Origin of the sequence: Streptomyces sp. WM6372 (assembly GCF_001279655.1) — a bacterium.
Classification (GTDB): Bacteria; Actinomycetota; Actinomycetes; order Streptomycetales; family Streptomycetaceae; genus Streptomyces.
Genome location: NZ_LGDB01000214.1, coordinates 1 through 56,342, shown reverse-complemented (window position 1 = coordinate 56,342; position 56,342 = coordinate 1). Strand labels below are relative to the sequence as shown.

At 72.1% G+C, this 56,342-nt stretch carries 50 protein-coding genes and 3 pseudogenes (1 of these 53 running past the window's edge); 27 read left to right on the top strand and 26 right to left on the bottom strand.

Annotated features, from left to right (window positions below):
* The 4 genes from ADK52_RS29485 to ADK52_RS29470 all read right to left on the bottom strand — a co-directional run.
* Nucleotides 1-359 carry the 5' portion of a lamin tail domain-containing protein gene (locus ADK52_RS29485; protein WP_053692896.1) on the bottom strand. The gene continues 127 nt to the left of window position 1, outside the view, so only the first 359 of its 486 coding nucleotides appear in the window; the start codon lies at nt 357-359; its stop codon lies beyond the left edge, outside the window.
* Nucleotides 360-697: 338 nt separating this feature from the next.
* Nucleotides 698-2,140: an MFS transporter gene (locus ADK52_RS29480; protein WP_053692895.1), complete on the bottom strand. Its 1,443-nt coding sequence runs from the start codon at nt 2,138-2,140 to the stop codon at nt 698-700.
* A 112-nt stretch (nt 2,141-2,252) separates the two neighbouring features.
* A complete protein-coding gene (locus ADK52_RS29475; protein ID WP_053692894.1) occupies nt 2,253-2,642 on the bottom strand; it encodes a VOC family protein in 390 nt (129 codons plus the stop codon).
* Between the two features lie 94 nt (nt 2,643-2,736).
* A complete protein-coding gene (locus ADK52_RS29470) occupies nt 2,737-3,132 on the bottom strand; it encodes a hypothetical protein (protein ID WP_107090201.1) in 396 nt (131 codons plus the stop codon).
* Nucleotides 3,133-3,341: 209 nt separating this feature from the next.
* On the opposite strand from ADK52_RS29470, the gene ADK52_RS29465 reads away from it, so the two are divergent.
* Genes ADK52_RS29465 through ADK52_RS29455 form a run of 3 tightly spaced genes read left to right on the top strand, consistent with a single transcriptional unit; the run spans nt 3,342 to nt 5,980 of the window.
* Nucleotides 3,342-3,986 (top strand): RNA polymerase sigma factor, encoded by a 645-nt coding sequence (locus ADK52_RS29465; protein WP_420714951.1) that lies wholly within the window; start codon nt 3,342-3,344, stop codon nt 3,984-3,986.
* Nucleotides 3,983-5,092, top strand: a complete 1,110-nt coding sequence (locus ADK52_RS29460; RefSeq protein ID WP_053692892.1) for a CU044_5270 family protein — start codon at nt 3,983-3,985, stop codon at nt 5,090-5,092. Before ADK52_RS29465 ends, ADK52_RS29460 begins: the two co-directional genes overlap by 4 nt.
* A gap of 54 nt (nt 5,093-5,146) precedes the next feature.
* Nucleotides 5,147-5,980: an ATP-grasp domain-containing protein gene (locus ADK52_RS29455; protein ID WP_063783967.1), complete on the top strand. Its 834-nt coding sequence runs from the start codon at nt 5,147-5,149 to the stop codon at nt 5,978-5,980.
* Here ADK52_RS29455 and helR read toward each other — a convergent pair.
* A complete protein-coding gene (gene helR, locus ADK52_RS29450; protein ID WP_107090200.1) occupies nt 5,967-8,138 on the bottom strand; it encodes an RNA polymerase recycling motor ATPase HelR in 2,172 nt (723 codons plus the stop codon). The genes ADK52_RS29455 and helR overlap by 14 nt on opposite strands.
* Before the next feature lie 283 nt (nt 8,139-8,421).
* Here helR and ADK52_RS29445 point away from each other — a divergent pair, with 283 nt between their 5' ends.
* Nucleotides 8,422-8,928 carry a carboxymuconolactone decarboxylase family protein gene (locus ADK52_RS29445; RefSeq protein WP_053692904.1) on the top strand — a complete coding sequence of 169 codons (507 nt, stop codon included), beginning with the start codon at nt 8,422-8,424 and terminating at the stop codon, nt 8,926-8,928.
* A gap of 79 nt (nt 8,929-9,007) precedes the next feature.
* On the opposite strand, the gene ADK52_RS29440 is transcribed toward ADK52_RS29445, so the two are convergent.
* Complete coding sequence (locus ADK52_RS29440; RefSeq protein ID WP_234344307.1) at nt 9,008-10,354, bottom strand: ricin-type beta-trefoil lectin domain protein; 1,347 nt, start codon at nt 10,352-10,354, stop codon at nt 9,008-9,010.
* A 207-nt stretch (nt 10,355-10,561) separates the two neighbouring features.
* Between ADK52_RS29440 and ADK52_RS29435 the strand changes: the two genes are divergently transcribed.
* From ADK52_RS29435 to ADK52_RS29425, 3 genes are all read left to right on the top strand, one after another.
* The gene (locus tag ADK52_RS29435; protein WP_053692890.1) at nt 10,562-11,128 is read left to right on the top strand and encodes a TetR/AcrR family transcriptional regulator; all 567 of its coding nucleotides are present in this window, start codon (nt 10,562-10,564) and stop codon (nt 11,126-11,128) included.
* 77 nt (nt 11,129-11,205) lie between these two features.
* Nucleotides 11,206-12,732, top strand: a complete 1,527-nt coding sequence (locus ADK52_RS29430) for an MFS transporter (RefSeq protein WP_078988690.1) — start codon at nt 11,206-11,208, stop codon at nt 12,730-12,732.
* Between the two features lie 10 nt (nt 12,733-12,742).
* The gene (locus ADK52_RS29425) at nt 12,743-14,104 is read left to right on the top strand and encodes a carotenoid oxygenase family protein (protein WP_053692888.1); all 1,362 of its coding nucleotides are present in this window, start codon (nt 12,743-12,745) and stop codon (nt 14,102-14,104) included.
* A 47-nt stretch (nt 14,105-14,151) separates the two neighbouring features.
* Here ADK52_RS29425 and ADK52_RS29420 read toward each other — a convergent pair whose 3' ends face one another.
* Nucleotides 14,152-15,393 (bottom strand): serine hydrolase domain-containing protein, encoded by a 1,242-nt coding sequence (locus ADK52_RS29420; protein ID WP_053692887.1) that lies wholly within the window; start codon nt 15,391-15,393, stop codon nt 14,152-14,154.
* Between the two features lie 166 nt (nt 15,394-15,559).
* Nucleotides 15,560-16,477, bottom strand: coding sequence for a hypothetical protein (locus ADK52_RS29415; RefSeq protein ID WP_234344306.1), 918 nt, complete (start codon nt 16,475-16,477; stop codon nt 15,560-15,562).
* Nucleotides 16,478-16,836: 359 nt separating this feature from the next.
* Between ADK52_RS29415 and ADK52_RS29410 the strand changes: the two are divergent.
* Nucleotides 16,837-17,067, top strand: a pseudogene (locus ADK52_RS29410) (GNAT family N-acetyltransferase); the annotation flags it as partial.
* A gap of 10 nt (nt 17,068-17,077) precedes the next feature.
* On the opposite strand, the gene ADK52_RS29405 reads toward ADK52_RS29410, so the two are convergent.
* Together ADK52_RS29405 and ADK52_RS29400 are read right to left on the bottom strand one after the other, a co-directional pair.
* On the bottom strand, nt 17,078-17,653 hold the full coding sequence (locus ADK52_RS29405) for a hypothetical protein (protein ID WP_053692885.1): 576 nt from the start codon (nt 17,651-17,653) through the stop codon (nt 17,078-17,080).
* A gap of 114 nt (nt 17,654-17,767) precedes the next feature.
* Nucleotides 17,768-18,529: a maleylpyruvate isomerase family mycothiol-dependent enzyme gene (locus ADK52_RS29400; RefSeq protein ID WP_053692884.1), complete on the bottom strand. Its 762-nt coding sequence runs from the start codon at nt 18,527-18,529 to the stop codon at nt 17,768-17,770.
* Nucleotides 18,530-18,798: 269 nt separating this feature from the next.
* On the opposite strand from ADK52_RS29400, the gene ADK52_RS44640 reads away from it, so the two are divergent.
* A complete protein-coding gene (locus ADK52_RS44640) occupies nt 18,799-19,329 on the top strand; it encodes a WhiB family transcriptional regulator (protein WP_063783966.1) in 531 nt (176 codons plus the stop codon).
* A 56-nt stretch (nt 19,330-19,385) separates the two neighbouring features.
* On the opposite strand, the gene ADK52_RS29390 is transcribed toward ADK52_RS44640, so the two are convergent.
* Nucleotides 19,386-21,233, bottom strand: a complete 1,848-nt coding sequence (locus tag ADK52_RS29390; RefSeq protein WP_053692883.1) for a multicopper oxidase family protein — start codon at nt 21,231-21,233, stop codon at nt 19,386-19,388.
* Nucleotides 21,234-21,393: 160 nt separating this feature from the next.
* A complete protein-coding gene (locus ADK52_RS29385; RefSeq protein WP_053692882.1) occupies nt 21,394-22,251 on the bottom strand; it encodes an alpha/beta fold hydrolase in 858 nt (285 codons plus the stop codon).
* A 182-nt stretch (nt 22,252-22,433) separates the two neighbouring features.
* Here ADK52_RS29385 and ADK52_RS29380 point away from each other — a divergent pair, with 182 nt between their 5' ends.
* Nucleotides 22,434-23,078, top strand: coding sequence for a TetR/AcrR family transcriptional regulator (locus tag ADK52_RS29380; protein WP_053692881.1), 645 nt, complete (start codon nt 22,434-22,436; stop codon nt 23,076-23,078).
* Between the two features lie 111 nt (nt 23,079-23,189).
* Nucleotides 23,190-23,426, top strand: a complete 237-nt coding sequence (locus ADK52_RS29375; RefSeq protein WP_053692880.1) for a hypothetical protein — start codon at nt 23,190-23,192, stop codon at nt 23,424-23,426.
* Between the two features lie 58 nt (nt 23,427-23,484).
* Here the strand turns inward: ADK52_RS29375 and ADK52_RS29370 are convergent, their stop codons facing one another.
* Complete coding sequence (locus tag ADK52_RS29370) at nt 23,485-24,576, bottom strand: hypothetical protein (RefSeq protein WP_053692879.1); 1,092 nt, start codon at nt 24,574-24,576, stop codon at nt 23,485-23,487.
* A gap of 268 nt (nt 24,577-24,844) precedes the next feature.
* On the opposite strand from ADK52_RS29370, the gene ADK52_RS29365 reads away from it, so the two are divergent.
* The 4 genes from ADK52_RS29365 (at nt 24,845) to ADK52_RS29345 (ending at nt 28,964) form a co-directional block, all read left to right on the top strand.
* A complete protein-coding gene (locus tag ADK52_RS29365; RefSeq protein WP_053692878.1) occupies nt 24,845-26,419 on the top strand; it encodes an AMP-binding protein in 1,575 nt (524 codons plus the stop codon).
* Nucleotides 26,420-26,765: 346 nt separating this feature from the next.
* A complete protein-coding gene (locus ADK52_RS29360; RefSeq protein ID WP_053692877.1) occupies nt 26,766-27,188 on the top strand; it encodes a hypothetical protein in 423 nt (140 codons plus the stop codon).
* Nucleotides 27,189-27,585: 397 nt separating this feature from the next.
* Nucleotides 27,586-28,683: a barstar family protein gene (locus tag ADK52_RS29350; RefSeq protein WP_053692875.1), complete on the top strand. Its 1,098-nt coding sequence runs from the start codon at nt 27,586-27,588 to the stop codon at nt 28,681-28,683.
* Between the two features lie 86 nt (nt 28,684-28,769).
* Nucleotides 28,770-28,964, top strand: coding sequence for an antitoxin (locus ADK52_RS29345; RefSeq protein WP_053692874.1), 195 nt, complete (start codon nt 28,770-28,772; stop codon nt 28,962-28,964).
* Between the two features lie 32 nt (nt 28,965-28,996).
* On the opposite strand, the gene ADK52_RS29340 is transcribed toward ADK52_RS29345, so the two are convergent.
* The gene (locus ADK52_RS29340; protein WP_053692873.1) at nt 28,997-29,746 is read right to left on the bottom strand and encodes a dienelactone hydrolase family protein; all 750 of its coding nucleotides are present in this window, start codon (nt 29,744-29,746) and stop codon (nt 28,997-28,999) included.
* Nucleotides 29,747-29,841: 95 nt separating this feature from the next.
* Between ADK52_RS29340 and ADK52_RS29335 the strand changes: the two genes are divergently transcribed.
* On the top strand, nt 29,842-30,720 hold the full coding sequence (locus ADK52_RS29335) for a helix-turn-helix domain-containing protein (protein ID WP_420714949.1): 879 nt from the start codon (nt 29,842-29,844) through the stop codon (nt 30,718-30,720).
* Nucleotides 30,721-31,137: 417 nt separating this feature from the next.
* On the opposite strand, the gene ADK52_RS29330 is transcribed toward ADK52_RS29335, so the two are convergent.
* From ADK52_RS29330 to ADK52_RS29320, 3 genes are all read right to left on the bottom strand, one after another.
* On the bottom strand, nt 31,138-31,584 hold the full coding sequence (locus ADK52_RS29330) for an ester cyclase (RefSeq protein WP_234344305.1): 447 nt from the start codon (nt 31,582-31,584) through the stop codon (nt 31,138-31,140).
* Between the two features lie 42 nt (nt 31,585-31,626).
* Nucleotides 31,627-32,271, bottom strand: coding sequence for a GNAT family N-acetyltransferase (locus ADK52_RS29325; RefSeq protein WP_053692871.1), 645 nt, complete (start codon nt 32,269-32,271; stop codon nt 31,627-31,629).
* A gap of 208 nt (nt 32,272-32,479) precedes the next feature.
* Nucleotides 32,480-33,160 carry a DNA alkylation repair protein gene (locus tag ADK52_RS29320; protein ID WP_053692901.1) on the bottom strand — a complete coding sequence of 227 codons (681 nt, stop codon included), beginning with the start codon at nt 33,158-33,160 and terminating at the stop codon, nt 32,480-32,482.
* Between the two features lie 436 nt (nt 33,161-33,596).
* Between ADK52_RS29320 and ADK52_RS29315 the strand changes: the two genes are divergently transcribed.
* Nucleotides 33,597-35,666: a phosphocholine-specific phospholipase C gene (locus ADK52_RS29315; protein WP_053692870.1), complete on the top strand. Its 2,070-nt coding sequence runs from the start codon at nt 33,597-33,599 to the stop codon at nt 35,664-35,666.
* Nucleotides 35,667-35,802: 136 nt separating this feature from the next.
* Nucleotides 35,803-36,234, top strand: coding sequence for a VOC family protein (locus ADK52_RS29310; protein ID WP_053692869.1), 432 nt, complete (start codon nt 35,803-35,805; stop codon nt 36,232-36,234).
* 120 nt (nt 36,235-36,354) lie between these two features.
* Here ADK52_RS29310 and ADK52_RS29305 read toward each other — a convergent pair whose 3' ends face one another.
* The 4 genes from ADK52_RS29305 to ADK52_RS29290 form a co-directional block, all read right to left on the bottom strand.
* On the bottom strand, nt 36,355-36,840 hold the full coding sequence (locus ADK52_RS29305; RefSeq protein WP_053692868.1) for an NUDIX hydrolase: 486 nt from the start codon (nt 36,838-36,840) through the stop codon (nt 36,355-36,357).
* Between the two features lie 2 nt (nt 36,841-36,842).
* Nucleotides 36,843-37,175, bottom strand: coding sequence for a MazG-like family protein (locus ADK52_RS29300; RefSeq protein WP_053692867.1), 333 nt, complete (start codon nt 37,173-37,175; stop codon nt 36,843-36,845).
* 98 nt (nt 37,176-37,273) lie between these two features.
* Nucleotides 37,274-37,894: a hypothetical protein gene (locus ADK52_RS29295; protein WP_234344304.1), complete on the bottom strand. Its 621-nt coding sequence runs from the start codon at nt 37,892-37,894 to the stop codon at nt 37,274-37,276.
* A gap of 87 nt (nt 37,895-37,981) precedes the next feature.
* Nucleotides 37,982-38,635 carry a hypothetical protein gene (locus ADK52_RS29290; protein WP_053692866.1) on the bottom strand — a complete coding sequence of 218 codons (654 nt, stop codon included), beginning with the start codon at nt 38,633-38,635 and terminating at the stop codon, nt 37,982-37,984.
* 404 nt (nt 38,636-39,039) lie between these two features.
* On the opposite strand from ADK52_RS29290, the gene ADK52_RS29285 reads away from it, so the two are divergent.
* The 4 genes from ADK52_RS29285 (at nt 39,040) to ADK52_RS29270 (ending at nt 45,244) form a co-directional block, all read left to right on the top strand.
* A complete protein-coding gene (locus tag ADK52_RS29285) occupies nt 39,040-39,252 on the top strand; it encodes a hypothetical protein (protein WP_147420079.1) in 213 nt (70 codons plus the stop codon).
* Between the two features lie 182 nt (nt 39,253-39,434).
* Entirely contained in the window at nt 39,435-40,691 is a 1,257-nt protein-coding gene (locus ADK52_RS29280; protein WP_053692864.1) for an MFS transporter, read from the top strand.
* Between the two features lie 256 nt (nt 40,692-40,947).
* Nucleotides 40,948-42,879 (top strand): serine/threonine-protein kinase, encoded by a 1,932-nt coding sequence (locus ADK52_RS29275; protein ID WP_053692863.1) that lies wholly within the window; start codon nt 40,948-40,950, stop codon nt 42,877-42,879.
* A 211-nt stretch (nt 42,880-43,090) separates the two neighbouring features.
* Complete coding sequence (locus tag ADK52_RS29270) at nt 43,091-45,244, top strand: PIG-L family deacetylase (protein WP_078988691.1); 2,154 nt, start codon at nt 43,091-43,093, stop codon at nt 45,242-45,244.
* Between the two features lie 61 nt (nt 45,245-45,305).
* Here ADK52_RS29270 and ADK52_RS29265 read toward each other — a convergent pair whose 3' ends face one another.
* Nucleotides 45,306-46,790 (bottom strand): glycoside hydrolase family 15, encoded by a 1,485-nt coding sequence (locus ADK52_RS29265; protein WP_159046056.1) that lies wholly within the window; start codon nt 46,788-46,790, stop codon nt 45,306-45,308.
* A gap of 171 nt (nt 46,791-46,961) precedes the next feature.
* Between ADK52_RS29265 and ADK52_RS29260 the strand changes: the two genes are divergently transcribed.
* From ADK52_RS29260 to ADK52_RS29250, 3 genes are all read left to right on the top strand, one after another.
* The gene (locus ADK52_RS29260; RefSeq protein WP_053692861.1) at nt 46,962-48,542 is read left to right on the top strand and encodes a hypothetical protein; all 1,581 of its coding nucleotides are present in this window, start codon (nt 46,962-46,964) and stop codon (nt 48,540-48,542) included.
* Between the two features lie 94 nt (nt 48,543-48,636).
* The gene (locus ADK52_RS29255) at nt 48,637-50,226 is read left to right on the top strand and encodes a sensor histidine kinase (protein ID WP_107090202.1); all 1,590 of its coding nucleotides are present in this window, start codon (nt 48,637-48,639) and stop codon (nt 50,224-50,226) included.
* Nucleotides 50,223-50,927, top strand: a complete 705-nt coding sequence (locus ADK52_RS29250; protein WP_053692859.1) for a response regulator — start codon at nt 50,223-50,225, stop codon at nt 50,925-50,927. The genes ADK52_RS29255 and ADK52_RS29250 overlap by 4 nt, the downstream gene beginning before the upstream one ends.
* Here ADK52_RS29250 and ADK52_RS40625 read toward each other — a convergent pair.
* From ADK52_RS40625 to ADK52_RS41810, 4 genes and pseudogenes are all read right to left on the bottom strand, one after another.
* Nucleotides 50,922-51,587, bottom strand: a pseudogene (locus ADK52_RS40625) (phosphatase PAP2 family protein); the annotation flags it as partial. The gene ADK52_RS29250 and the pseudogene ADK52_RS40625 sit on opposite strands and share 6 nt — an antisense overlap.
* A gap of 126 nt (nt 51,588-51,713) precedes the next feature.
* Nucleotides 51,714-53,255: an FAD-dependent monooxygenase gene (locus tag ADK52_RS29245; RefSeq protein WP_053692858.1), complete on the bottom strand. Its 1,542-nt coding sequence runs from the start codon at nt 53,253-53,255 to the stop codon at nt 51,714-51,716.
* Between the two features lie 147 nt (nt 53,256-53,402).
* Complete coding sequence (locus ADK52_RS29240) at nt 53,403-53,726, bottom strand: hypothetical protein (protein WP_147420081.1); 324 nt, start codon at nt 53,724-53,726, stop codon at nt 53,403-53,405.
* Nucleotides 53,727-54,568: 842 nt separating this feature from the next.
* Nucleotides 54,569-55,159: a hypothetical protein gene (locus ADK52_RS41810; protein ID WP_234344303.1), complete on the bottom strand. Its 591-nt coding sequence runs from the start codon at nt 55,157-55,159 to the stop codon at nt 54,569-54,571.
* A 279-nt stretch (nt 55,160-55,438) separates the two neighbouring features.
* On the opposite strand from ADK52_RS41810, the gene ADK52_RS29230 reads away from it, so the two are divergent.
* Nucleotides 55,439-55,705 carry a hypothetical protein gene (locus ADK52_RS29230; protein WP_053692856.1) on the top strand — a complete coding sequence of 89 codons (267 nt, stop codon included), beginning with the start codon at nt 55,439-55,441 and terminating at the stop codon, nt 55,703-55,705.
* A 421-nt stretch (nt 55,706-56,126) separates the two neighbouring features.
* Nucleotides 56,127-56,342, top strand: a pseudogene (locus ADK52_RS29225) (lytic transglycosylase domain-containing protein); the annotation flags it as partial.

The following is a 56,342-nucleotide window of genomic DNA, read 5'->3' as shown; positions in this document are numbered from 1 at the left end:
TGGCGGGTGTCGCGGCCCTGGCCGGTGTGGACCTTGACGCTGGAGCGGCCGTCCAGGCGGAAGTCCTTGAACTGGTAGCGGTTGCCCTGCCGGTCGGTGAGGGTGAAGCCGCGCAGGTTGACGCCGTGGCGGCCGGTGTTCTTCACCTCGACCCACTCCCCGTTCAGGGCACGGGCGGAGCGGTCGTTGCGACCGGGGCTGTCGTACTGGACGTCGCCGATGACGATCGAGGACTGCGCGCCCCGGTGGTCGCGCCCGTGGTTGTCGGCGGCGGCGGCCGGCAGGGCGGCGGCGGCGACCAGGGCGCCTGCGGCCAGGAACGCGGAGACGACCCGGCGGGTGGCGAGAGAAGCAGACATGAAGATGACCCCTTCAACAGACAGCGGCCCTTCCCGGCCGTGAAGGCGGGTGGGCTCCGAACAGTTCCCGGCGTCCTGCCGAGGAGGCACACTCTGGCCCCCAACCACCACCAAACGCCACCAACACGGGTCGTGTTGCCCAATGCAGACATACCCGTGACTCTTGCTTGTATCGGGCATCGGTCAAAGCCGTGCTGACGCGGACCGCGAGAGCGCGGGACGCAGGCCATGGGAGGCTTGGAGACGGAGCCTTCCCGCGTGGACGCCCGCCGCCCGGGGCGCTCGTCCCTCCCTGAGCCGAATGGGTTCAGGGTTTGTAACGGGTGTTCGGCGGGGCGTCAGAGTGAAGGCAGGTTGACGGTCGGGGCGGGGCCCGGAGCCCGCTGTCCACGGATCAACGGGAGCAGCCCGGCCGCGCCCGCGAGGGAGAGGAGCGCCGCGACGCGCAGCACGCTCTCGATGGCCGGTCCGTCCGAAGCCGCCCGCTGCTCCGAGCCGCTCAGGACCTCCAGGACGGTCGCCGCCACCGCCACGGCCATGGCGCCCAGCAGCACCAGCGACGTCAGCACCAGTCCGGAGGCGGCGGCGAGCCGGCTCGACGGGACGTACGACTGGGTGGCCACGTTCGTCAGCGCCCAGCCGAGGCCGATTCCGAAGCCCACGACCGCGAAGACGGCCGTGTACAGCGCGAGCGGTTCCGTCCAGGTCAGCACCAGGAGGAACACGCCGCTCAGCAGCATCCCGCCCGCCATCAGCGTTTCCGGCCTCCAGCGCTGGGCGAGGTGGCCGGACCAGTAACTGGCCGCACCGGCGCCGACGGACAGGGCGAGGAAGACCAGCCCGGCCTCCAGCGGGGAGAGGCCGCGGGCCTGCTGGAGGTAGAGCGCGGAGAGGACCGCCACCAGGCAGTACACGATGTTGGAAACGGAGCCGGCCAGCGTGACCGTCACGAACGGCCCGTTGCGCAGCAGGGACAGGTCCAGCAGCGGCTCCGCGGTCCGGCGCTCGATCACCACGAACAGGACCAGCAGGAGCGCTCCGGCGGCGAGACAGGCCAGCGTCGCCGCGGAGGCCCAGCCCCAGTGGCCGCCCTGGTCGACCGCGATCATGATGGCGGTCAGACCGCCCGCCACGGTGACGGCTCCCGGGAGGTCCAGGCCGTGACCGGCCTCCTCGTCGCGCGTGTCGGTGACGAACCGCAGCATCAGGAAGGCCGCGACGGCGCAGAAGGGCACGTTCAGCAGGAACACCGCCCGCCAGCTGACGTGCTCGGCGAACGCGCCGCCCACGAAAGGACCGAGCGCGGTCCCGATCGCGCTGAAGGCCAGCACCGTACCCACCGCGCGGCCCTGCCGGTCGTCACGGAAGTAGGCGGTGACGACCGCCACGGCCACGGGGAAGACCATTGCGGCCGTGGCCCCCTGGACCACCCTGCCCACGACCAGCCAGACCTCGTTCTGCGCGGCGGCGCACACGACGGACACCACGGCGAAGCCGACCAGGCCCCAGACGATGACGGTGCGGCGCCCGTGGACGTCGGCCGCCCTGCCGCCCGTGATCATCAGCGCGCCCAGCGTCAGCATGTAGCCGCTGACCAGCCACTGCAGGTTGGTGGTCGGTGTGGAGAAGTCCCGGGCGATCACGGGCAGCATCAGGTTGAGGGCGAACCAGTCCATCTGGACGAGGAGCATCGACAGCGAGGCGGCGGCGATGACCGCCCGGTCCCGGCCCGAGAACAGCCGCCGGCGGGGCGAGCCGGTTCCCACGTTGCGCACGCCCATGAACCCGTCCCGTCCACAGCCCCCTGGCACCCCCTCCCACCAGCATGCGCCCGCCCGACCCGCCGGGCACCCGGGCCCGCGCCGCCCCCGGGGCGGCTCCCTGGAAAGGCCCCTAGGCGGGACCCTGGGCGGGACCCTGGGCGGGACCCTGGGCGGGCTCCCACAACTCGACCCGGTTGCCCTCGGGATCGGTGACCCAGCCGAACCGGCCGACACCCTCCATGTCCTGGGTCTCCCCGGCCACGTCCGCGCCCTTGGAGCGCAATTGCGCGAGCATCGCGTCCAGATCGCGGACCCGGAAGTTCAGCATGGTCTGCTGGGCGCCGGACCCGAAGTAGTCGGTCCCGGACTCGAACGTCGCGAACACCGTCGGCCCGGCTCCCTGCTGCCACAGGCCGTGCTCATCGGCATCCAGGCCCAGGCACTCGCGATACCAGGCGTTCAGGGCCGCCGGATCGGCCGCCCGCATGAAGTACCCGCCGATTCCCGTCACACGTTCCATGCCGCCATCTTCCCAGCACGGCGGACGGGCGGGGCGGCACCACACGGCACAGCGCCGCCACCGCAACCGCCACCGCCGCCGTCACCGGGAGACGTCAGGGGATCAGTACGCAGTGGTTCTCGATCACCCTGCCACTGCGGTCCAGCCCACCGCAGATGGCCAGCCGCGGGTACGCCCTGAACTCGCGGTTGACCACGAACCGGGCCTGCGACACGCCCGCCCTGCTGCTGTGGTAGTCGCCGACGAAGGCCCGCAGCGTCCCCGGCAGTCCGTCCCTGGTCGTGACCGTGATGTCCTGGACGTAGTCACGACCCTGATAAGCGGTGGCCACGCAGATGTACGTCCCGCAGGTGGCTTTGACCTCGGCGCTCGCCGGCGCCGCGGTCACCAGCGCCATGGCGGAGGCCGCCGTGAGCGCCGCCGCCACCGTCGCCAACCGCCGCCGCGCGGGTGTCGCCGACCGAACCGTCTTCCGGCGTACGAGGTGCATGAGATCCCCTCCGAGTTGCCCTGACCGACTGCACGACGTATCCACCGTGTCACGTTCCGTGCCGCCCTGGCATGCGGCAACGGTGAACATGCGGTGAGGAGGCTGCGGATCCGCGGATACGGTATCCGCCGGCCCCTCGCGAGGAACTCGCAGCCATCGTGTGACCCAGGACACGGGAACCCCCCGGGTCCGGCAGACAAGAACCCCACGTGGACTACTCAATGCACGCCCGGATACGAGCCGGGGACCCGGAGGCCTTCCGGGAGCTCTTCCGCGACCACGCCCAGCTGGTGCACCGGCACGCCGTACGGGCGACCGGGGACCGCACGCTCGCCGAGGACGTCGTCTCGCTGACGTACCTGGAGGCCTGGCGCCTGCGCGAGAAGCTGCGGGACGAGGGCGACAGCCCGCGCCCCTGGCTGATGGGCATCGCCGTGAACGTACTGCGCAACACCACGCGCGCCGCCCGGCGGCACCAGCGCGCACTCGGCCGGCTTCCGGTCAAGGACACGGTGCCCGACTTCGCCGACGAGCTCGTGGCCCGCCTCGCCGACGCCGATCAGCTCGCCGCGGCCCGGCGCGCGCTGCGCGCACTGCGGCGCAGCGAGCGGGAGGTCTTCACCCTGTGCGTCTGGTCCGGGCTGGGCTACGCGGAGGCCGCCGCCGCGCTCGGCGTCCCGGTCGGCACCGTCCGTTCCCGCCTGTCCCGCGCCCGTGCCCGGCTGCGGGGGCTCTCCGAGAAGGAGTTGGCAAGATCCGGGGAACCGCTTTCCCGCTCCGGACAAGTACAGGGCGGCCGCACTCCCGCGGCCCGGTCACAAGAGTCGCAGTCCTACGAGGAGGAAGCCCGATGATCCGCAAGAAGTGGCGGCGAGACGAACCGCTGGACCACGCGGAACTGGGACGGCTGCTGCCGCCCCCGGGAAGCCCGGACCTGCCGCTCGACCGTCAGATCCTGCTTGAGGAGCACCTGATGAACGAGATCCAGCAGACCGCCGCCGCCCCGTCTCCGGCCGGGGACCGGGCCCCGGCCCGCCGGCCCGTACGACGGCCCCTGCTGATCGGCATCCCGGTCACCGCCGCCGCGCTCGCGGGCGTGATCGCGCTCAACTCCGCGCAGGGCCCGGCCGGTACCGGTGAGCCCGCCCGTACCCCCGCGGTCGAGGCGCCCGTCGTGTCCGTGGAGACGGGCAGCGCCGAGCAACTCGCCTCCACCGTCGAGCAGATCGCCGCGGCCGCCACCAAGAGCGGCCTGCCGGACCCGGGCCCCGGCCAGTACGTCTACGTCAAGAGCCAGGTCTCGTACCAGTCGACCTCCGTCGACGTGGACACCGACCGGTCCAAGACCTGGGTGCAGCCGCTGCACACCCGCGAGGTGTGGAAGTCGCCCGACGGGACGAAGGGCTGGCTCGACGAGCCCGGGCAGCAGCCCAAGGGCGGCATCACCCTGGACGAGGACGGCCCCCTGTCCAAGCCCGTGAACGGCCAGGACATCCCCGGAGAGGCCGTCAACTTCTCGTACGAGTGGCTCAAGGCACAGCCCGCGGACCCGGACGCCCTGCTGACGGCCATCCGCGCGGCGGGCGGCAGCGGACGCGACCGGGACCAGGAGGCCTTCGAGGAGATCGGCTCGATCATCGGCGAGCAGGTCGTACCGTCGCGCATCGCCGCGGCGCTCTACCAGGCGGCGGCCAGGATCCCCGGCGTCATCGTCGTCCGGCACTCCCAGGACGCCGCCGGGCGCGACGGGATCGCGCTCGCCCGCGTCGACGAGCAGCGCGGCGCGCGCACCGAGTTGGTCTTCGACCGCTCGACGTACGCCTACCTCGGCAGCCGTGGCGTACAGATCAGGCAGGAGGGCGAGACCAAGCCCGGAACGGTGGTCGAGCGGACGGCCGTTCTGGAACGGGGCGTGGTGAACGGACAGAAGGAGCGCCCGGCCGCCCGGCGCGCGGCCTGACCCCGGACCCATCGGTCGAGCGGGCCCCCACGGTCGCCTTGTACGCTCCTCGCCATGGACGACCGCGCCACGCCCACCCTGCTCGTGAACCCGCCCCGCACCACCACGGCGGAACTCCTCGCGCAGGCGGCGGCGTGGCGCGGCCATGACGTCGTCGCCCACGTCAAGCGGGCCGAGGGCCGCGAGACGTACTGGTACGGAGGCCCGCTCGCCGCCGACGTCCTCTCCGGCCGGCTCGGCCTCGGGCTCCTCGAACCCGCGGACGACTGGCTGGCGACGGTGCCGCACCCCCTCCTCCGCCGTTCCGTGCGCCTCACGACGCTTGCCGAGGCCCGGTCCCTGCGGGAACCCGCTTTCGTCAAACCGCCCTCCGCCAAGATCGACCTGCTCCCGGCCGCGGTGTACGCGGACGGAAGCGCGCTGCCGGCCGCCCTCGACGCGCCCACACCGGTACTCGTCAGCGGCGTCGTGGAGTTCGCGGCCGAGTACAGGCTGTTCGTGCTCGACGGCGACGTCGCCGCCGGCAGCCGCTACGCCGTGTACGGGCGCCCCGACCCCGCACCGCTGGACGCGCCCGCCCGGGCCTTCGCCCGCGAGGTGCTCGACGCCACGGCCGACGGGCTGCCCAGCGCCGTGTGCGTCGACGTCGGCCGGCTCAGCGAGGGCGGCTGGGCGATCGTCGAGGCCAACATGCCGTGGTTCGCGCACTGTTACGCGGCCGAGCCCGACGCCGTCCTCGACGTCGTACTGCGCGCCGCGGGTCCGCTGACCCGCGTGGCCGACCGGGACCTGCCGTTCGTCCGCGCGACCCGGACCGGGCCGCAGGAGCCGGCGGCCCCGCCCCGCGTCGTACGGCAGGGATCGCCCGCGGGCCTCAGGAGCTCGTGAGGACGACGAGCCGCTGGGTCGCCCGGGTCATCGCGACGTAGCGGTCGACCGCTCCTTCGACGCCCTCGCCGAACGCCTCCGGGTCGATGAGGACGACCAGGTCGAACTCCAGGCCCTTCGACAGCCCCGGGGTGAGCGACCGGACGCGGGACGTCGCCCGGAAGGAGGGATCGCCGATGACGCAGGCGATCCCGTCGGCGTGCGCGGCGAGCCACGTATCGAGGACCGAGTCCAGGTCCGCGACGGATCCGTGCACGACGGGAACACCGCCGCCGCGGATGGACGTCGGCACGTTCGCGTCGGGCAGCACGGCCCGGATGACCGGCTCCGCCTCCGCCATGACCTCTTCGGGCGTGCGGTAGTTGATGCTCAGGGAGGCCACCTCGATCCGGTCGAGCCCGACCCGCTCCAGCCGCTCCCGCCACGACTCCGTGAACCCGTGCCTGGCCTGCGCCCGGTCCCCGACGATCGTGAAGCTCCGGGACGGGCAGCGCAGCAGCAGCATCTGCCACTCCGCGTCGGTCAGTTCCTGGGCCTCGTCCACGACGATGTGCGCGAACGGGCCGGCGAGCCGGTCCGGGTCGGTGCTCGGCAGGGCTCCCGCGTCGACCAGGCTGTCCTGGAGGTCCCGGCCGCGCAGCATCCTCACCGCTCCCTCGCTGTCGTCACCGGCCGAGTTGAAGTCGGCGGCCGCGAGGATGTCGTCGATGACGCCGGCCATGCGCTCGCGTTCGGCGGCGACGGCCGCGTCGTGCCGGTGCTTGCGCCGCGCCGCCTCCGGGTCGCCGAGCCGCTGCCGCGCCGCGTCGAGGAGCGGCAGGTCGGACACGGTCCAGGCCTGTGCGTCCGCGCGCTGCAGCTTCCGTACGTCCTCCCGGTCGAGCCAGGGGGCGCAGAGCCGCAGGTAGGCGGGTACCGACCACAGGTCTCCGACGAGGTCGGCCGCATCGAGCAGCGGCCACGCGCGGTGGAGGGTCGTGACCAGCTCCTCGTCGTGCAGCAGAGCCCTCCGGAGCTGGTCGGGCGACACCTCGTCGTCATCGGCGCCGAGCTTGTCCAGCAGGATCGTGAGCAGCCCGTCCCAGATCTGCTCGCGCGCCTCGTTGTGCGGGACGCCGGCCGCCTCTTCGAACGCCTCGGTCCAGTCGGCGGCGCTCAGCCACAGGTCGGCCCAGGGGGTGGACACCGTCATGCCCCCGGTGGGCGGCTCCTCGTAGATCCTGACGGCCTTCTCGATCGCCTTCACCATGTCCGCGGTCGACTTCAGGAGCGCCACGTCGGGGTCGGTCTCGAGCGGGGCCGCGGCTCCCTCGGGGAGGAGGTCGCGCACGGTGCAGGTCTGCACGCCCTCCTCGCCGAGGCTGGGCAGGACGTCGGCGACGTAGTTCAGGTACGGCTGGTGCGGACCGACGAACAGCACGCCGCCCCGGCGGTGCCCGAGGCGGGGGTCGGAGTAGAGGAGGTGGGCCGTGCGGTGCAGGGCGACGACGGTCTTGCCCGTTCCCGGACCGCCGTCGACGACGAGGGCGCCGCGGGAGCCCGCGCGGACGATGGCGTCCTGGTCGGCCTGGATGGTGCCGAGGACGTCGCGCATCCGGGGCGACCGGGTGCTGCCCAGGCTGGCGATGAAGGCGGACTGGTCGTCGAGCGCGGCGTGCCCTTCGAATCCGTCGGCCGTGAACACCTCGTCCCAGTAGTCGCCGATCCGGCCGCGGGTCCAGCGGTACCTGCGGCGGCTCGCCAGGCCCATCGGGCTGGCGTGGGTCGCGGCGAAGAACGGCTCGGCGGCGGGGGAGCGCCAGTCGATCAGGAGCCGGCGCCCGGCGCCGTCGGTGAGGCCGAGCCGCCCGATGTAGACGGGCTCCGGGTCGTCCGCGCCGACGATGCGGCCGAGGCACAGGTCCAGTCCGAAGCGGCGCAGGGCGCGCAGCCGGGAGGTCAGCCGGTGGATCTCGCTGTCCCGTTCCATCGCCTCCCGGCCCAGGCCGCCGGGCGCCTTGCGCAGCTCGTCGAGGCGGCCGGACAGCTCGCTGACGGCCTGTTCGAGGCTGTGGGCGAGGGCCGCGAAGTGCTGCTCGTCGCGGGCGATCAGGGCCGGGTCGGCCTTGGGGGAGAGGTGGTCGGGGAGGTCGAACGCGCTGGTGGTCTTCGTTGTCAACACAGGCACCCCGTGCATCTCCTATTTCCGCTGCTTCTGGCTACGAGGAGCGATTCTGCGGTACCACGGGGGCCTTGCCGCAAGCCCCCCTGTGCGCTATAAGTTAAGAGTGGCAAGGGGTGGGTACTCCCCCTTCCGCAACCTCTCCCCCCTCCCGAAGCGGTCGCTCGTAAGCGTTCGCCGCGGAATTCTGCTGCGGAATTCCGCCGCGCGCCCGTCACACTTCCGCGCCGGGATCCGTCAGGTCAACGACAGCAACACGGAAGACCTGAGGGAGATGGCGATGCAGACCCGTACGATCACGGCGGACGCAGCGGTGGGACCGCGGATGGCGCAGGACCCCATGGAGCTCGTCCCCGAGCTGGCGGAGGTGTCGGCGGCGCTGTTCAAGGCCACCGGCAACCGCTCGGTACCGCGCACGACGATCAGCCTGCTGCAGCTGCGGGCCGGCCAGATCGTCGGCAACACCTACTTGACCGTCCTGCACGCGGGCATGCTGCGCAAGGCCGGGGAGCCCGAGGAGCGGATCACCGCGGTGGCGTCCTGGCAGGACGCCCCGTACTTCAGCGGCGCCGAGCGGGCCGCGCTGGCGCTGGTGGAGGCCGTACTCCAGCCCTCCGCCGGTGGGGAACGGGTCTCCGACGAGCTGTACGCCGAGGTGTCCGAGCACTACGACGCGAAGGCGCTCGCGACCTTGACGATCGCGATAGGGCAGGTCAACTTCTTCGTCCCGATCGCGCTCATCGCCAAGCCGGTGCCGGGACGGTCGTTCACCGATCCGTGGAGCTGAGCCGGCCCGTTTGGGGCGTGGCGGGGACGCGTACGTCGTTCGACGCGCGCGTCCCCGCCGGCTCATCCCCGCGGACGGGCTACTTGGGGGTCACCCAGACCTGCCGCTTGTTGGTGTTGGCCGTGTAGAGCTGGACCACGGTGCCGTTGGCGGTCGCGCCGCCGGTGACGTCGAGGACCTTGCCCGAGGCGGTGTGCACGATCTGGCCCTTGGCGTTGACCGACCACCGCTGGGCGGCGGTGCCGTTGCAGTCGTAGAGCGAGATCTTGTTGCCGTTGGTGCTCAGGTTCCGGGAGTTGTCGAGGCACTTTCCGAGCGCGCGGAACGTACCGTCCTTCCCCAGGATCCAGGACTGCGCCACGCTGCCGTTGCACGTGTACAGCTGGATCTGGGTGCCGTTCTCCGCCTTGCCCCCCTTGACGTCGAGGCACTTGCCGCCGAGGCCGGACACCTTGCCCTGCGGGGAGAGCGCCGCACCGGCGCCGGCCGCGAGGAGGCGGAGCCCCTGCACGTCGAACTGCTGGACGTACGTGCCCGCCCGCTTGTCCTTGTACGCGTACGTCGGCGTGCACATGACGGGGAACTCGCCCGAGTCCGTGCCCTTGACGCAGTCGCCCTTGGTCATGCTGCGGTTCGCATGGGTCAGGCCCAGCGTGTGCCCGATCTCGTGGCTGATGTGGTTGCGCATGATGGCCTCGCCCATGGCGGCGGTGGGCTTGCCGGCTGTGGTGAAGAACTCGTCGTCGATGTAGGCGTGGCCGCTGGTCACCGTGTCCGCGAGGGAGGAGGAGGTGAACCCGCAGCTCAGGTTCGCGGATCCGGAACCGTCGCGGACCACCTTCCACCCGGTGCTGCCCATGCTGCCCTCGCCCGCCGGCGGTACGCAGGGCCGGTGCGCCACGCCGATGACCACCTCACCCCTCGGGCGGGTGTAGTCCCAGCCCACGGGGTGGGTGTCGACGGTGACGGGGAGGTTCGTGATGCGCGCGAGGTCGGCCGCCGTCGCCTTGGCGTACGGGGACAGCCAGTCGGCTGACTTCTGGTCGTAGAACTTGATCGTGTAGCCGGTGGCCAGCCACTTGGTGGCCCCCGACAGCTTCCATCCCTCGCCCTGCGGGGGAGCGGCCGCGGCGACCGCGCCTGCCCGGGAGGCCGCGGCCGCGCGGCTGCCGCCGATGCTCATGACGCCGTTGCTGAAGGGGGTGTGGTCGCCGGCGGAGACGGCGGCGTCGCCGTCCGCCGCGTCGGGCGCCTCCCCCTGCGGCAGCTCCGCTTCCTCGGGCGTGGCGGACGGATCGGCGCCGGCGGAGGCCGTGGTGCCGGTGTCCTCGGTGCCGAAGGCTGCGGGGGCCAGCAGGCCGCCCGCGGCGGCCACCACGGCACCCGCCGCGACCAGAGGTATTCGATACTTAGCGGTGAATCCCAAGTCCTGTTGCCTTTCCTCGTGTTCCCTCCCACTGCCTTCGGCGACGCGCCGTCACCGTCGGCAGCCGGGACCGAACAGATGATAGGAAACGGGCCAAGGACGCGCGCTCGCGGGGGAGTTGCCCGCGCCGCCCGCAGTCGGCACGGCATCGGCGGAGCCGGCCCTGGGTACTTGACTCCGGAAAAGTGTGAGTGGTTAAGTACTCACATGAAGTCAGAGCGCCCCCGCCAGCTGTCCACCGCCGAGGAGCGCCGAGCGACGGTGCTGCGCACCGCGATCGGTGCCTTCGCCGCACGCGGCTACTTCGGCACCACCACGACCGAGGTGGCCAAGGCGGCCGGCATCTCGCAGGCGTACGTCTACCGGCTCTTCCCGAGCAAGGAGTCCCTGTTCGTCGCCGTCGTGGAGCACTGCTTCGTGCAGGTGCGGGCCAGTCTGGAGCGTGCGGCGGCCGAGGCCCGGGGGAGCGGTGCCGACGTGGTGCTGGCGGCCATGGGGGGCTCGTACGCCAAGCTGATCGGCGACAACGACCTGATGCTGATTCAGCTCCAGGCGCAGGCGGCCGCGGCCTCCGAGCCGGCCGTGCGCGAGGTGGTGCGCCAGGGCTATGCCCGGCTGGTGGAGTACGTGCGCGGCGCCTCGGGCGGCAGCGAGCAGCAGGTCCAGGAGTTCTTCGCCCGCGGCATGCTGTGTCATCTGATCGCGTCGACGGGGGCGGACGAGGTGGACGCCCCCTGGAGCCGGACCCTGTCGGCGGGCATCAGGCACTACTGAGCCCGGCGCCGGGCGCCGGCGGTCCCGCCTTTTCTTTGGGTCCAAGTGTGAGTGGTCGACCACACATAGATGTGTAGATGGAGACTTTCGTGCAGGAGCAGAAGCAGCAGCGTCCCGGAACCACCACCCTCCCTTGGGCCTCACTCGCGGCACTGGCAGCGGCCCAGTTCACCGTCATGCTCGCCACGTCGATCGTGAACGTGGCCCTGCCCCAGATCCGGTCCGGCGTCGGCCTGTCGGACAGCGGTACCACCTGGGTGGTCAACGCCTACGGTCTCGCCTTCGGCGCGCTGCTGTTGGCGGGCGGCCGCGCGGCGGACCTCCTGGGCCGTCGTCGCGTCCTGCTCGCCGGCCTCGGGCTCTTCGCGGCCGCGTCCGCGGCGGCGGGCCTCGCGAGCACCTCTTCCGCTCTCATCGCCGCTCGCGCCGTGCAGGGCCTCGGCGCTGCCGCCGTCGCCCCGGCCGCGCTCGCGCTGACGATGGACCTGTTTCCGCCCGGCCCCGGGCGCGGCAGGGCACTGGGGGTGTGGGGCGCGGTCTCCGGAGCCGGCGGCGCGGCCGGGGTCCTCCTGGGCGGCGTCCTCACGCAGGCCTGGGGCTGGTCCTGGATCTTCCACACCGTCGCCGTCGGGGCTGCCGTCGTACTGGCCGCGGTGGCAGCCGCCGTACCTTCGGCACCCGCTGCCGACGGCGGGCGGTTCGACCTGCCGGGCACCGCGGCCGTGACGCTCGCGCTGACCGCCCTCGTATGGGGCCTGACCTCCGCCCGCCGCTCCGGATGGACGGACGCCCAGGTGCTCGGGGCCTTCGCCCTCGCCGCCGTGCTCCTGGCGGTGTTCGTCCTGATCGAACGGCGGCACCCGAATCCGCTGCTGCCACCGCGGCTGTTCACGGCGGGCGCCCGGGTCGTGTCCGGAAACGTACTCATGGCGCTGCTCGGATCGGTGTGGATCGCCCTGTTCTTCTTCCTGCCGCTCTACCAGCAGCAGGTACTCGGATCCAGCCCGCTGATCACCGGCCTCGGCCAACTTCCGCTCGCCGCGGCCAACATGCTCGGCTCGACGCTCGCGCCGCGCGTCTCCGGCCGGATCGGGTCCACGGCGACCGTGACGACGGCCCTGCTCACCGAGGCCGGCGGACTGCTGTGGCTCTCGCGGATCGGCGCCCACGGCAGCTACCCCGCCGACGTGCTCGGTCCGAGCCTCCTGATCGGCCTGAGCCTGAGCATCGCCTTCGTCCAGCTCACCGCCCTCTCCGTCGAGGGTGTCCCGCGCGCCGACGCGGGGCTGGCCGGGGGACTGGTGAACACGACCCGCCAGGTCGGCGGAGCGATCGGCCTTGCCGTTCTGGCCACGCTCGCCGGATCCGTGACCGCCGACGCCGCGACCCGCCGGCCCCACCTGGAGGCACTCACCGCCGGCTACCGCACCGCGTTCGGCGTCGCGGCCGCGGTCCTCGCCGCGACCGCCCTCCTCGCGCTGCTCCTCGTCCGCCGCGGCAGCCCGCGGACCGGGCCGAGCGGCGTGGGTGACGCCCATCCCGGTCCACCCGCGCCGGCCACAGTCCACTGCCCCCAACCCATCGCACCGCACACCGAGAAGTGAGGTTCCCGCCATGACCCGCAAGCCGTACCTGACCGGACACTACGAGCCCGCGGTCGACGAGATCACCGCCACCGAGCTCACCGTCGAGGGCTCCTTGCCCCCGGAGCTGACCGGCCGGCTGCTCCGCAACGGCCACAACCCCAAGCCCGGCGTCACCCCCACCCACTGGTTCAAGGGCAGCGGCATGGTGCACGGCATCCGGCTGCGCGAAGGCCGCGCCGAGTGGTACCGCAACCGCTGGGTGCACACCCCCGCCCTCGACGGCGCCCCCTACATGACCGAGTACGGACCCGACCTGACCGCCAGCACCGCCGGCACCCACGTCATCGAACACGCCGGACGCCTCCTCGCCCTGTGCGAGGCCAACTTCCCCTTCGAACTCACCCGGGACCTGGACACCGTCGGCTCCTACGACTTCGGCGGCAAGCTGCGCAGCGCGATGACCGCGCACCCCAAGACCGACCCCGTCACCGGAGAGCTGCACTTCTTCGGCTCCTCGCCCGTCCCGCCGCATCTGACGTACCACGTCGCCGACGCGAAGGGCGAGATCACGCACAGCGCCGAGATCCCCGGGGCCACCGCCTCCCTCAAGCACGATTTCGCCCTCACCCGCCGGCACGTCGTCTTCATCGAAGGCACGGTCACCTTCGATCCGGACGAGCACTCCGGCATCCCCTACGCCTGGAACGACGACCAGCCGGCCCGGATCGGCGTCATGCCGCGGGGCGCGGACGGCGCGGCGCACATCCGCTGGTTCCCCATCGAGCCCGGCAACATGCTGCACGCCGCCAACGCCTACGAGGACGACCGGGGGCGCATCGTGCTGGAGGGCCCCACCGTCGACCGCGAGGGCTTCCGCCTCTCCTGGAACTGGTGGGTCGGCGCACCCGGACGCGGCGCCGAACCCAACACCCGCTCGTACACGCGCCGTTGGGTCATCGACCTGACGGCCGGCAGCGTCGACGAGCAGACCATCGACGACCTGCCCGTCGAATTCCCCACCCTCAACGAGGACTTCCTGGGCGCGGAGCACCGCTACCAGTACGCCGTCTCCTTCCCCGACCAGAACGGTCTCGGAGGGTACGGAGTGGTGAAGTACGACCGCACCACGGGCAGCCGCCAGGTCCACGAGGTCGGCGACGCCCGGCTGCCCAGCGAAGCCGTCTTCGTACCCGCCGCCGGCGGCACCCGCGAGGACGACGGCTACCTGCTCACCGTGGTCTCGGACCTCAAGCAGAACGCCTCCCGGCTGCTGGTCCTCGATGCCTCGGGCCTCGACCGCATCGCCGCGGTCCACCTGCCGCGCCGTGTCACCGCCGGCATCCACGGCTCCTGGATCCCGGACACCGCCCTCGACGCCGGCCGGAGCTGACGCACGCCGCGCCCGGGGGACGCGCGCGAGCCGTCCGCCGGGCGCGGTCAGCCGGTTCCGGGAGCGAGCGCTTTGTGGCCGGGGTACACGTGGTCGGGGGTCACGATGGCGGTGACCGCCTGACCGAAGAGCGTGCTGGGCTCCTGGTTCTCGTACCGGTCGTCGGTGTTGAGGAGGATGACCATGGTCGCCTGGGCCTGCGGCAGGTAGACCGGCAGGACCTCGTACCCGGGAATCGAACCGTTGTGACCGATCCAGCCCTGGACGTTGAAGATGCCCAGCCCGTAGCCGTCACCCGGAAGGTCCATCGGGGTGGTCTTCAGCCGCTCGGCCTGGGTCGCGGGCGTCAGCAGCCTGCCGGTGGCGAGGGTGCGGGCCCAGCTGCGCAGGTCCTGCAGGTCGGAGATCATCGCTCCGGCGGCCCAGGCCCAGGAGGGGTTCCAGTGGGTCGAGTCCTCGACTTTGCCCGAGGCCGTCTGATCGGTGTAGCCGTGCGCGTACGGATCCGGCAGGGCCGCAGTCGTGGGGAAGACCGTGTGGCGGAGCCCGGCCGGTGCCAGGACCTTCTCCGTGATGACCTCGTGGAGCGGCCGGCCGGTGACCTTCTCCACCACCAGGCCGAGCAGGATCAGGTTGGTGTTGGAGTAGTCGAACCGGGCGCCCGGCGGGAACTGCACGGGATGCTCGAAGGCGTAGTCGAGCAACCGCTGGGGAGTGAAGCTCTGCTGCGGATCGGCCTGGAGCTTCTTGATGAAGTCCCCGTCCAGGCTGTAGTTGAAGAGCCCGCTGCGCATCCCGGCCAGCTGGCGCAGGGTGATGCGGTCCCCGTTCGGAACGCCCTTGACGTACGTGCCGATGGGATCGTCGAGGCCGATCCTCTTCTGGTCGACCAGCTGGAGGAGGGTGGTGACCGTGAACGTCTTGGTCTCACTGCCGATGCGCACGTGGAGGTCGGTCGTCATCGGTGCGCGCGTCGCCTCGTCGGCCACGCCGAACGTCCTCACGTAGCTCCCCTTGCCGGGGGCCCACAGCCCCACCGTCACGCCCGGCACCTGCGTCTCGCGCATGACCTGACGCACCGCCGCGTCCAGTCGCGCCGCGACGGCGGGCGTGAGCCGCGGGAAGTCCGCGTCGGGGGCGGGCGTGGTGGGGGACGGGGTGGGGGCGGACACCGCCGGGGCGGTCGCCGCCCCGTGCGCGGCGGAGCCCGCGGCGGCCGGTCCGATGAGCAGGCCCGCGGCGGCGGCAGCCACGCAGGCCCGGTGCAGCCGGATGTGGTTTGGCTTCACGGCGCGCTCTCCCGTCGTCCAGGGGCCCGGACAACAATCACCAGCGTAGGCCCGCGCCGGGCCGGTCGCGCGGCGGCCGTGCCCGTGGCACGGGCTTCCGCTTCGCCCGGGCCGGAACTCCGGGGCGAAGCGGACGCGTCCCCTCACCCGGGGCGCCGACCGGTGGTCAGGCGCCGCAGAACGGCATGGTCCGTACGTACCCGCCGAGGTTCTCGTCGTCGGTGCCGAGGAGGGCGTCGCCGGATCCCGCCAGGCACTCCACGCCCTCGATCTTGTACTGCGGGAACGTCCCGAGCACCGCGGGGGACACCGCGAGCGTGACCCGTACCCGGCCGGTCGCCGACACGGTCACGCGGCCGGCCTCGCTCACCGCCGAGTCGAACGGGCCGTCGTCGCCCGCGTCCGCCGCCGAACTCACGATGATCCGGCCGGAGTCGGTCACCGAGATGTCGGAGACGTGCCGCGTGACGGCGTCGTTCGGATACGTCGCCCGGTAGGCGCGACGGGTCACGCCGCCGAACTGCGGCTGCCCCCAGGACGCGAACGAGAGCGGCGCCGCGTACAGCGTGGCCGGACGATCCGCACCCGCTCCGCGATCCGCCCACAGGGCGGCGAGGTTCCCGTTCTGGGCCACGAGTGCGAAGCTCTCGAAGTCGTCGCCCTCCCCCATCGCCGGCAGCGGCGCGTAGTCCACGACCGTCGCCGTGCTGCCGACGACCTTCAGGCGGTAGACGATGCCACGACTGGCCAGCGCCAGGTACTCGCCGGGCATCTGGGGGATGGCTTCGATCGCCTCCAGGTCGGAAGGCTCCGGCCCGTCCCAGGTGATGGGCGAGACGCTGTCGGAGCCCTCCCCGTGCGTGATCCGGGACAGGCGCTGCTGCCCGGTCCGCTTGTTGTCGTGCACGACCAGGACGTGCACCCCGGCTCCGTCCGCGGTACGGCCTTCGAACGCGATGCCGCTGACACCGCCGCGGGCGTCGTCTCCCACCTTCTGCCAGGTGTCGGCCGCACCGGCCGAGGTGGTGCCGAGCATCGTCATCAGGGCGGTCGCCACGGCGGGCCAGGCCGCGCGCTTCAACATCGGGAGCTTCACTGGGATCGTTCGCCTTCCCTCCGACAGACGCGATGTCACGCGTCGGGAGGCAGGCTATTGATCATGATCAGTGCTGCTCAACGACCGTTACGCCATATGGAGGGGAGCGCGAAGGAGCAGGGGCCTGGCGCTTCGGCACGACCGTCAGCGGATGACGACGGTCGTGGACGGCGAGGTGGAGGTGGGGCGGATGACCGCGCACAAGGCCACTGCACAGCGCAGCGCCCGGACCGCCCTCACGTCCCGGGCGACGGTCTGACCCAGTCAGCCGGTCCTGCCTCGCCGAGAGCGTGAGCTCGCGAGGACATCCCCGTACGAACCGACCATGAAACGGATCTCCATCCCTCATGCGTACCCACAGCAACTGGACCACCCGCGCCGAGACCCGCGCGGACATCCCCGCCGTCCGTGCCGTCAACCTCGCCGCGTTCGACACTCCGCTCGAGGCCGACCTCGTCGACGCCTTGCGCACCGACCCCTCCTGGATCGACGGCCTGTCCATCGTCGCCGCCGACGGGGACGGCAAGCCCGTCGGCCACGCGCTGCTCACCCGCTGCCACATCGGTGAGACCCCGGCCCAGTCCGCGCTCAGGGATGAGCCGTGGGCCGGGCGATCGGGCCGTCGTTGACGCCGAGGTCCGTGCGCATCACGGCGCGGAGCTCCTGCCCGCGGTTCCAGAGTTCCTGGAGCGCGTCGTGTATCTCCTGGAACGAGCCTCCCGGGACCGGGTGGCCCTCCTCCAGGCGCATCGTCATGCCGTACAGCACGGACAGGGCCGTGGTCATGGCATCCAGTTCGTCCATCACCGTGGTGGAGGCGATCATCTGCGCCTCGGCGACGGCGGCGTGGTGCGCGTGCCGGGCGGCCTCCATCGTCTGCCGCCCTTCCGGTGTGACCTCTCCCTTGTGGACCAGCCACAGGTAGTTCATCAGCTCGATCCGGCAGCGGCGGTACGCGGCGTTGGCCGCCACGTAGCAGTCGCGCCGCCGGTCCTCCTCGGCGAGCCGCTGCTGGTGGAGCCGCTGGGCGTCGTCCGTCCGCTGCTGGCGCTCGAACTGCTCGGCCTGGGCACGGGCCGTCAGACGCTGGGACAGGACGGGGGCGAAGAGCGTGCCGATCACCCCGACGCTGGCGGCGGCCAGCGCGATCAGAGCCGTACCCACCGTGCCTCCAGGTGATTCGCGACCGCCGTGCCGGGTCCGCGGCCGACCACGCCCAATGTAACGGCCCTCCCTGGTCGTCGAGTTCACCGGCCGTGGTCATCGCACCGACGGCTGCTAGAAGGCCGAGTGGGTGAACCAGTGGGTGAGCAGCTCCTGGTCTCCGAGCAGGCGGAAGGCGTCGCTCTGGCGGTCCAGGCGGCCGTAGAGGAGCAGGAGCAGGTCCGCGGCCGCTCCCCGTACGGTGGCGTCCGCCGTACGGGCCACGGCCTGGTCGTCGACGAGCGCGAAGCCGTCCGGGCAGAGGCCGACCAGCCAGTCGCCGTCGCCGTCCGTGCAGGTGAAGCGAACGGTCCGGTCAGGGGCGCGGAGCTGGGCGGTCAGCGGTGCGAAGGGGGACGCGAACGGCAGGTTGGTGAGGAACTCGTCGATGCCGTCGACCGCCAGTGCGCGGTCGACGTGCGGTGCGGTCCCGAGCGCGAGTTCCGCGTCGGCCCGGTGGACGAGGGTCTCGAACAGCATGCGCCGGACCCAGAACCGGGCGTGCTGGTCGACTCCCCAGGCCCACATCGGCGCGTCGAGGTCCGTGGCGGCGAACATCTCGGCGGACTCCGCGGCGCTCGCGGCCAGCCAGTCGGGGAGGCCGTCGCGGTCCTGCGGCAGGCGCAGGTCCACCTCGCGGCTGGTCGGTGGCTGCTGGACGCGCCGCCGGAGCAGCTCGGTGAACCAGCGGTGCACGCTGCCGACGTGCTGGGTGAGGTCCGCGAGGGTCCAGCCGGGGCAGGTCGGCACCGGGGTGGAGAGGTCCGCCGCCTTGACCGTGGCGACGAATGCGGCGGCCTCGGCGGCGACGGCCGCTCCGTGCTGGGCGGGGTTCATGTGGGGGTCCTTCGTCTGATGCTGCTGCCCGGGCGGAAAAGGATGCTTAAGGATGTAGATGATTGAGATGCTTAAGTAATGGTGAAGGTAATTCGCGCGCCCGGCGGATGTCAATTTCCGGCCCCGCCGGACCCGAGTCACCATCGACGCTCAGTAGCGGAGCCGGCGCCGTCGGCCACGAACGCGAGTGCTCTGAACTCCTGCCGGATATCCGACGTTTCCTCTGTAGGGAGCTTCCCTCGCGCGATCGAACCGATAGGGGATTCACTGTGATACGTCCGGTTGTCGTCCAGCGCGGTCGGAGCGCGATCGAGGCGAGCGCCCCGCCGGTCTTGCCCGGGCTGTCCGCACCGGCCTGCCGGAACGCCGATCCGGCCCTGTTCTTCCCGGCGTACGGCGTGCCGTTGAGCGAACCACAGATAACGGCGGCCAAGGAGTTGTGCGCCGGCTGCCCCGTCCGTGAGGAGTGCCTGGCGATAGCCGTCCGTTCGGACGAGAGCGACGGCATCTGGGGCGGCACCACGCCGCTTGAGCGCCGCCGGATGAGGGTGCAGCTGGCGCGCATGGAACAGGGGACGGAACTGGCCCGGGCCGTGGTGTCGGGGGAGGAGCCGGAAGTGGTTCAGGCCCTGCGTCCCGCCGTGGTGTACAGCCTGTTCCGCATGGGATGGAACGCCGAACGCATCTGCGCCGCCTTGGAACTGACATCAAGTCAAGTACAGACGGCGCGCGGGATGGCGGCGAGGGCCCAGGCGTTTTTGGCCTTCATGGAGCGGCACTGCCCCAAGGGCAGGGGCTGATAGGCGCCCGGCCGGCGCAGATCGCGCCGGCGGCGGGCGCCGCCCCATCCATCGGGTCAGTCCCGGACGATCGTCCAGGGGCGCATCAGGTCGTCGTCCTCGTGTTCGAGGATGTGGCAGTGGTGGACGTACTCCGCGGGGAATTCGGTGCCGCTTCCCGGAATCGACGCGATCGTGTCCGTCGGTGGGTCGAACTCCCGGATGATGATCCTGGTCACCGTCTCCGGATAGGACTTGACCGTGTCCTTGTTGGACTGTGCCTCGTCCGGGTCCGGCGGAATCGGCGGTCCGGTGAGGTAGTTCGCCAGCGCCGGCCTGTCCTCGGGCTTGCGGCCGCCGTCAATCCACTTCTCGTACTGCTCCTGGTATCCGGCCGCGTCGATCGGCTGCCTGTTCAGCACCTGGAAGTTGACGAGGTGGACGTGCATCGGGTGGGCGTCGTGGTGGGGATTGATGTACTCCCAGATCTCGGTCGAGCCCGCCTTGACGAAGTCCTGCGACGGTTCCATGAAGGGAACCGCGTTGAACGTCATGGTGCCGAAGAGCTGGTGCTGGTACAGCACCCATTCCCGCCGGCGCGTGTGCGGTTTCGGCCTGATGGGTTCGACCGCCGGTAGTTCGAGTTCCTTGGGCGGGGTCGTCCTGTCCCCGCCCCCCGACAAGGGCTTGTTCACCTTGAACCGCATGATTCCCGAGATTTCCGGTCCGTCGCCGCCCGGGAAGTGGACCGGCGCGTTGTAGTTCGTCAACGTGACGTCCGTACCCATGGGCACCTTGCCGAAGTCGACGATCAGGTCGTACCGCTCGGCCGGCCCGATCAGGAAGTTCAGCATCCGCAGTGGCGCGCGGAAGCCGCCGTCGGTGCCGATCAGCCAGAACGGCAGTGTGGGCTGGGGCAGCACGTCCACGGGGACGGTGAAGTTCAGCCGCCAGAAACGCTCGTTCGACGCGTTGAGAATGCGCAGCCGGTAGCGTCGCGGCTCCACGGCCAGGTAGGGATACGCCTTCCCGTTGACGACCGGGGTGTCCTCGCCCTGCTGGAGGGTCATGGTGTAGGCGAGCGAACCGTCCGGGTTGAAGGTCCGGTCCTGGAGGATGAGGGGTACTTCGCATGCGCCTTGCGGCAGCCCGAACCGCTCGTCCGCCGGGTCGCGGACGAGGTAGAGACCGGCAAGCCCCGCGTAGACGTTGACGCTGGTCATCCCCATGCCGTGGTCGTGGTACCACAGCATGCTCGAATTTTCGTGGTTGGTGTAGGCGCAGATCGCCTCGTTGGGCTTGACCCGCTTCGGGTCCAGGGTGGTGTACGCCTCGGCGTGGATACCGTCGGGGCTGAACGAATGCAGCGGCATGCCGTCGGACTGCGGCGCCGTGAAACCGCCGTGCTGGTGCACCACGTTCCACACGTTGACGTTCGAGGGGAAAGGCATGTGGGGCTTGTAGGGAGGCGGCGGGATCGGGGTGAGCTGGGGGTTCCCGTTGCGAATGCCGTCGATCACGAACTGGAAGAGGTGAGTTGTCGGCAGCTTGTTGCGGTACTTGACGACCGTCGGGTGGTCCTTGTTCACGCTGATGGTCGGCCCGAGATATCCCATGCCGATGGGCTTGCGGGGATCGTGCGGGTTCGCGGCCCAGTAGCCCCACACGGTCGCCGGCCCGAGATCCCGGTGGAAGCGCCACGAGCCCTGGCGCATCGTGATCTCGTAGTAGTCGGCGCCCGGATAGACGGACGGATCCGGGACGGCCGTCAGCGGCGTGGGCAGCGGGTCGACGTACTTCGTCAGGGGCGGGGTTTTCGGTACCACGGCCCCTGCGGACCCATGACCGTGACCGTCCGATGCGCGGGCCGGTGTTCCCAGAACGCCCCGCGAAAATGTGACCGCACCCCCCATGGCACCGGCCATCAGGAATTTCCTTCGCCCGACCATCGTCCCCAGCTTTCCCTCGCCTCACGTGACGTTCAAGGGATACAGAGCGGGTACGGGGTGTGGCCTGAGCACGCCGGTCCGGCCCGGGAAAGCCACTCATTGAGGCGATTTGACGGAAATTCGGCAGACGCCGGGATCAGTGGTTCGGCCGGTTGGCGGTGTGGGTGTGGGTGTGGGTGTGGGTGTGGGCGTGGGCGTGGGTGTGGGCGAAGTCCCAGACCACGGGGAGGAGCTGCTCGGGGGTCTCGATCTGGGGCATGTGCCCGGTGCCGTGGAGGAGGGTGAACCGGGCCCGGGGGATCGCCGCCGCGTACGCGCGCCCGTACGCGCCGTCCACGACCTGATCGCTCTCGCCCCAGGCGACGAGCGTGGGGTGCGCGACTTCGGCGAGACGTTCGCGGAGGGTGGGGTCGGCCATGGCGTGCGGCCCGGAGTAGACCTCCAGCGCGGCGCGATGGGCGGCCATGGCCGTACGGGCGGCCTCGGGAAGTGCGGCGACGTCGACGGCGAACTTCGCGGGATCGTGGAAGGCGAGCCGCGACAGTTCGGCGGGGGTGAGGGAGAAGGCGTCGGCGACGGGATGTCCGGGGACGTCGATGCCGACGGCGTTGACGAGGATCACGCTGCTGATGCGGTCGCTGCCGAGCAGAGCCAGTTCGGCGGCGATCCAGCCGCCTATGGAGTTGCCGACGACGGTGACGTCCGTGAGGCCGAGCTCGTCGAGCAACTGCGCGTAGACGCGGGCGAGCGTGGGGACGTCGGCCAGCCACTCGGGCCGGACGGTGCCGCCGAATCCGGGGTGGAGCGGGGTGAAGACCCTGGCCGGGCGCTGTTCGGCGAGCAGTCCGGCGAACGGGGCGACCGTCTGCGGACCGCCGCCGCCGTGCAGGAGGAGGAACGGGCGGCTTCGGCCGTCCCGTTCGCCGTCGGCGACGTCGACGGTGAGGTCCACGGCGCCGCAGGGGAGGGAGAGGGTGTGGTTGGTGGCGGTCATACGTGTCCTCCGGTGATTTCGCGAGAGTTCGCTCTCATGAGACTAGGAGGGAGGCTCTCGTTATGCAAGTGCACTCTCATAACGAGAGCCGCTGATGGTAAAGTGAAGGCGAACGGGCGACGGCAAGCCGGCAGGGCAAGGGGCGGGCGCGGGTACTCAAGGAACGAGGACGGGACGTACGAATGGCGATGGCAGAGACGGACTCCGGGCGCAGCAACCAGAAGAAGCGCACCCGTACGGCGATCGTCGAGGCCGCCCGCGACCTCATCGCCACCGGCGGCGAAGTGACCATGCCCGCGATCGCCCGCGCGGCACTGGTCTCCGACGCCACCGCCTACCGGTACTTCCCCGACCTCCCGTCACTGATCGGCGAGGCACTGGCCGGCGTCTGGCCCGCACCCGCCGATGCGCTCCGACCGGTCGAGGGCTCCCGGGACCCCGTCGAACGCGTCGCCTTCGCCTGCGAGTTCCTGCTGCGCGGGGTCCTGGCCCGCCAGGGGGCGGTGCGCGCGATGATCGCCGCCACCATCACCCGCCCGGAGGCGGCGTCCGGGAGGCCCGGCATCCGCTTCGGCCTCATCGACGAGGCGCTCCTTCCCCTCCAGGACACCTGGGGGGTGGCGGACCCGGAGGCATTCGCCCAGCTCAAGCGTGACCTCGCCGTGGTCGTCAGCGCGGAGGCCCTGTTCAGCCTCACCGACCTCTGCGGGCTCGCCCCCGACGCGGCCATCGCCAGCGCCACCCGTACGGCGAGGACGCTGACGGGGGCGGCGGTCCGCGCGGCCGCGGCCGCGGCTCCGGCTCCGTCTCCGGCCGGAGACGAGTAGAGCCTTCGCGTCGGTGGCGGCCGGTGCCACGGCGGCCGTACGGGAAGCCGTTCGGCCCCTCTGAACGTGTCGCCGCGTCCGCCACGGCTCCCGGCATGGAACCGTTTCCGCATGACCGAAGGATCGACACCTCACCTCTCCCCGGCGCGGATCACCGTACTCGGCGTCCAGCCCGGCAGCCCGCCCTTTCGCATCGTGGAGGTCGACGGAGAGTTCGTCGGCAGGGCGACGTCGATGACGGACGTGCTGCTGGTGGCCGCGGAGGCGGGGATCCCGATCCACGACCTCGACGACCTGGACGAGGTCCGGTGGGTCGGGGGCGGCAAATTCAACTGGACCCCGCACTAGAAGGCATCCGCTCAAGGGGGGCTGGAGGACCACGGCCGGGACCCGCCGCCGCGCCCGGTCAGCTGTCGGCGGGCGGCCGGCGGTCGGTGGGGGTGACCGGAGTGCGGACCGGCCCACCGGTGCGCCGGGTGCCGGACCAGGGAGCGGGGACGGCGTCGATGTCCCGGGCCAGCCGGTGCGCGATGGCCTCGTAGTTGACCCGCCAGCCGCGGAAGTGCGGCCAGGCCTGCTCCGGAGTGCGCTCCATGCGGTACCCCTGCTGGGACATCCGCGCCACGCCTTGGAGGAAGTCCTCGTACGTGAGCAGCAGCGGGTCGTCCGGATGCGGGTCGTGGTTGTAGCGCACGCCGCGGATGTCGGCGAGGTCGCGCAGGCACACGAAGCCCGCGCGCAGGGCCATCCGTACGGCGTACTGCGGCTGGGAGGGGTTGAAGGCCAGCCGCAGCGCCGCGGCGTCCATCACCGCCACCAGGGCCACGAGCCAGTTCCGGTTCGGCTTGGGCGAGCGGAATTGGATGAGGATCGGGTAGGTGGTGTGGCTCTCGCTCACCGCGGCGCTCCACCGCTCCCAGTTGCGGAACAGCTCGTCGAGCCCGTCCAGCAGCTCCGCCTGCGCATAGCGGGCCAGGATCTCCGGCCCCCAGGGCGGGACGCCGGCCCGCGCCTCCAGCAGGGTCACCTCGATCTCCCGGCTCTGGTACGCCCCGTAGAGGGCCGGCAGGTATCCGACCTGCAGGCCGATGGTCACGGGGCCGGTGGCCGCCGCGCAGAAGTCGATGGCGTTCAGGCTCTCGCGGCTGCTGCTGGCGAACCCGAGCGTGAGCAGCGAGGAACCGGCCTCGACCAGCGCCTTGCGCAGGGGCAGACCGCTCACGGCTGCCTCCAGGAGGCCGTAACCGAGCAGGAACAGCAGGAGCCAGCCGATCAGTACGGCCACCAGGGTCAGCGGCGCCATCGGTGCCAGCGTCCGGTCCTTGCCCTCGGGAGTGGAGCGGGCGTCGGCGGCGAGCTGGAAGGGCCGGCGGACGGCGTCGTGCACGAACCGGGTGAACCGGGACCGGCTCGGCCGCGGGACGACGAGGTTGCTCACGACGGAGGAGAAGCCCGACAGCACGAGGGCGGCCCCGAGCACGCCCATCAGCACCCGCACCAAGCTCCGCTCCCTTCGCGCCCGTGACGGACCAGGCACCCAGCCGATCCCACGGGACCGGCGGAAACCGGGCGACTCGCCCACCCCGCACCCCGAACGGCCGCGCGCACGGCCCTGGACGCGCCGCGCGCCGTGCGCCGTGCGGTGAGTCGGGGACAAGGGCCACGGCCGGGCGGGAGACTGACGGGGACGTCGGACATCAGACGTCGGACATCAGACGTCGGATGGGGGACGCCGGATGCGGCAGGGGCGTGGAGGCGGTGGAGCGATGGGCGGCGCGCGGTATGTCGCGGACCTGATCGGCGCGTTCGAGCGGAACGCGGGGCGGCCCGCGATCGGGGCCGGGCCCGTCGTCATGGGGTTTTCCGAGGTCCTCGCCGATACGTACCGGCTGGCCGAGGTCCTGGGGGAGCTGGGAGTGCGGCGCGGGGCCGGTCTGGCCTGCGTCACGGACGGCAACCGGACCGAGGTGCTGCTGGTGCGGCTGGCCGCGCACGTGCTGGGCGCGCGGCTGACCCAGGTGGTCGTCGGCCCGGCCACCCACGGCCTGGACTTCATGCTGCGCGACTGCGCACCGGCTCTGGTGGTGAACGACACCCCGGTGCCGGACACGGGGGTTGCGTGCATCGGGCTGGCGGAGCTGATGCGGCTGGCCCGCACCCGGGAGGGCGGGCCGGTGCCCGTGCAGGCACGCGAGGACGACGTGGCGCGTGTGACGTACACCGGCGGTACGACGGGCAGGCCGAAGGGGGTGGCCTCCACGTTCGCCGCGATGGCGGGCCGGACCGATACGCGGGGGAAGGCGGGCGCGGGAGGCAAGGGAGGCACGGGCGGTGAGCGAGGCGAGGGCAGCAAGGGCGGCGGGCCTCGTGAGTCGGTCTACCTGTCGGTCACCTCGCTCGCGCAGCGTTCCGGGGGGCGGTGCCTGGAGCACCTGCGTGAGGGAGGCCGCGTGGAGATCCTCGCCCCCTTCAGCACGGGGGAGTTCGCCGCCGCCTGCCGGCGCCTGGCGCCCGTGTCCACGTACCTGACGCCCCCGATGGTGTACCGGCTGCTGGACGACCCCGCGACCGCCGGCGGCGTACCGGGTCTGGTCCAGGTGTCGTACGGCAACTCCCCCGTCCATCCGGAGCGGTTGCGGCAGGCGCTGACGCGCTGGGGAGCGCGGCCGAGGTGGCGGCAGGGCTACGGGATGAACGAAGCCGGCGTGATCTGCCGGCTGTCGGCGGCCGATCACGACGCGGGGGTGACCGACCGGCCGCACCTCCTGGCGTCCGTCGGCCGCCCCGCGCCCGGAGTGGACGTACAGGTGCGCGATCAGGACGGGGCGGAGTCGGAGCGGGGACGTACCGGGGAGGTGTGGGTGCGCTCCGCGATGGTGATGGCCGGTTACTGGAACCAGCCCGACCTGACGGCCGAGGTGATGCGGGGCGGGTGGCTCAGGACCGGGGACCTCGGCCACTTCGACGACGACGGGTACCTCTACCTCGACGACCGCGCGAAGGACGTGGTGATCGTGGACGGGGTGAACATCTACTGCGGTCCGGTCGAGGCGGCCCTGACCCGCCACCCCGCGGTGGCCGAGGCCGCGGTGGTGGGCAGGGCCTGCGAGCGCACCGGTGAGGAGGTGTGTGCCTTCCTCGTGTCCGCGCCGGGGCACCCTCCCACGCGTGCGGCGGCGGCCGAGGCGTGCCGGCTGGTGGCCGAGGTGCTGGCTCCGGCCCACCGGCCGACCACCGTCTTCTGGGAAGAGGCCCTTCCACTGACCGACCGGGGCAAGCCGGACAAACGGTTGCTGCGGGAGCGGGCTGCCGGACCGGACGGGGCCGGGGCGCGGCCGTGACGATCTTGGGACGCCCAAGGCGCCCGCCGTCTGCTCTACTTGCCTTCCACGCGCCTCGACTCCGAGGCACGTACAGGGGGGAACACTCATGCGGCACGGACTTCGCGCTGCCTCCGGGGCGGCGGTACTGCTGATCACGGCCGTGACGGGGTGCTCGGGAGGGCAGGGGAGTTCCGCGGCTTCGAAGCCCCGGCCCCCGATCGCCGTCTCGCAGTCCCCGTCCCCGTCCTCTTCCCCGTCCCCGTCACCTTCGGCACCTGATCTGACGGCGGTCATCGAACGGACCCGGAACACGCTCCGGGCAGCGGAGGCCGGAGGCGCCGACGCCCCCGGTGCCCAGGGCCTGATGCTGGTCGAGGCGTGGCCGACCGGCGCCGCCTACGCCTGGGAGACCGCCGATCAGCGGCTCTGCTGGGCCTCCGTCGGCGGGGCCGTCGAGCGGGCCTGCACCACTGACCCGCTGGATCCGCCGGTCGGGACGCCGACGCCGACGGGAATCAGCCCCGTCGCAACGCTCTTCACCGACGGCTTGGTGCAACTCTTCGCCGCCGACCACCAGGAGGTGACCTCCGCGAGCTGTGGCGGCAAGCCCCTGGAGGTCCGCCGGGTCGGCACGGCCACCGGAGGCGCTCGCACGCTGTATGCCGTGTGGTTCAAGGACTACACGAAGGGCGCCGTCGGGCTTCGGCTGAGCCACGACGGCACGAGCTCCGAGGGCCGCCTGGCACTGGGCGGCCTCGGCGACCGCAGCTGCGAGCCGACCGCGTAGGACCTGTGGGTGCCGCGGGGAAGGGAGCGGCCACGGCCGCGCTCGTCGCCTCCCTCGTGGCCGGCGCGACGACTCTCACGACAGGCATCGCCACGGCAGCCGACGGGCCGGATGTCCAGGGGCCGGCCTGCGGCTTCGACGACAGGAACCCTCCGCCCACCGTCCGGGCCGGCAGCACCGGGAACACGGTGAAGGAGGCCCAGTGCCTGCCGGGGTTCTGGACCGGCCTGCAGATGATGGAGGGGAAGCCCGGGGGCGTCTTCGGCGAGGACGCCACGTCGGCGACGGAGTTCTTCCAGGGCCCCGCCCGAGGTGACGTGGCGGGGCCTTCCCCGTGTGCCGACGAGCCTGAGGCGCCGCGCGGCCGCCGGGCACGGGCAGGGCTCGGGACTCGGGCATGATTTCCACCGTGCAGGAGAACGAGGAGCGTCGCGGGAGCGCGCGGTACACGCTGAGCGATACGGAGCACGGCCACGACTGGGGAACCTGCGCCGAGGTCGGGGGTCTGTTCGGGGCGGGCCGCCGCGGGACGTACGAACTGTTCGCATGGGTTCCGGAAGGAGCCGACGTACGAGGCTGGATCGGCCACAGGGTGTGGTGCGTTCCGGAGGACGGGAAGCTGGATCCCTGGCTCCTTGGGGACGCCGAGCGCGTCGAACGGCGCGCGGGGACACCATCGCTCGTCCTCACGGCGCTGGACGACTACGACGGTCCGCCCGAGGGACACGGCGGTCGGGTCCGGCTGCACGACGAGCACCGGTGGCTGGGCGCAGCCCGTGAGTTCACCCGCGTCCATGCGCCCGAACGGGAGGAACCCCCGCTCGTCCTGCGCGGACTCGCCCCGGGTGACGCACTGCGGCGGGCCCTGCTGACGGCCACCCGGCGGTCGCTGGACCTGGGGGAAGCCGTCTTGAAGGTACGGGACGACCGGGGCGAACCGTTTGCCGAACTGATCCTGTGGGTCACGGTCGGCGCCTGGCGCCCGTCCCCCCGCGGCGCGGATCTGATCGACCTGGAACTGGAAGGCAAACTCTCCACGCCCCTCCCGGAACAGGCACGGCCGCTCTGGGAGCACTGGCTCGCCGGGCCGCCGCAGACGCCCGGCGCCTGGGCCGCACTCGACACCCGGCAGCGTTGGGCCTGGCTGGACCACGTCCGGGGGAGGGCGTCCCTCCGCGCCCACGAGGACCGGCCGCCGGGGCATCCGTACGAGCTCGACGGCCGGCACGTCACCGACGTCCCGGGCCTCTACCTGGCACTCGGCGAGACGGTGAACGGGCCGGGCGGCTACTTCGGCGGCAGTCTGGACGCCCTCGACGACTGCCTCGGCGGTACCTTCGGCCGCACCGCCCCCGCCACCCTCCTCTGGCGGAACGCCGCGACCGCCCGCGAGCACCTGTCCCGGGTCCTGACGCCGGACGGTGAACCGTACGACCTGTTCACCGAGGCCCTCGACGTCCTGGCCGAGGGCCGACTGGGGGTCACGCTCGCGTGACCCCCGGACGGCCGGACCGGGCTCGGGATGCGGATCTCGTCGGATGTCGGGATGCTGGATGCGCCAGCATCTCCAAGGAGGCCGTGATGTCGATGCTTGACAAGCTCAAGGGCCTGCTCAAGGGCCATGAGGACACAGCCCGACAAGGGGTTGAGAAGGCCGGCGACGCAGTGGACGCGAAAACCGGCAACAAGTACCAGAGTCAGGTCGACATGGCCCAGCAGAAGATCAACGAGCAGCTGAGGAGCGACAAGCCCCAGGACGGCCCCCCGCAGCCTTAGGCCGGCCGTGCTCCCCCTCCCGATCCGGAACCTCAGCTGCCGCTCAGCGTCCGGTCCAGGAGGGGGAGCAGACGTGCCCAGTGGCGTTGCAGTGCCGAGGGGGCGAAGGCGCTGGTGTCGGACATCGTGAAGCCGTGGACGGTGCCGGGGTAGATCTCGCAGGCGTAATCGACGCCCGCGGCGTCCAGGGCCTGGCTCAGCTCGCTGATCTCCTCAGGTGTCATGTCGGTCTCGGCCAGCCCGAGGTGGACTTCGGCGGTGAGCTTGGCGACGAGGCGGTGCGGGCTGTCGGGCGCGTCCTTGACCAAGGGGGCGGGGTGGAATCCGGCGACGGCGGCCACGCGGCCGGGGTGGGCGGTTGCCGTGCGCATCGCGAGCACGGCGCCCATGCAGTAGCCGATCGCCGCGACGGGCCCGGTGCTGACCTCGGGCTGGGCGGTGAGGAACCTGAGGTAGGCGTCGGCGTCGCGCAGGGCGCGTTCGGTGGTGTGCGCCTCGATCAAGGGCATCAACTGGCGGAAGAGCGCCGGCCGGATCTCCGCCGTGATGTGCTCGGGAAGTTCGACGACCGGAATCGGTCCGTGCCGGTAGTAGACGTTGGGGACGAGTACGTAGTAGCCGTGCCCGGCCAGTTCGCGGGCCATCTCCTCCAGTACGGGCCGCACGCCGAAGGCGTCCATGTACAGCAGCACCCCCGGGTGCCGCCCGCCACCGTCGGGGAAGGCGGCGAAAGCGTCGGCCTGGCCGTCCGCAGTGGGAATCTGTAACGTCTTGGTGGGCATTGTGGATCTTCCTTCCTCGGATCGATGCCAGTAGATCACCGGGCGCGGCGCCACGGCCAGCAACTCGTCGCCGTGGGAGGGGCAGGGACATGCGGGTGGGCGGAAGCACAGGCACGGCCGGTCGGGCGGTCGAGATGACCCAGGTGGGCGCTCGGTGGCGGGTGACCCGCCCGTGGCCCGACTACTTGCGCCCCTTCGTGCACAGTTACGCCGGCTACTGGGAGGCGGCGGCCGTGCCCTATCGGGTGCGACTGGTCCCCACGGGTCGAGCGGTCGTGGTGATCAATCTGGGGGAGCCGTTCACCCAGGTACGCCGACTGGCGGACGTGGGAGACGAACAGAGCGCGCACGGCCAGGTGACCGGCTCGCTGGTCGCGGGCCTGGAGGACGGCCCCCGGGTGTGTGACCACCCCGGTGGCCAGGAGGCGATCCGGCTCGAGTTGACCCCGCTGGGCGCCTACCGGCTGTTCGCCGTGCCGATGAGCGAGTTGACCAACAGGGTGGTCGGGCTGTGCGACGTCCTCGGACCCGAGGCCGGAGTGCTGGCGGAGCAACTGGCGGCCACCACGGACTGGGGAGCCCGGTTCGACCTGCTGGACATCGCGTTGTCGGCACGGATCGAGCGCGGACCGGATCCCGCGCCCGAGGTGAGCCACGCCTGGCGCCTCCTGTCCCGCGCCGGCGGGGACATTCCGGTCGGCCGCATCGCGGCCGAAGTGGGCTGGAGCCAGGGCCACTTGGTCCGCCGGTTCACCGAACAGGTGGGCCTGACGCCCAAGATGTCCGCCCGCGTGCTGCGCTTCCACCGGGCCGCGGGGCTGCTCACCCGCGAGGGCGCGAATCTGACCGAAGTGACCGCGGCCTGTGGCTTCTACGACCAGGCCCACCTCAACCGCGAGTTCCGCGCCCTGGCCGATACCACCCCCGGCCGGGTGGCCGCCGCCCGTGTGGCGGAGGGAGCGCTCGCCCTGTGAGGGGCGAGGTCAAATTCGTCCAAGCCAGGCCGTGTGCGCGTCGATAGTGTCTCCGTTCGTGGTTGATCAGGCACCCGAGCACGGGGGACGCCTCTGCCCCGGGAAGAAGAGATCTTCGACCGGCGGCCGAGGGCGGACCGGGCAACGGTGAACCTGGCCCGGAGGAGGAGTACTCGATGGAAGACCTGCTGCGCATCCTCGTGGCCGGAGCGCTCTCAGGCGGTTTGATCGGTTTGGCGGGGGCTCTCGGCCGCAACCGCCGCAGGCGTCGGGAGGGTGGTGGATCCGACCGCCGCTGACGCCGGCGGGCAGGTCGGGTCGGGACCCGGCGGGATGCCAGGACACGATCAAGGTGCCGTCCAGGCCGCTCGGACGTCGTCGGCCACGGGGGTGTCGGCAACGTCCTGTACTTCGTGCTCAGTGGCCGGATCCGGCCGACAGCTGCTGCATGAGGCTCATCATGTCGGGGGCGACCCACTCCTCGGCGATCTTGTCGCCTTCCAGCCGGTAGAGCTCGATGCTGCGGAAGTCCACGGGCCGTTGCGTCGCCCGGATCCCTTGGAAGGTGCCCTGGTGCGTACCGCGGAAGCGGACGCGCACCGCGACCTTGTCATCGACGCCGAACATGTCCTCGACCTGGATCCGCAGGTCGGGAAAGCCCTTGAGCATGGCCCGGGCTCCCAGCTTCCAGACCTCCCGCCCGTACAGGGGGTCCGGCATGCCGGGCACGTTGGCGATGAAGTCCTCCGTCAGCATCGTGGCGCTCGCGTCGAGATCGCCGCTCTGCAGCGTCTCGTAGGCGGTACGCATCAAGGCCAGGTTCTTCTCCGGGGTCGTGCAGTAGAAACCGTACCGTCGCGTCAAGGTCAAACGGGCGACGACGGCGGTACCCGGAGTCCGGTCGGCCTACGAGGGCTGCAGCGGGCCGTCCTGCACGGCGGCGAGCTCTTCGGGACGGTCGAGGAACGCGAGCACGGCCCGCTTCTCCGGTAGGTGGATCTCCGGCAAGTCGATCTCGGGCAGGGTGATCTCGCCCTGGCGGACGAAGCCGATACGGCCCAGCAGGGCGATGGCCTTCTCGTTGCGCGCGTCGGGCTCGCCCACCGTGCGCAGGACGGCCGGGTTGCGGAAGACGAAGCGGATGAGCGAGCCGATGAGGATACGGCTGAAGCCGGGGCGGGGTCGGCCGGTGATCGGCGCCAGCATGAGGTGGACGCCGATGTCGCCCTCCCGCACCTCGTAGCACTCGCTGACCCGGTCCTCCTCCGGCTGGTAGGTCTGGAAGAGCGCCACGGGCTCGTCGTCCAGCCGGACCATGTACGCGTGATGGGTGTCCCGGCGGTCCACGTCCTCGTAGATCTCTTGGACCAGCTCCCGGCCGGCGCCGTTCATGCCCCAGAATTCGGCGCGTTCCTCGACGACCCAGGCGTGCAGAACGGCGGAGTCCGTCGCGGGATCGACGGGCGTGAAGCGGACGGTGCCGAAGTCTTCGATGGTCTCGGTGTGGACGTCGGCGCGCGGGGTGGCGAGGACGGTGGACTCGGGTCTCATGCGGGCTCGGTTCCTTCGTGACGGCGGGGCCGGCCGACGATGACCACACCGGCCCGCGAGCTCATTAGGTTAGGCTGTCCTAAGTATAGGTCGTCGTTGGCGTGATTCGATCGCAGGCGAGCGTCGCCCGCGGGCAGCCGTGGGCGTGCCACGAGGGAGGGTCGGCCGCTCGACCGTCCCCGCGCCCGAGGCGACGAACCCCCGCCGTCTACGCCTCCGTCTTGTCCTGCTGTCGTCGCACCATCCCGGAGATCCAGACGGGCGCGAACGGAGACGTGCAACCCGGGGGAGTCGGGTGGTCCTTGAGCACCTCCAGGCGCTCACCGATGGCGATCGCACGGGCGCGGTGCTCCGCGTGATCGATCCCGATCTGTGCCAGGCAGTGGTTCATCGCCCATTGCAGGCGATCCGGGGCGTCCTTCATCTCCGCCTCGATGACGTCGAGCAGTCCTGCGAGGTCGAGGCCCGCGGGCCTCTTCGCCACGCGTTCGGTGGTCAGCGCCCAGCCGGCGCTCACGACCACCGGATCCGGATCGGCGGACCAGGCCAGCCGTAGCTCCTCCGCGTGCGGGCTCTTCTTCACCACGTAGTTCACGAGCCAGTCGTGCACCTTGGGCGTGCGCGCCGCGCGCAGCATGACGTCCAACTCGTCACGCTCGAAGGCCTTCGGGCGGCAGATCAGGATGGCCAGCAGTCTCGCCGCGGTGTCGCCCGTCTCCCAGAGCCGGCGCGCGAGCTCCTGCTGCGTCTTCAGCCGCTTCGCGATGGCGCGCAACTTGCCGAGGTTCACGCCGTGGTCGTCGCCGTGCCTCTCGTTCACCGCGCGTGTCTTCGGGTCTTCGAGCGCGGCCAGCTCGGCCATCACCTCGGCCACCTTCGTCTCGGCCATCCCGACCATCTCGGCCTCCTGTCCGTCGCGGGCGAGATCCAGCCTATGACGGAAGCCGGCCGGGAATCGGACTTGATCCGTCCGCCATGTGGCTGCGTCCTTCGACTGCGCCTCGGCGTGCGTGGCGGTCCGCGGGGGCGGTGGGTGACCTCGGCCGTGGTGGACGACGCCGGTCCGGTCCGGTCCGATCAGGCCCTGCCCTCGGCCCGGCTGCCCGGCTGCCCGGCGCACGCGCCACGTGCACTCCTCGCTCCGCACGACTGCGGCGGAGCCACACGCATCGCCCACGGGAAATGGCCGAACTCCTGCGGAATCCGACTGCCGTTCGTCTGGCGTATCCGCCACCGTCACGTCAGGCTCCCTCTCCAGTAGCCCCGGCACGCTGTTCTGGGGGCGCTCCAGCACTCCTCGATCAAAAGCAGAGGTCACTCTCGCCATGGCAGAACTGAACCGTCGCCGCTTCCTCCAGCTCACCGGGGGCGCCGCCGCCCTGACCCTGCTCAACGAGAGCATCGCGCGCGCCGCCGCCATCCCCGCGCAGGGGACGACGGGGACGATCGCCGACGTCGAGCACATCGTGGTCCTGATGCAGGAGAATCGTTCCTTTGACCACTACTTCGGTGCGCTCCGCGGCATCCGCGGTTTCGGGGACCCGCGCCCGGTCACCCTGCCCAGCGGCAAGTCCGTCTGGCACCAGACGGACAACGCGGGCAAGGAGACCCTGCCCTTCCGGCCGCCGTCCGACGACCTCGGCATGGAGTACCTCCAGGGGCTCAACCACGACTGGGCGGGCGGCCAGAGCGCCTTCAACAAGGGCAAGTACGACAACTGGGTGCCCGCCAAGACGCCGGCCACCATGGCCCACCTGACGCGCGAGGACATCCCGTTCCACTACGTCCTCGCCGACGCGTTCACCATCTGCGACGCCTACCACTGCTCGTTCATCGGCTCGACCGACCCGAACCGCTACTACCTCTGGTCGGGCCACACCGGCAACGACGGCAAGGGCGGCGGCCCGGTCCTCAACAACGCCGAGGCCGGCTACGGCTGGACCACCTACCCCGAGCGCCTGGAGGCGGCCGGCGTCTCCTGGAAGATCTACCAGGACATCGGCAACGGGCTCGACGCCGCCGGTTCCTGGGGCTGGATCAACGACGCGTTCCGCGGCAACTACGGCGACAACTCGCTCCTCTACTTCAACAACTACCGGGGCGCCCAGCCCGGCAACCCGCTGTACGAAAAGGCCCGCACCGGCACCGACGCCCGGACCGGCGAGGGCTACTTCGACAAGCTGCGCGCCGACGTCACCGCCGGCACCCTGCCCCAGGTCTCCTGGATCGCCGCGCCCGAGGCGTTCAGCGAGCACTCCAACTGGCCGGCCAACTTCGGCGCCTGGTACATCGCGCAGGTGCTGGACGCGCTGACGTCCAACCCCGACGTGTGGGCCCGTACCGCGCTGTTCATCACGTACGACGAGAACGACGGCTTCTTCGACCACGTCGTCCCGCCGTACGCCCCCGCCGACGCCAACCAGGGCCTGTCGACCGTCTCCACCACGCTGGACGTCTTCCCCGGCAAGGCCGGCTACGTCGCCGGTCCGTACGGTCTGGGCCCGCGCGTGCCGATGCTCGTCGTCTCGCCGTGGAGCACCGGCGGCTACTCCTGCTCGGAGACCTTCGACCACACCTCGGTCATCCGCTTCATGGAGAAGCGCTTCGGTGTGCAGGAGCCCAACATCTCGCCCTGGCGCCGCGCCGTCTGCGGTGACCTGACCTCCGCCTTCGACTTCGCGCGCACGGACACCAACACGGTCCAGTTGCCCGACACGGGCCTGTGGGAGCCGCAGGACCGCGAGCGCCACCCCAACTTCCTGGCCACCCCGCCGGCCGTGGGGAGCATGCCGCGCCAGGAGAAGGGGCTGCGCAACACCCGTCCGCTGAAGTACGACCCGTACGTGGACGGCGCCGCACTCACCGGCGAGGGCAAGTTCCGGCTGACGTTCAGCGGCGGCGCGGACCTGGGCGCGCAGTTCTACATCACGTCCGCCAACCGGACCGACGCCCCCTGGACGTACACCACCGAGGCCGGCAAGTCGATCTCGGACACCTGGAACACCCGCTACTCGGCGGGCGTCACCGACCTGACCGTCCACGGCCCCAACGGCTTCCTGCGCGGCTTCCGCAACCCCGGCACCACCCCCGGCCCCGAGGTCACCGCCCGCCACAACGCCGCCACGGGGAACCTGGACCTCACCCTCACCAACGCCGGGGCGTCGACCGCGACGCTCACGGTCACCAACGCCTACGGCGGCGGCCCGAAGCGCCTCACGGTCGCCAAGGGCGCCACGGTCACGTACAGCGTTCCCCTGCGGAGCACGCGACGCTGGTACGACGTGACGGTCACCGCGTCCGAAGCCCCCGACTTCGGCCGCCGCTTCGCCGGCAAGGTCGAGACCGGCGCGGCCGGCCTCTCGGACCCGGGCATCCTGACGGAGCAGGGCTCCTGACGGCCGCTCCTGAGGGGCGGCTCCCGAGGGGCCGCCCCTCCTGACCCGAGCCCCGCTCCGCGGAACCCTCCGCGGAGCGGGCCGCTCGCGGCACGCCTCCGGGCGCGGCCCCGGCCAGGCCCGCTACGGTGGCGCGATGGAACAGCGGATCAGCCTCGTCACCCTGGGCGTCGCGGACCTCGCCCGCGCCAAGGCCTTCTACGCGGCGCTCGGATGGCGCGGCACCGAGGTCGAGGAAACGGTCTTCCACCAGGCGGGCGGCCTGGCCCTGGTGCTGTGGGACCGCGGGAAACTCGCCGCGGACTGCGGTCTTCCCGATGCCCCTCGGGCCGGGTTCGGCGGTATCGCGCTGGCCCACAACGTGCGTGCGGACGCCGAAGTGGACACGGTCCTCGAAGCCGCCGCCACGGCCGGCGGCACCGTCACCCGCCCCGCCGCCGTCAACGCGATCGGCTTCTACTCGGGGGTCTTCACCGACCCCGACGGGCATGCCTGGGAGGTCGCCCACAACCCCGGCTTCACCCTGGCCGAGGACGGCTCCCTGGTCCTGCCCGACTTCGACGGGTAGCGCACGGCCCCACCGTCCCCACGACCGTGGCGGCCCGGACCCGGACCCGGACCCGGACCCGGCCCCGGAGGCCGCCGCCGCCCGCCGGTCGGCGAGCCGCGGCCCTGATCCGGATCCCGGTCACAACGGGCTCCCCTCGCGCAGGTAGACGGCAGAGCCGGAACGGGCGGCGGCGTAGAGGGAAGTCAGCGTCTGGAGGCGGGCGACCAGCGGCGTGTCCCGCAGCTCGTCGAGGTGCTTGAAGGCGTGGCGGTCGTGCTCGGGGCTCAGCCGGATGGGCCGGTCGCCGGTGTGGACGCCGCCGTGGAAGAAGTAGTCGATCACGGGGCCGGTGTTCTCCACGTCGACGCGGTGGTCCGTGCCGATCAGCCGCGGTACGCCGTCCAGGTCGACCCCGGTCTCCTCGCTCATCTCCCGCCGTGCCGCCGCCCATGGGTCTTCGCCGTGGTCCAGCATTCCGCCCGGGAGCCACCACCGGCCCGCGACGGGCTGGCCGGGGCCGTAGCGGAGGAGGAGGACCCGGCCGTCAGGGTCCAGCATCAGGACGCAGGAAGCCACGACCGTCCGGGGGAGGGTCTTGATCCACTCTTCTCGGGGGATCCACATGCTCAGGCCTCCCGGGCGGCCAGGGTCCGGGCGGCGGTCTTCTCCAGGTGCGCGCTGAACATCGAGGCCGGGTCCGCGACGCCGAGCCGGTGCAGCGCGACCATCGCCGTCACCAGTACGTCGCACACCTCCGCCTCCACATCCCGCCACGAGTGGGACAAGCCCTTGCGGGGGTTGGTTCCGGTGGCGCCGATGACGGCCTGGGCGGCCTCCCCGAACTCCTCCCCGATCTTGAGTACTTGGAGTACCCGGCGCTGTTCGGCGGGGACGTGCGCGGCGGCCTCGTCGAAGAAGGCGGCGAGCTCCCCGGTGACGGCCCAGGCGTTCTTCTCCACGGTGGTTCCCCTTCGTCCGGCTGTTGTCCGTTCTCCGTCCTGTGAACGAACGGGATGCCGTTCGGGATGCTCCCGTCCACCGGGGCGCCCGCGGCCGACTACCGGACCAGTGCGAACGTACTGGCGGCGACGGCCCCGCCCACCGCGGCGCCCGCGAGGACCTGGGCAACGGTGTGGTCCTCGAGCTCCACCCGGGACCAGCCGACGAGGGCGACCAGGGGGTACGCGAGGAGCACCCGGGGCCCGTACGTCATGGCCAGCAGGGCGATGCTTCCGGAGGAGACGGCCGCATGCACGCTGATCTTCCAGGCGGGGGTCACGGCGAGGAGGGCCACGAGGGTGGCCAGCATGGCCGAGATCAGCGCAATCATGGTCCGGGGGGCGCTGAAGGCCCAGAGCAGCGTGATCCCGGTGGTGACCGAGAAGGCGACGAAGGCCAGCACGATGATGCGCTGCGGCCTCTGGCCGACGTGCCGGTCGGTCCAGCGGCCGCGGCGCATGCCGTACTTGATGAAGGCCAGGGGTATGACGGCGGCGAACAGGCAGCCGAGGAGACCCCATCCGATCCCGGTGAGGCGGCCGGTGTACCAGCCGATCAGGAGGGTGTCGGCGATGATCCACGTCTTCGGGTCGAGCCCATCGGTGATCAGACGCGCGGCCCGGGACCCGTCGGGCGGTATGACCGTGGTCCTGGTCCTGGTCCTGGTCCTGGTCGTCACGTCTTGGCCTCCGGGCAGGTCGTGGTGAGCCGGACGATCCTCTCAAGCCCGGGGGTGGAGGCGGAGGCCGCCCGGTTCCGTACCGGCTCACCGCCCGTCCGCTGCGCGCTTGCGCGCTTCCTCCCGCGCCGTCCAAGCGGTCGGGTCGATCCGCGAGTGATGGCCCTCCTTCGGCTCCGACGCGTCCAGATGGACCGTCCACGCCCACAGCACGACCGCCACCAGCAGGAAGCAGCCCGCCACCCCCAGCACCGAGTCGACCTCATCGGACTGGGACTCCGCATCCGTCCCGAAGAAGGCGGGAGGACCGTCGACGATCATGCTCACCCACCATGCGAGGGCCGCGTTGCACGCGAGGACGGCCAGCCAGTAGAGGATCCGCACGGCCTGCGCAGGGCCGCCGTGCAGCGGGCGCAGCAGGAGCAGACGCCGCAGCCTCCCCGGCCCTCCGCGCTGGCGGCGCGCCGCGGCCTCGAAGCTGCGCACCGATGCGTAGCACTCGTCGAGCCAGTGGCCCGGCTCCGGGTCGGGGGCCCCGGTCGGCGCCAGCTTCTTGGCCTCGATCCAGCCGGTGATGAACTGGACCTCCATCGCCGCCTTCTCCAGCCTCCTGCGGTAGTGGTGGTCGGCGCTCCGCGCCTCGCGGCGGTCCCTCAGGACGAGGCTGATCCCGCCCACCAAGCCGGTGATCACGGGCACGAAGAACGGCGCGAACGACACCAGGGAATCCAGGTCAGGCACCGGCAAGGCCTCCTCGTCCGATCCGGCCTCGGCTGGGGGCCTCCTCCCAGCCTCGCATCCCCCACGGCGGCCCCCACCGCTCCGTACCGCCGATCGGGTGAGCGCGGTGAGGCCGAGGGGCGGGGCGGCGGCTCGGTGGCGGCTCGGTGGCGGCACACGGATCCGAACGCGCTCACGCGTCCCCCGGAGCGGCGCGACTGGTCCGGGTATGTCCGGTGCTCCACCGTCACGTGGCGAATTGCCCATGGAACCCCTCCTAAAAGTGCATGGCACACAGATGAACCCCCTCGGGACTGCCGTGGACGGCGCCGGTTCGGCACAGTGGTGAGCGCAGCCGAGAGATGCGGCGGGTGCACGAGACCGGCGAACCGACCGTCGCCGAACGACAGTGGGAGTTGACGCACATGCGGGGAAACACGACGCGGGCACTGGTGGCCCTTGTACTGGCCGCGGGCATCGGAGGCGGCGGCCTTGCCGCATCCGCCGCCTCGGACGGGGACTTCGCCGGGCAGCGCGTCAGCGCAGGCGGGGAGGCTCCCGGGTGGCTCGACCCCGACAAGGACTGTCCCGTCACCACGGCGTGGGGCGATGCCCTCTGCCCGCCCCGGCAGTACTAGACCTCCTGGACGACCGGGAGAGGGGCGGGCGGCGGATTCCATGACGCACGAGGCTCCCGTGCCGATGAGGAGGTGTTCGCAGTCTCAACCCATCGGCACAGGAACCTCGTTGGTACCCTTTCGGCGTTCAGCCGGAAGGTCTTCGGCAACCGGACCGCCGAGAAGCTGACGGAGGATCCCGAATGGGGCTGAAGCGCACGCTGATCGACGTGGCTCCGTTACGGTCGTCACCACCGTTCCGGCGGTTGTGGATCGGCCAGACCCTCTCCGGTTTCGGCAGCCAGATGACGCTCGTCGCCGTCATGTACCAGGTCTGGCGGATGACGGAGAGCGCCACCTGGACGGGTGCCGTCGGGCTGGCTCAGGCGGTTCCGCTCATCGTGCTCGGACTGTTCGCCGGATCGCTCGTCGACCGGGTGGACCGCCGGAAGTTCTACCTGCTCACGACCAGCGGACAAGCCGCGTGTTCGCTCCTCCTCGCGCTCCAGGGCTTCCTCGGGCAGTTTCCCGCCGCCGGCGTGCTGGGGCTCGTCGCACTCCAGTCGTGCTTCGTCGCAGGCGGCGGCCCGGCCTCGCGCACCTTCATCCCGCATCTCCTTCCCGAGCACCAACTGGCCGCAGGGCTGGCGTTGACACGCATCGCCTTCCAGGGCGCCATGCTGCTCGGTCCCGCGCTCGGCGGATTGATCGTGGGCGGCCTGGGAGTCGGCACCTGCTACCTGATCGATGCCTTGACGTTCGCCGCCGCGTTCTACGGCGCCTTCGGCTTGCCGCAGATGAAGCCCGCAGACGAGCCCGCACGACCCGGCCTGCGGGGGGTGCTGGACGGCCTGGCCTTCTTGGGCCGCACCCCCGTCATTCGCGGGGCCCTGCTCACCGACCTGGCCGCCACCGTGTTGTCGATGCCCATCAGCCTGTTTCCGTTGGTCAACGCCGAACGGTTCGGCGGCGACCCACGCACCCTCGGACTGTTCCTCACGGCAATCGCCGTCGGCGGCGTCGCGGCGTCGCTCTTCTCCGGAAGCTTCACCCGGTTCCCCCGCCCCGGCCTGGTGATGCTCGGCGGTTCCGCCACCTGGGGCCTGGCGCTGACGCTGTTCGGCACGTCATCCAACCGATGGCTCGGTTTGGGCTTCCTCGTCATGGCCGGCGCCGCCGACACCGTTTCCGTCGTCTCGCGGAGCACCGTCGTCCAGACGCACACGCCTCACGAGCTGCTCGGCCGCGTCAGTGCGGCGGAACAGATCGTCGGGCAAGCCGGGCCCGACATCGGCAACATGCGCGGCGGCCTCGTGGCGGACGCCTCGTCAGGATCGGCGGCCCTCGTCAGCGGTGGCCTGCTCTGCCTCGCTGCCGTGGCCGTGGTGGGCGCCACGACGGCAGACCTGCGCAGTTCCTCCGCGTCTTCCTCTGCCCGTACGGCCCCGGCCGGCCCCTGATCCCGCTCCGTCGTTGCCCGTGCGCCCCGCCTGCCCGCCCTCACTGCCGAACTCGGCGCGCCCGCCGTCCCGCACGCGCCATGGCCCTGGCCGCTGCGGACACACCGGTGCGGAACTTCCACACGATCCGATGAGGACGCTCACCCGGGCACGGATACGGTGGCCGTCGACGGGGACGACCACGAAGTTGGGTACCCTCTCGGTTGGCTTCGGGGCTTCAGCGGGCTGAACTGCCGTGACAGGGGATGGATTTTTCATGAGTACGCCTTCTACCGACCTTTTCCAGCCGCTCAGGCCCGACGACCCGGCCACGGTCGGCGGTTACCGCCTGACCGCGGTGCTGGGAGCCGGCGGCATGGGCAAGGTGTACCTCTCCTACACGCCGGGCGGCCGCCCCATCGCCCTCAAGGTGATCCGGCCCGAGTTCAGCGAGGACCCCGAGTTCCGGCGGCGCTTCCAGCAGGAAGTGCGGGCGGCGCAGCGGGTGCAGGGCCTCTACACCGCGCCCGTCATCGACTTCGACACCGAGGGCACCCAGCCCTGGCTGGCCACGGCCTACGTACCGGGCCCCTCCCTCGCGCACGCCGTGGCCCAGTACGGGCGGCTGCCCCTGCGCAGTGTGCTGCTGCTGGCCGTCGGGGTCGCCGAGGCGCTGCACGTCATCCACGGCGCGGGCATCGTCCACCGTGACCTCAAGCCCGCGAACGTGCTCCTCGCCGCCGACGGCCCCCGCGTCATCGACTTCGGTATCGCCCGCGCGGCGGACGCCACTTCCCTGACCGGCAGCGGAGTCAGCGTCGGCACGCCCGCGTTCATGGCTCCTGAGCAGGCCTCCGCCGGTACGGTCACCGCCGGTACCGACATCTTCGCCCTCGGCCAGATCGTGGCGTACGCGGCGATCGGTGCGCCCGCCTACGGCGAGGGCTCCTCGCACGCCGTGCTGTACCGCATCGTGCACGAGGACCCCGACCTCAGCGCGCTGCCGGAGGAGTTGCGGCCCCTGGTGACGCGGTGCCTCAGCCGTGACCCGGCGGACCGGCCCGCCCTGGCCGAGGTCATCCGGATGTGCCACGAGCTTTCCCCCGACCCGCTCCGCCAGGGCGAGGACTGGCTGCCCCGGGCGGTCGCCGGTTCCATCACCGAGCGCCTCCAGCTGCCCGAACCGGCGAAGACCCCGCCGCCGCAGCCCGCCGCGGCCCCGACGCCGACCGAAGTCTCCCCGCAGCCTCCGGCGCAGGGCGCGCCCCCGGCCGCGCCGGCCGGTCTCGGCGTGGCCGCCGCTCCGACGCAGAGCGCCCCTGCCGCCCCGCCGCACGCACCGGCCGGCCCCGCCGCTCCGGGCGTGCCGCCGGGCCATCAGACTCCGCCGCCCGGCTACCCGGCCCAGTCGGGCTACCCGGCCCAGTCCGGCTACCCGACCCAGTCGGGCTACCCGACGCCTCCCCCCGGTTATCAGACGCCTCCCCCCGGCTACCCGACCCAGCCGGGGTACCAGACGCCGCCGCCCGGGTACGTGCCGGGCCACCACACCGCGTCGCCCGCCCACCACCCCGGCTACCCGCCCCCCGCCCCGCAGCGCAAGCCGAAGGGGCTGATCATCGCCGGGGTCGCGGTGGCAGCGGTGATCGGCCTCGCGGTCCTCGGCTCCCTGCTGCCGGACAACACCGGCGACAAGGCCAAGGGCGGCACGTCGTCCACCGGCGGAGGTACGAGCAGCGCAGCCCCGAGCGGCGGCTCGCAGGACAAGGGCGGCAAGCGCGCCGACCCCACCCCCGCCTCGTACCAGGGCGTCAATCTGACGGCCAACTACCAGCTCATGCTGGCCGACAACCCGCCGCGCCCGGCCTCCGGCGGCAACGCCGGTGTGTTGTACAACCACGGCGACATCTACTTCTACGTCGACACCCTCTTCGGGGACACGAAGGTCGGGACCAACAACGGCAAGCTGGTCGTGCTGAACAACTCGCAGAAGGGTTCGCTGGAGACCTGCCGCGCCGAAACCCGCTACACCGAGAAGATCGGCCTCGATCAGCTCACGGACGGGTCGGAGATCTGCGTGCTCAGTGACGCGGGCCACATCGCGGTGGTGACGTACCGGGGCAAGTCGGGCGCGAACGACCCGAGCAACTACATCACGCTCGACCTCACGGTCTGGCGCAATGCCGAGGAGCCGAAGAAGAGGAGCTGAGGAGGAATGGTGCGGAAGTAGGCAAAATGGGCATATGGTGCACTTCTGTCATTTAACCCAGTAGTCGCCATATGCCTTATGAGGGTGTGTCAGTCGCAAACGTGCGGGGCATAATCGGCCCCGGTCGTCTCCGGAAGCAATGGAGCCATCGGGACACCGGCCGACCTCCCCGTCGGATTCCCGCACCGGACCGATCCTCAAGGCGCTGTACATGTCCCTGGCCAGCCGCACCCGCCTCGCGGCACTGCTCGCGACGGTCTCCCTCGGTGTGGCCGGTGTCACGACCTGGGCCTACGGGTACGGGAGCGGGCGACCGTCGGAGGCCGTCGAGGCGGTCGTCATGCCGAGCGTGACCGAGGGCTCCGCCCTCCAGGTCGTCGCACACCCCGACGACGACCTCTTCTTCATGAACCCGGACCTGAGCCGCTCCATATCGACGGGCATCAAGGTCACGACCGTCTACCTGACCTCCGGCGAGTCCGACGGCAGGAACGAGGCCCACAGCCCGCACCTGGACGACGCCGCCGGCCCCGCCGACCGCGCCGCCTACGCGGAGGCCCGGCAGAACGGCATCCGGGGTGCGTACGCCGAGATGGCCACAGGCGACCGCACCAGCGCCTGGCAGCGGAAGTCCATACCCACGGCCGGCGGGGGCAGCGCCGAGGTGGACGTCCTCGTCGCCAGGCCCGAGGTCAACCTGGTGTGGATGCAGCTCCGCGAGGCCCGCAGCATCTCCGGGGACAATCCGGACAGCCTGCACGGCCTGTGGGACGGCCGGATACCCGCCCTGGGCGCCCAGCTGACCTCCGGGACACCGGTCGAGCACCCGTTCTCGTACACGAAGGACCAGGCCGTGGCCGCCATCGCGGACGTGTTCGCGCGGTACAAGCCGACCACGATACGGACGCAGGACCCGACCCCCGGCACGTCGGAGCGGGGCGTCATCCTGGACCACCAGGACCACATGTACGGCGCCCGTTTCGTCCAGGCCGCCGCGGAGCGCTACGCGCAGACCGCGGACCGGCCGCACTTCTCCGTACAGAACTACATGAGCTACCCGAACAGCGCGCTGCCGCCGACGCTCGACCCGCAGGCCGCCGAGGAGAAGCTCGGCTACCTCAAGACCTACGCCTGGACGGACCATCAGGACTGGTGCGGCAGCCCCGCGGGCTGCGGCGACCGCAAGACGGCGACCAGGCCCACCGGCGCCGGATGGAACCAGACCATCCGCTACAGCCGTGGCGACGGCACCACCTGGATGGCCGAGGGCGTCTCCGGACGGCTGTGGGCCTTCGCCGCGCTGGACGGCCGGATGGCGTACTGGTCGCGCAGCGGTCCAAAGGCCCCCTGGCAGGGCCCCCGCTTCCTTCCCGGTGCCGGCATCGACGCCGGGGCGAGCGCGGTCCGGCTCCCGGACGGCCGCATCGCGGTGTTCGCCACCCGCACCACCCTCGGTACGACGCCCCAGGACTACGGCCGGGACATCGTGTACGCCGTCCAGGGCGAGGCCGACGGAGCGTTCGGCCCCTGGCAGTCGCTGGGCACCCCGGACACGGTGGACAGGTCCGGAACCTCGGCGATCAGCGCACCGTCCGTCGCCGTGGATCCGGCGGGCCGGATGACGGTGTACGTACGCGATTCCCGCCGTACTCTGCGCGCCCGGACCCAGACGGCCCCGGGCGAAACGACCCCGGGCGAAACGGCCCCGGACGGCGCGTTCGGGCCCTGGCGGGCTCTCGGCGGCGCCGGCCTCCTGGGCGATCCGGTCACCGCGACCGACGGGTCGGGGCGGCGGTACGTGTACGCGGCGACGACCGGCTCCGTACTGGCCTGGGTCCAGCCGGCGCCGGGCGCCCCGCTGACCGGCGCCTTCGCGACCGGGCTGCCGCAGACGACGGGCGTGCTCTCGGTGCGCCCGGAGGGCGACGGGGTCCGCCTGTTCTTCCGCCGGCCCGGCTCGGGCGCCGTCGGTACGAGCCTGGCGACCGCGGGCGGACCCGCGCCGCAGTTCTCCCCGGTCGTCGAGGCCGGCGGTCCGGGCGGCTACGGCGGGGTGGGTGTCGCGGGCCCGCTGCTCGCCGGCCGTACGGGCTCGGGCACGGTCGGCGTGGTGGGCGGCGCGGACGGTCCGCAGTCCTGGAAGGAGTCCCAGATGCTGTACACGGGCGCACCGGCGGGCGTGGCCGACCGGGCCGGTACGGCCGTCGCGGCGGCCCTCGGCCTGGACGCCGATCTGCACATCGTCACGACGGTTCCCCCGGCCCGGTCCGAGCCGTCCGGCGACCGGGCCCCCTCCCCGTGGCACCGGGCGGTCCAGCCTCCGCTGCGCGCCCAGGCCGCCTCCGGGGGCCGGCCCCAGCAGTGACCCGGACCACCCGGTGCCGGGGCCGCGACCACGGTCAGGGCCGGGACCGGCGCCAAGGCCGCTAGGACGAGAACCGCGAGGGCGGTGTCGGTAGGCCCTTGCCGTCGAGCGCCACCAGGGTGAGGACGGTGATCGAGCCCGTCCAGGCCAGAGGGGCCACCGATGACGGCTGACCCGCCCCGTTCACCTTCTCGGGGAGCTCCCCGAGCGAGTTCCTCTTGGAGAGGACCCAGTCCAGCACCTGCCTCGCCTTCGCCGTCCTCCCCGTACCGGCCCACGCGAGGGCGAAGAACGAGGTACTGGGCGTCCAGGCGTTCCCACCCCAAGGCGCCGTCGGATCGTTTCCGGGGGTGAGACCCCCGTTGGGCAGGAGCAGGGCCTTGTACGTGGTGTCGAGCGCCCGGGGCAGATCGGCCGGAGCCGTGTTGAAGGGCGGCGCCATGAAGGCCGCCGCGCTGTCATGCCCGTGCTGCCCGTCGACGGTGCGCTGGTACCCCAGGGGAGCGAACTTCTTGGCTATCCCGGAGGAGAGCCGCTTGGCCGCGGCGGCCCAGCGTGCCGCGTCGCCCGGCCGGTTCAGCTCCCCGGCGAGGTCCGCGGCGGCGTTGAGCCCCGCGAGCAGGGGTGCCGCCGTACCGATGTTCGTCGTGCTCGTCGTCAGCTCCCAGTAGTCCGGGGAGACCGGAGGCAGCCCGTCCGCCCGCAGGGAGGCCGCCGCGTGGTCGGCCGCCTTGCGGATCATCGGGTACAGGCCGGCCAGCCGGGCGTCCCGGGTGGTCCGTGGGGCCGTCTGGTACCACTGCCAAGCGGCCCAGGGGACCCATCCGTTGGCGTCGAGCTGCCACCGCCTGCCGTCCGGCGGCCCGAGACCGTCGAGTCTCGTCCGTGCGTGCCAGGTGCCGTCCTTGCGCTGGGTCGCGGCGCTGTAGCGCAGGATCCGGTACGCCTCGGCCTCGTGGCCGGTGTGCGCGAACGCGGCGCAGGCGAAGCTGGAGTCGCGGGGCCAGGAGTACATCCAGCCGGGAGTCCAGCCCGCCGCCATGGCGCCGTTCGGCCGGAGCAGGGCGCGCATGGTCAGCAGGGCCCGCTCGGCCGCCGCGCGCTGCGCGGGCGAGCTGCCCGGGACGCGGCCGGCGGCCAGCCAGGCGGCGCTCTGCGCGATCTGCCGCCGGGCCGCCGGGTCGTCGGCGGCCACCACCGCCGACGCCGTCCTGCCGACGGGGACGTACTTCCACCGGCCGGACGGCAACCGCAGGACGTTGCTCCGCCCCAGGTACCACGCACCCTTGGCGGTGGCCGGTGTGATGCCCTCGGTGACGGCCGTGTTGGAGAGGAGGCCGACGGTGGGGGCGGCGAGCACCGACAGGGGCGCGTACCTGCCCTCGGCGTCGCCGAGACTCTGGTGGCCCACGGGCCTGACGAGGAACGCCGGCCGTCGCGCGTCGGTGTGCCGGCCGCCGGCAGGTCCTGCGGCGCACACGGGAAGGGCGATGCACGCGACAGCCGTCGTGACGGCGGCCCAGCGCACGAGCCGGACAGCAGGCATCACCACTCCCTCCGTCCGGCTTCCGCGCGTGCGGCGGGGCGCCCGGAGTTCCCATCGTGGACGAGGTGCGCGGAGCCCGCCACGACATGCCCGCCGCCCGGGTGACCCCGGATGCCGGTGCGCGGCACACCGTGCACATTGGTGTGACCGGCCCCTGCGAAGGAATGGTGAATGAGTACTGCGTCGAGCAAGGGCGGGGGAGAAGGCGAGGCCGACGGCGCGGGCACGGACTCGGGCGCGGGGCCGGGCGCGGGGCCGGGCCGGTCGAGCGGCCACCGCCCGCTCATCCGCCGACTCCTGCCGGGCGCCGGCGCGACCCTTGTGGCGGCCGCCGGAGCCCTCATCGCCGTCGGGTGCTTTCTCGGGCTCTACGTACGGCCCACCTCGGACGACTGGTGTGCCGCCTGGAAGTCCCGTGACCTGGGAGTCCTCGGCATCACGTCCGACTTCTACACGACCCAGAACGGACGGATCACCAATGCCTTCCTGAGCGGCGTCATCTACGGCGACGGGCTGATCGGAGTCAAGGTCCTGCCCACCGTCATCGTCGTCACCTTCACGGCCGGCCTCGTCCTCCTCGGGTGCGAGTTCGTCCGGCTCCTCGGTGCGATACCGCGGGCGGTGACGGTGATGACCCTGACCGCCTGCTCCCTGGCCGTCCAGGCACTGGTCTACTACGCCGGAACCCGCAGCTATCAGGTACTGCTCTGGGCTCCGGCCACCATCTCCCACACCATTCCCAGCGTCATCGGAGTGTGGGCGCTCCTGCTGGCCGTCCGGACCGTACGCCAGCCCCGTGCAGGCGTGCGCGCGGGCGGCTTCGCCGCCGCGTTCCTCATCGCGTTCGCGCTCGGAACCCTCAGCGAGCCGTTCGCCCTCGTCAGCGGTCTGCTCGCGGCCGGCGCCGGCCTGCTCGCCCTGCCCCGGCTCAAGCTGGCGCAGACCTGGCACGCGTTCACCTGGTGCGTGTTCTGGTGCGCCGGACTGCTCTGCGGTCTCATCGTGCTCTACACGTCCCCCGGAGCCCGGTGGCGCCGCGCCCAGCAGCCGGACCGGGAGTCGGTGCTCTCGGCGAGCGAACTGGAGGCCACCTTCCGGGACTGGCTGCACATGTGGGACTCCGTCACGGGCCAGTGGGCCTACCTCGGTGCCGCCGCCATCGGCGTCCTCCTCGGCCTGGGGACCGGGATCCGTACACCCGCGACCGCGGCGTGGAGGCGGCGCCGGGCCGTATCGCGGCCGATGCTTCTCGCCGTACTGCTGCTCCCCGTACCGGTGGTGGTGCTCGGGTCGTTCGCGGTGGTGCTGGGGCTGCGCAGCGGCTACGGCCCGAGCGGGTGGACGTACGCCCGTACGTGGACGAACTATCTCGTGCCGATGGAACTGGCGCTGTGCGGCTACGGAGCCCTGCTGGGGGAGTGGGCCGGCCGGACCCTGGCCCGCCGGCGGAACGCCCCGGTCGCCGTGTCGGCCGCCGTCGTGGCCGCGGGCGCCCTGACGCTGGCCGCGCTGGCCGCGCTCGTCCCGAACGTCCAGCAGCTCACCACCGCCACGGTCACCCGCGCGGTGGCCTGGGACGCCCAGAACTCCCGCATCCGGAGCGGGGCGGCGCAGGGCGCCACCGATCTCGGGTACCGGCCCCTGTACATCGGAAGCCTGGCCGAGCCCTTCTTCACCTCCGCATACGAGCGGGACTGGGTCGCCGGCTGTGTCTCGAAGTGGTACGGCATCACCCAGATCCACCGCCTCTGAGGGCGAACCGTCCCGACGGCGGCCCGGATGAGACTTTCGGCAGATCCGGGCCCGGCGGGCGTTGCGTAGGGTCGGGTCCGTGAGGCGAATGATCATGGATTTCCGCATACCGGCGCACGTGCTGCTCGCGGGCGCGGCGGCATCGGCCGCACTGACCCCGGTCAGCCTGTGGTGGGCGCTGCCGACCGCGGTGTGCGCCTTCCGGGCCGGATCGCGGCCCGGCCGGACGCGGGGCACGGCGCTCGCTCTGCTCGCGGTGGTCGCTGCGGCGGTGGCCGTGCTGGCGGTCGTGCCGGCCTGGATGGTGTGGGGCGGGCGGCTCGTGGTGGTACTGGTCGGGGCCGGGATGCTGCCGTGGTTCGCGGGTCGGTTCCACCGCCAGTACCAGGAGCTGGTCCAGGCGGGCTGGGAGCGCGCGGCGCGGATGGAGCGGGAGCAGCGGCTGGTCGCCGAGCAGGCGCGGCTGCGTGAACGGACCCGGATCGCCCAGGACATGCACGACCTCCTCGGCCATGACCTCAGCCTGATCGCGCTGTCCGCCGGTGCGCTGCAACTCGCGCCGGGGCTGTCGCAGGAGCACCGGACGGCCGCCCGGTCCATACGGGCGGGTGCCGGGGACGCCGTGGAGCGCCTCGCCGAGATCATCGGGGTCCTCCGCGGTGGCAGCGGCCCGGTCGGCCCCGGCGATCGCGTCGCCGCCGCCGAGCCCGACCGCCCGGCCGGTCCGGAGGATCTCGGCGACCTGGTCCGGCGGGCGGCCGCGGCCGGGCTCGACGTACGGCTGCAGACCGGCGGATCGCCGCCGGACGACCTCCCTCCGGCGGTGGAACGGGCCGTGTGCCGGGTCGTGCAGGAGGCGCTGACCAACAGCGTCAAGCACGCACCGGGCGCCGCGGCGACGGTGACGGTCCGGTACGGGATGTTCGTCGCGGAGGTCGAGGTGACCAATGGCCCGCCCTCGCCAAGCCCAGCGCCCGGACCAGGACCCGGCCCCGGACCAGGACCCGGCCCCGGACCAGGACCCGGCCCCGGACCAGAGCCCGGCCCCGGACCAGAGCCCGGGCCCGGCTCCCGCCCCGGCGCGGCCGGTTCCGGGTCCGGTCTGGTGGGGCTCGACGAGCGGGTGCGGCTGGCCGGAGGCAGCTTCGCCGCGGGCCCGCGGGACGGAGGCTTCACCGTCCGAGCCCGCCTTCCGTACGAGCCGTCCGCCGGCGTCCCGCGAGCCGACGACCTCACCGCACCCCCGGCGGAGGAAGCCCGCCCGGCCGGGACGGATGCGCGGCGGGCCGCGGCCGGGTCCGCCGCCGAGCGACGCCGCGCGCGCAAGGGGCTCGGGCGGACCGCGGCGGCCGCCGTACTCGTGCCGATGGCCACCGCCGTGCTGCTGTTCGTCGGCCTGCGCGCCTGGGACGTACTGACGGCCCGTCAATCCATGCTCCCGGCCGAGGACTTCGCCCGCCTGCGCGTCGGACAGCTCCGCGAGGACATCGCCCCCGTCCTCCCCGACCGGCAGACCACGGCCCGTCCGGCCCGTCCCACCCCCTTCCCGCCCGGGGCCGCCTGCGAGCACTACGTGGCGACCGCCGACCCGTTCGACGACCTGTCCGGTGACGTCTACCGGCTCTGCTTCCTGGACGGCCGCCTGGCCTCCGCCGACCACTTCACCGGAAGGGCCGCCCTGTGATCCGCGTCCTCATCGCCGACGACGAGCCGATGGTCCGGGCCGGCGTACGCGCCGTGCTGTCCACCCACCCGGCGATCAGCGTGGTCGCGGAGGCCGGCGACGGCCGCGAGGCCGTCGAACTCGCCCTGCGGCACCGCCCCGACGTCGCCGTACTCGACATCCGCATGCCCGGCCTCGGCGGCATCGAGGCCCTGGCGGAGATCCGCCGTACCACCCCCGAGACGGGCGTGCTCATGCTGACCACCTTCGGCGAGGACGACTACATCCTGCGCGCCCTCGGCGGCGGCGCCGCCGGCTTCCTCGTCAAGTCCGGCGAGCCCGAGGAGCTGATCGCGGGCGTGCACGCGGTCGCCGACGGTGCCGCCTACCTCTCACCGAAGGTCGCGGCCCGCGTCGTCGCCCACCTCGCGTCCGGCGCGTCCGGCCCCGGGGCGGATCGCCGCAGCGCCGCCCGCGTCCGGGTCGAGGCGCTGACCGTCCGCGAGCGTGACGTACTGGCCTTCCTCGGCGGCGGGTTGTCCAACGCCCGCATCGCCCGTCGGCTGCACCTGGCGGAGGGGACGGTGAAGGCCCACGTCAGTTCGATCCTGGCGCGGCTGGGCGTGGAGAACCGGGCCGCGGCCGCCGTCGTGGCGCACGAAGCGGGCATCGTGCCGGCCGCCCCTGCCCCCGCCACCCCGCCCCGCGACCAGCAGCCCTGACACCACCCGCGTCCCCCGCGGCCGTACGCCGACCAGGACGCCCGCCACCACGCAGCAGCCCAGCACCGCCCCCGCCAGCACGTCGTGCGGGTAGTGCACCCCGACCGCCACCCGCAGCAGCGCCGCCACCGCACCCAGCGGCAGCGCCGCGGCCGCGAGGCCGGGCCGCAGCACGGCCACACCGACGGCGAGCGCCACGGCGAGCGTCGCGTGGTTGCTCGGGAACGACCAGTCGCCCGGCTCCGGGCACACCGCCACCGCCACCGCGTCGCGCAGGGCGCGGCACGGCCGTTCCTCGTCGACGACCGACTTGACGGCCTCGCTCAGTACGTATGCGGCCACCGTCCCCAGCCCGACCAGCACGGTGCCGGCGATGCCGTCGGCCTCCCGCCGCCGCAGCGCGCGCCACCCCACGGCGGCCAGCAGCAGCCCGAGAACGACGAGCGTGCCCTCCGTGGCGGCCTCCAGCAGCGCACCCGTCCACTCCGGCCCGTCCGCCACCCACCCGGTCACCGCACGGTACCCGTGGGCCGAGGCCCCGTCCTCGGGTACCGGCCCGTCCGGCGCGAGCCACAGCAGGCCCAGCGCGCCCGCGATTGCGGCGGCGGTCGGCGTCAGGACCGCCGCGCGTGCCATTCCCGGTCGTATCTCGTTGTCCATGCCGCCGACGCTAGGAATCCGGGGCGCACGACCGCCCCGGCCGAACGTCGGCTCCGCCCCCCGCCTTTCGTCAGGGTTGTCCGTACCGGAACCCGGTGCTACCCGTCCCGGGTCGGCGGCGAGGCCCTACGCGGTGACGGTGTCGGCCGTGCGAGGAATACCGAACCAAAGGCCCGCGGCCCGCTCGAACGCTTGCGGATCAGGGCTGCGATCACCTGCCCAGGCGATCACGCCGTCGGGGCGGACCAGCACGGCACCCAACCCGAGGTCGTCCCTCGCCGCCCCGGCCGCATACCGTATCCGGCCCTCCCAGCCCATCGTCGAACCGTGCAGGCGGCGGTCGACGCTGAAATCGAGCACGACGCCTCGACCGTCCTGCATCAGGTCGCCGAGGCGACTGCCGTCCTCGAGATGGAAGTCCGGGGCGCTGCGGCCGGCCAGCGGATGGCCGCTGCCGAGGTCGTAGCGGATCCACGATCCCGACAGCTTCTCGAACATGTAGGTCGTTCCGTCACGGGTCCCGATCAGATCGCGGACCACGGCCTGGATCGCCTGGGCATGCGGGTCCGGTTTCATGGCGGCGACCTGGGCGCGCGACCAGTCGAGCACCCCTGCGCCGATCGGATGGCGCTCGCGGGTGTACGTGTCGAGAAGCCCGTCCGGCGCGTACCCGTGCACGGTCGCCGCGAGCTTCCACCCCAGGTTCATGGCGTCGCCGATGCCGGTGTTGAGTCCCTGCCCGCCCAGCGGGGAGTGGATGTGGGCGGCGTCGCCCGCGAGCAGGATGCGGCCCTGCCGGTAGGTCGTCGTCTGCATCGCCCGGTCGGTGAAGGTCGAGGCGAGGTGGACGTCGTCCAACGTCACATCGGTGCCGGACACACGGCGCAGAACCGCCTGGAGATGGGCACGGGTCGGCTGCTGCGAGCGATCGAACGCGCCGCCGTCGAAGTCCATCATGCCGACGTGCCCTTCCGCGGGCATCCGTATGTACATGCCCGTCGGCGTCAGGTTGAACCCGGGGCGGAGTTTCTCCGGGTCGGCGATGGCGGCGCGCATGACGTAGCCGGTGAACTGCGGTTCGGTGCCGCCGAAGTCGAAGCCCGCGAGCCTGCGCACCGTACTGCGTCCGCCGTCGCAGCCTACGAGCCAGCGCGCGGCGTACGCGTCCGCGCCGGCGTGCGCGACGACGGCGTTCTCGCCGTTCCGGGAGACGGCCGAGACCGTGACCCCGCGCTTGACTTCCACGCCGAGCTTGGATGCCTGCTCCGACAGCACCGTCTCGACCGCTTCGAGGTCCGTCATCAGGAGCTCCGGCGCCGGGGTGGGAAGCCGGAACGGCAAGGCGGAGTCGTCGATCTTGGCCGGATCCAGCATCATGCCGGCGAAGTGACCACCCCGACGAGGGGGTGACGGCTCGTCCGCATCGGGGCTCGCGCCGGAATCGCCGTGGACGCCCGCCGCCGCCAGCAGCGGGGGCAGCATCCCGCGGCGGTAGAACGCCCCGACCGAAGCGGCGGACAAGCCGCGCATCCCGAGCGGGGCCACCCGCAATGGGGACCGGGGCTCCGGCTCCCGCTCAAGTACCAGTACGGAACAGCCCGCGAGGCCTAGCTCGCAGGCGAGGGACAGACCAACCGGGCCAGCTCCCACGATCACTACGTCATGCACGAGAGATCCCCTTCCCGAATTCACAGCCGGTCGGACACCGGCGGGACCTCTCGAAAGGTGTCAACCCCCACCGACACGGGACCGACAGCCACCGACACGCGACCGACACCACGCATCGACAACAGACACTGAGCTGGCCGTTCAACCTCAGGCATCAGACGCGCGCGTGTCGCTCCTCGCGACGGGGATGACGTGACCGGTCCAGGACCAGGGTTCCTCGGGAGGATCCCACGTCACTTCGACGTCGGCCTGATGGAAGTCCCGCGCGAGTCCCGCCACCATGGCGGCCGCAGCCGTCCGCGCCTCGTGCGGGTCGGCGTGGACGGCCACGTCTGCGAGCCGCCCGCAGAGCATTCCGCCTTCCACCGTGAGGACGCTGTGGCGCCAGCCTTCCGGCGTCGCCAGCAGGACGATGCCCTTCGGCATGCCGAACGGAGGCGGCTTCTTCTTCTCGCTCTTTCGTCTGACCATGGCGCCATCCAACACCGCCCTCTTCATGGCGGTGGAGCCGCAACGGAGTGACACTCCTCCACCGCTGCATAAAGCGCGCCATCTCACGATACGAATCGTGGGGCTCGAAGCCCCTCCAGGGCCCGCGCACACAAGGAGGTTCACATGCGAAACGAGCAGGGCAGAGACCGCCGATTCGGAACCCGCGCGCTTGTCGGCGCCTTGGCGTCCGTGGCGCTCGTAGGTTGGGTGGCGCCCCAGGCGCAGGCCTGGGAGCCCCCTCCGGTGGCGCCCCTGCAGGCCGGGCATCCGGACCCGTGCGGCGAAGGTCGAGGGGGCATGACGAGCCAGAACGAATGCGGCAGCGGGTACAGCGGACCGCCAGGTCCGGCGGGGGCGGCCGGAGCACCGGGACCGGCGGGGCCGGCCGGAGCACCCGGTCCGGCGGGGCCGGCCGGGGCGCCGGGACCGGCCGGGCCGGCAGGAGCACCAGGGGCCGCCGGCCCCGCGGGAGCACAAGGGCCACTCGGCCCTGCCGGCCCCGCCGGGCCGCCCGGGACACCTCTCGCGCTCCTCCGGGTCGTCGACCAGGAGCGGACGGTCGCCCCCGGCACGGCAAGCGGTAGCACCGCTGTGTGCCCTGAGGGCCAAAAGGCGGTGTCAGGGGGGTTCGTTTCGAGCTTCGGCCTGACGGTGAACGTCTCCCAGCGAGCCGATTCAGGCGGCTCGGGTCTGGGAAACGCGTGGATGGTACAGGCGTTCAACCCCACCGATTCCGGGAATGCCACGGTCCGGGCAATCGCCTACTGCGCTCTGGGAGTGACGGTCTCCTGATCGAGGCTGAGCCGGCAGGCTGCGGCGGCCTAGCCGACGAGGCGCGACCGGGCCCGGGCCTGGGCCCGGTCGCGGAACCAAGCCCCCGCTCCCACCAGCACGGCCACCCCCACCCCGTACAGGGGGAGCCACAGGGTCGTCGTGGCCGCCAGGCACTCGGCGACGGCGTTGCGGGCCTCGTCCCGCTGTACGAACGCCAGGGCCGCGCCGTCATCGCCGGCCAGGTTCCCCAGCGCGGCCTCCACCTGGAGGGCCTCGTACCTGCCCCGCAACACGCACTCGCTGCGCGTGCCCGGCATCGGGAACAGCCAGGCCCGGCGTTGCAGAAGGGGGGCGAGCGCGACCGCCGTGCACAGGCCGACGACCAGCGCGTACGCGACCAGGCCGCGCAGGTACGGCGAGCGGATTTCCGGCGTCCACTCCGCCCGTCGCTGGAACGCGAGCATCACCGCAAGGAGCGTCACCCCGATGAACGTGGCGAACCACTGCCACGAGCCCTGGGCGAGCGCGAACGTCAGCACCGCGGCGAGCCCGATGCCGATGACTCCGGGAGCGGGAACTCCATCGCCGGCCGGGGCGGGCGCCGGCCTCGCGGTCAGTCGGGGGCTGGGATCACTCACAGGCCTCTCCTGAAGGCGGGAGACACCAGCATGCGCCGCAGGGCGCCGCCGTCCCGGGCCGCCATGCCGTACGGGTCCTGAGCCCGCCCGGATGGCCGCCTCGGGCCGCGGGGTACGGCCGGCCCCACGCCGTCGCGCCCCCTCCGGGAGGCGCGAGCCGGTCCTGTGCGTGCACGCTGGAAGGGAAGCCCCGCCGAGCGCCGCTCGGCGCCGTTCCCACACGGCTCGGGCATCGCAGGAGCCGGGCCGCGTGACCACCCCGGAAAGCAGGTGCGACCCATGCGTACGTCGACCCGCGTCGCCGGTGTCCTCGCCGGCCTGACCCTCACGCTCGGCGGCACACTCGCCGCCCCCGCCGCCCTGGCGGACATCCCGGCCTGCACGAACATGGCCACCCAGGCCGGTGCCACCGACGACGTCACGACAGCGTGCACCCGCGGCGTGAGCGGCGACCTCCAGGGCTGCGTGAGCGGCCTGACGGCGGCCGGAGTGCCGGGCGGCGCCGCCAGCGGCGCATGCCGGATGGCCGCCCAGGAACCCCGCTAGAGCTGTCCCCCCACCGCACGCCGCTGCGAGGCCCTTCCGGTATCCGATCGGGCCCCTCAACGGTGTGCGAACGATGACATTCGGTGAGATTCGGGCGTGCTCGGGGTGAGCCGCCCCATAGGGCCCACGTCACATACGAACCGGATTAGTAGCCCCTGCCGCCCCGCTATCGCCGCGGTGGCAGGGGCTCTCACCTGCACGGATCGCTGCCGACCCCCCTGTGGCTCGTGGGGCCCGCACTGCGAGGGCCGCTAGTAGGACACGTCGTTGCCACGGACTCGGGGCGTCGGTAGAACTGGATGAGTCGCCAGGCGGTACGGGTTCTCACCCGCCGCCGACGAACCCCTCTCCACCGCGTGAGTGGCTCACGCATGCCTCTGGCATGCGGCGACCGCCCTTGTTCCCTGTGGAAGGTTCATCCGTGTCGAACTCCGTCATCCGCCGCATCGCCGCTTCGAAGAAGACCCTCGCCGGCTCCATCGTCGCCCTGGGCGTCGCCGGCTCGATGCTCGCCACGGTCCCCGCCCAGGCGGCCCCGACGAGCGCCAAGGCGATCGCCCAGCAGATGATCAAGGACCCGGCGCAGTTCGCGGCCTTCAACAACATCGTTTCCCGCGAGAGCGGCTGGAACCACACC

Excerpts from the sequence above, each read along its gene's own strand:
- ADK52_RS29480 (WP_053692895.1), bottom strand. The coding sequence starts at position 2,140 with ATGGGCGTGCGCAACGTGGGAACCGGCTCGCCCCGCCGGCGGCTGTTC.
- ADK52_RS29475 (WP_053692894.1), bottom strand. The coding sequence starts at position 2,642 with ATGGAACGTGTGACGGGAATCGGCGGGTACTTCATGCGGGCGGCCGAT.
- ADK52_RS29470 (WP_107090201.1), bottom strand. The coding sequence starts at position 3,132 with ATGCACCTCGTACGCCGGAAGACGGTTCGGTCGGCGACACCCGCGCGG.
- ADK52_RS29460 (WP_053692892.1), top strand. The coding sequence starts at position 3,983 with ATGATCCGCAAGAAGTGGCGGCGAGACGAACCGCTGGACCACGCGGAA.
- ADK52_RS29455 (WP_063783967.1), top strand. The coding sequence starts at position 5,147 with ATGGACGACCGCGCCACGCCCACCCTGCTCGTGAACCCGCCCCGCACC.
- ADK52_RS29445 (WP_053692904.1), top strand. The coding sequence starts at position 8,422 with ATGCAGACCCGTACGATCACGGCGGACGCAGCGGTGGGACCGCGGATG.
- ADK52_RS29435 (WP_053692890.1), top strand. The coding sequence starts at position 10,562 with ATGAAGTCAGAGCGCCCCCGCCAGCTGTCCACCGCCGAGGAGCGCCGA.
- ADK52_RS29430 (WP_078988690.1), top strand. The coding sequence starts at position 11,206 with ATGGAGACTTTCGTGCAGGAGCAGAAGCAGCAGCGTCCCGGAACCACC.
- ADK52_RS29425 (WP_053692888.1), top strand. The coding sequence starts at position 12,743 with ATGACCCGCAAGCCGTACCTGACCGGACACTACGAGCCCGCGGTCGAC.
- ADK52_RS29415 (WP_234344306.1), bottom strand. The coding sequence starts at position 16,477 with ATGTTGAAGCGCGCGGCCTGGCCCGCCGTGGCGACCGCCCTGATGACG.
- ADK52_RS29400 (WP_053692884.1), bottom strand. The coding sequence starts at position 18,529 with ATGAACCCCGCCCAGCACGGAGCGGCCGTCGCCGCCGAGGCCGCCGCA.
- ADK52_RS29390 (WP_053692883.1), bottom strand. The coding sequence starts at position 21,233 with ATGGCCGGTGCCATGGGGGGTGCGGTCACATTTTCGCGGGGCGTTCTG.
- ADK52_RS29385 (WP_053692882.1), bottom strand. The coding sequence starts at position 22,251 with ATGACCGCCACCAACCACACCCTCTCCCTCCCCTGCGGCGCCGTGGAC.
- ADK52_RS29380 (WP_053692881.1), top strand. The coding sequence starts at position 22,434 with ATGGCGATGGCAGAGACGGACTCCGGGCGCAGCAACCAGAAGAAGCGC.
- ADK52_RS29375 (WP_053692880.1), top strand. The coding sequence starts at position 23,190 with ATGACCGAAGGATCGACACCTCACCTCTCCCCGGCGCGGATCACCGTA.
- ADK52_RS29365 (WP_053692878.1), top strand. The coding sequence starts at position 24,845 with ATGGGCGGCGCGCGGTATGTCGCGGACCTGATCGGCGCGTTCGAGCGG.
- ADK52_RS29360 (WP_053692877.1), top strand. The coding sequence starts at position 26,766 with ATGCTGGTCGAGGCGTGGCCGACCGGCGCCGCCTACGCCTGGGAGACC.
- ADK52_RS29350 (WP_053692875.1), top strand. The coding sequence starts at position 27,586 with ATGATTTCCACCGTGCAGGAGAACGAGGAGCGTCGCGGGAGCGCGCGG.
- ADK52_RS29345 (WP_053692874.1), top strand. The coding sequence starts at position 28,770 with ATGTCGATGCTTGACAAGCTCAAGGGCCTGCTCAAGGGCCATGAGGAC.
- ADK52_RS29340 (WP_053692873.1), bottom strand. The coding sequence starts at position 29,746 with ATGCCCACCAAGACGTTACAGATTCCCACTGCGGACGGCCAGGCCGAC.
- ADK52_RS29325 (WP_053692871.1), bottom strand. The coding sequence starts at position 32,271 with ATGAGACCCGAGTCCACCGTCCTCGCCACCCCGCGCGCCGACGTCCAC.
- ADK52_RS29320 (WP_053692901.1), bottom strand. The coding sequence starts at position 33,160 with ATGGCCGAGACGAAGGTGGCCGAGGTGATGGCCGAGCTGGCCGCGCTC.
- ADK52_RS29315 (WP_053692870.1), top strand. The coding sequence starts at position 33,597 with ATGGCAGAACTGAACCGTCGCCGCTTCCTCCAGCTCACCGGGGGCGCC.
- ADK52_RS29310 (WP_053692869.1), top strand. The coding sequence starts at position 35,803 with ATGGAACAGCGGATCAGCCTCGTCACCCTGGGCGTCGCGGACCTCGCC.
- ADK52_RS29305 (WP_053692868.1), bottom strand. The coding sequence starts at position 36,840 with ATGTGGATCCCCCGAGAAGAGTGGATCAAGACCCTCCCCCGGACGGTC.
- ADK52_RS29285 (WP_147420079.1), top strand. The coding sequence starts at position 39,040 with ATGCGGGGAAACACGACGCGGGCACTGGTGGCCCTTGTACTGGCCGCG.
- ADK52_RS29280 (WP_053692864.1), top strand. The coding sequence starts at position 39,435 with ATGGGGCTGAAGCGCACGCTGATCGACGTGGCTCCGTTACGGTCGTCA.
- ADK52_RS29275 (WP_053692863.1), top strand. The coding sequence starts at position 40,948 with ATGAGTACGCCTTCTACCGACCTTTTCCAGCCGCTCAGGCCCGACGAC.
- ADK52_RS29270 (WP_078988691.1), top strand. The coding sequence starts at position 43,091 with ATGTCCCTGGCCAGCCGCACCCGCCTCGCGGCACTGCTCGCGACGGTC.
- ADK52_RS29265 (WP_159046056.1), bottom strand. The coding sequence starts at position 46,790 with ATGCCTGCTGTCCGGCTCGTGCGCTGGGCCGCCGTCACGACGGCTGTC.
- ADK52_RS29260 (WP_053692861.1), top strand. The coding sequence starts at position 46,962 with ATGAGTACTGCGTCGAGCAAGGGCGGGGGAGAAGGCGAGGCCGACGGC.
- ADK52_RS29255 (WP_107090202.1), top strand. The coding sequence starts at position 48,637 with ATGGATTTCCGCATACCGGCGCACGTGCTGCTCGCGGGCGCGGCGGCA.
- ADK52_RS29240 (WP_147420081.1), bottom strand. The coding sequence starts at position 53,726 with ATGGTCAGACGAAAGAGCGAGAAGAAGAAGCCGCCTCCGTTCGGCATG.
- ADK52_RS29230 (WP_053692856.1), top strand. The coding sequence starts at position 55,439 with ATGCGTACGTCGACCCGCGTCGCCGGTGTCCTCGCCGGCCTGACCCTC.